Raw genomic sequence first — 57,413 nt, forward strand, 5'->3', positions numbered from 1 at the left:
CAGACCATCGGTTTTCTGTTCTCGTTCACCGTGGTCACTTCGCTGTTCATTTTGCTCGCCGATCTGCTGCCCAAGCGCTTGTCGATGGCTGAGCCAGAGGCGCTGGCGCTGCGCGTCTCGCGCCCCATGCAGTGGTGCATGACCCTTTTCAAACCCGTGGTCTGGTTCTACAGCAAGGCGGCCGATGGCCTGTTTCGCCTGCTGGGCCTGTCGACGATCCGCGATGAAAAAATCACCTATGAAGACATTTTGGCGATGACCGAGGCCGGCGCCAAGGCCGGTGTGCTGGCCGCGCAGGAGCAGCAGGTGATCGCCAATCTGTTCGAACTCGATACGCGCACCGTCGGCTCGGCGATGACCCAGCGCGACCGCATCGCCTTCTTCTACCAGGACGACAGCGACGACATCATCCGCGCCCGCATTGCCGAGGAACCCTTTTCGACCTACCCGGTCTGCGCCGGGGACATCGACCATGTGGTCGGCTATGTCGATGCCAAGGACCTGTTCCAGCGCGCGCTCAACAACCTGCCGATGAAGCTGCGGGACGAAGGCCTGGTCAAAAAGGCCCTGGTCATCCCCGACCGGCTGACCTTGGCCGAAGTACTGCAGCAGTTCCGCCAGGCGCATGAGGACTTTGCCATCATCGTCAATGAGTACAGCCTGGTGGTCGGCGTGGTCACGCTCAACGATGTGATGAGCACCGTCATGGGCGACCTGATGGGCCCGGTCGATGAGGAGCTGATCGTGCGCCGCGACGAGACCTCGTGGCTGATCGACGGCATCACCCCGATCGAGGATGTGGAGCGAACCTTGCTGCTGGACGACCTGCCGCATTCCGACGAGTACGAGACCCTGGGCGGCTTCTTGATGGTGATGCTGCGCCGCATCCCGCGCCGCACCGACAAGGTGGTCTGGGGCAAGTACCAGTTCGAGGTGATGGACGTGGACAGCTACCGCATCGACCAGGTGCTGGTCACCATCGTGGACCCCAACAAGGTGCCCGATTCACCGCTGCCGCCGGCCACTGGCAGCCTGGTCGCCTGACACCTACCAAGCCTTTAGCCCGATGAAAAAGCCACCGCATGCGGTGGCTATCTTTGTGCGGCAGCGCTGGCAGGCGCCGCGGACCTTCGTCTTCAGGCTTCGACCTTGTTCTCGAACAGCCACTGGCGCTGCGCGCCGTAGACCAGGTTGGGGTAGGTGTCCTTGCCACGGCTGCCGTTGTAGCGGCCCAGCGCCATGAACAAATCGCCCTTCTCGCGGTCCAGGTAGTGGCGCAAAATCACGCAGCCAAAGCGCAGATTGGTCTGCATATGGAACAGCTTGGCCGGGTCGCCATCGCCGATCACCCGGGTCCAGAACGGCATCACCTGCATGTAACCGCGAGCCCCGACATTGGACATCGCGAACTTGCGAAATCCGCTCTCGACCTGGATCAGGCCCAGCACCAGCGATTCATCGAGGCGCGCACGCCGGGCCTCGTACCAGACGGTCTGCAGAAAATCGCGGCGCACTTCCCAGTCCGGTTTGCGCCGGCGCAGGCGGTCGCTCATCGCGCCCAACCAGCGCAGGTAGACGATCTTGGCCTCGGTCGAGACAAACACCGGCTCCGGTGGCGCGGCGCTGCCGATCGCTGCCGTGAGTGCCGAGCGCACCGAGTCGATCAGGGGCTCTTCCAACTGGCCACCGGCCAGCGCAGCCTGCGGCGCAGCCAGCCAGGCGCCTGGCCCGGCCAGCAACGATGCCATGGCCGCGCGGCGTGATACGCCCGCAGGTAAAGCAATGCGTGAGCCTGACATCCTCGATCGATCCCTCTGTGACTGTATTTGTGCTGTGCCTGCGGCAGGGGCTGCGCGTGCAGCCCATGGCCCGCATCAGGCCAGGCGGCTGGTGAGGAAGCTGAACACCTCGTCCACAGGCACCTTGGTGGCGGCGGTCTCGCGGCGCTGCTGGTACTCGACCATGCCTTCTTGCAGGCCCCGGTCGCCCAGCACCACGCGGTGCGGCACGCCAATCAGCTCCCAATCGGCCAGCATCGCGCCCGGGCGCTCGCCGCGGTCGTCCAGTATCACATCGACGCCAGCAGCCAACAAGTCCGCGTGTAGCTTTTCAGCCGCAGTCTTGACTGCTTCGCTGCGGTCCATGCCGATGGGGCAGATCACCACGGTGAAGGGGGCAATCGCGTCCGGCCAAATGATGCCGCGCTCGTCGTGGTTCTGCTCCACGGCGGCTGCTGGCAAGCGGGTCACGCCAATGCCGTAGCAGCCCATTTCGAACTCGCTGGGCTTGCCATTTTCGGCCAGGAAGGTGGCCTTCATCGCCTTGGAGTACTTGGTGCCCAGGTAGAACACATGGCCGATCTCGATACCACGCTCGATGGCCAGCTCGCCCTGGCCGTCTGGCGACAGGTCGCCCGCCACCACATTGCGCAGATCGGCGACCACGGCCGGCTCGGGCAGGTCACGGCCCCAGTTCACACCGGTCAGGTGGTAGTCGGCCTCGTTGGCGCCGCAGACCCAGTCGGCCATCACGGCGACATCGCGGTCCACCACGAGCTTGACGGGCTTTTGCAGGCCGATCGGGCCCAGGTAGCCCGGCTGGCAGCCAAAGTGCTCCTCGATCTCACTCACTGTCGCAAAACGGAAGTTGGCCAAGCCCTCGACCTTGCCGACCTTGATCTCGTTCATGTCATGGTCGCCGCGCAGCAGCAGCAGCCAGACCTGCGAGCCCAGGATGTCGCCCTTGTCATTGGTCTCGTCGGTGGCCAGCACCAGCGATTTGACGGTGTTGGCCAGCGGCAGGTTCAGCAGCTGGGCCACATCGGCGCAGGTGCTCTTGCCAGGCGTAGCCGTCTTGGTCATGGCCTGCACGGCAGCCGCACGGGGCTGGGTGGGCGCCAGGCTTTCAGCCTTTTCGATATTGGCGGCGTAGTCGCTGTTGGGGCAGTAGACAATCGCGTCCTCGCCGGTCGCGGCAATCACCTGGAACTCTTCGCTCAGGTCGCCGCCGATGGCGCCACTGTCCGCACGCACGGCGCGGTACTGCAGGCCAAAACGGTCAAAGATGCGCTTGTAGGCAGCGCGCATGGTCTGGTAGCTGATCTGGGCGGCGTCGCGGTCCTTGTCGAAGGAATAGGCGTCCTTCATGATGAACTCGCGGCCCCGCATCAGGCCAAAGCGGGGACGGCGCTCGTCGCGGAACTTGGTCTGAATCTGGTAGAGGTTCTTGGGCAGCTGCTTGTAGCTCTTGAACTCCTGGCGCGCGATGTCGGTCACCACCTCCTCGCTGGTAGGCTGGATGACAAAGTCACGCGCGTGGCGGTCCTGGATGCGCAGCAGCTCGGCGCCCATCTTGTCAAAGCGGCCAGTCTCCTGCCACAGCTCGGCGGGCTGCACCACGGGCATGGTCACCTCGATGGCGCCGGCGCGGTTCATCTCTTCGCGCACGATGGCCTCGACCTTGCGGATCACGCGCAGACCCATCGGCATGTAGTTGTAGATGCCGGCGCCAAGCTTCTTGATCATGCCGGCGCGCGTCATCAGCTGGTGGCTGGCGATTTCAGCGTCCGCAGGCGCTTCTTTCAGGGTCGAGATGAGAAATTGCGAAGCTTTCATAGTCTATGACAATGGACCTAGTAGTTGCCCCCTTGAAGATGGCTTCAAGGCGCAGGCATAATGGACACAGTTTAAAAAATTGGGGTTAGATTATGCTGGACCGAGATGGCTTTAGGCCAAACGTCGGCATCATCCTGCTCAACCAGCGCAATCAGGTGTTTTGGGGCAAGCGCATCCGCACCCATAGCTGGCAGTTTCCGCAGGGTGGTATTGACCGTGGAGAAACCCCCGAGCAGGCGATGTTTCGAGAGCTGCATGAGGAAGTGGGCTTGCGACCGGAGCATGTACGTATTGTGGCTAGAACGCGGGATTGGCTACGGTACGAGGTGCCCGAACGCTTCATCCGCCGCGATGCCAGGGGCTATTATCGCGGACAAAAGCAGATTTGGTTTTTGCTCCAGTTAACAGGCCACGACTGGGACCTGAATCTGCGCGCCACCAACCACCCGGAGTTTGATGCATGGCGCTGGAATGACTACTGGGTGCCGCTCGATGTGGTGGTGGAATTCAAGCGCGGCGTCTACGAAATGGCCTTGACCGAGCTGTCGCGTTTTGTGCCACGCAACGATCCGCGTAACCGCTATTTGCGCAGTAATGCGCGTGCGCGCGATGGTGAGCCGCATGAGCCAGACCCGGCGCTGACCGAGACCTTGCAGGTGTCGGTGACGACCACCACGGTGGTGAGCTACCACTCTCCGCTGCGCATGATGCAGGAGATGGAGCTGCCGCCCGGCGCCAGCTTTGACCCGGACCCGGGCAATGCCGGGCGTGACCCGCAGCAAAACGGCTGACAATGGCTGACGGCTGACCGGTGGCTACATGCAAAAAGCGTCCCGAGGGACGCTTTTTTGTGCTTGCACGGCGCTCGTGTGATCCGCCGCCGCAGGCCCTGTCGGGCCAAACAGGCCAAACGGGCTTAGCGGGCCCCGATCAATGCCCCGTCAATACCATGTTGTCACGGTGCAGCATCTCGGGCTCACCGGTGTAGCCCAGCAGTTGCTCAAATTCTGACGATGGCTTGCGGCACAGGCGCCGCGCCTCGGCGCTGCTGTAGTTGGCCAGGCCGCGTGCCAGCTCCACGCCTTGCGGGTCGCGCACGCCAATCACCTCGCCGCGCGAGAACTCACCATGCACGCTCACCATGCCGATGGGCAGCAAGCTCTTGCCGTCGCTGCGCAGCTTCAGGGCAGCGCCTTCGTCCACCGTCACATAGCCATGCATCTGCAGGTGGTCCATCATCCACTGCTTGCGCGCCTGGTTCTTGTGGGTATCGGCGACCAGCAAGGTGCCGATGGCCTCACCTGCGGCCAGGCGCAGCAGCACATTCTGCTCGCGCCCCCAGGCAATCACCGTGGATGCGCCCGAGCCAGCCGCGCGCTTGGCGGCCAGGATCTTGGTGAGCATGCCGCCCTTGCCAATACCGGAGCCGGCACCACCGGCCATCGCTTCGAGCTTCAGGTCACCCGCTTGCGCCTCGTGCACAAATTGGGCGTCCGGGTTCTTGCGGGGATCGGCGGTGTAGAGGCCCTTCTGGTCCGTCAGAATCACCAGCGCGTCGGCCTCGACCAGGTTGGCCACCAGCGCACCCAGGGTGTCGTTGTCGCCAAACTTGATTTCGTCGTTGACCACCGTGTCGTTTTCGTTGATGACCGGCACCACCCCCAGCTGCAGCAAGGTCAGCAAGGTGACGCGGGCATTGAGGTAGCGCTCGCGGTCGGCCAGGTCGGCATGGGTCAGCAGCACCTGGGCGCTGCCCAGGTTTTGCTCGCGCAGCTTGGTCTCGTACATCTGCACCAGGCCCATCTGGCCGACAGCCGCTGCCGCCTGCAGCTCATGGATCTCCTTGGGACGCTGCTGCCAGCCCAGGCGCTTCATGCCCTCGGCCACCGCGCCGCTGGAGACCATGATCACCTCGCGCTTGGCCCCGCCCTCGCCATGCACCAGCGCGGCGAGCTGGCGGCTCCATTCGGTGATGGCGCCTTCATCGAGGCCCTTGCCTTCGTTGGTGACCAGACTGGAGCCGACTTTGACGACGATGCGACGTGCGTCGCGCAGAACATTCGATGCCATTTTTGCTTTTTCCGGCATTGCGCCCGCCTGGCAAGCGCAAGCAGCTATCCAACAATGAGAAATCTAGGGTGCAAGGGTTGCCACTCAGTCCGGCGACGAAAAACGCGGGTCGTCCGAGAAGTCGGGCGCATCCTGCTCGGCGCCTGCCGCAAAGCGCGGATCGACCTCTTGGGGCTCCTGCTCGGCCTTTTGCATCTTGTGCACGAACTGGAAGATCTCCTTGATCAGCGGCTCGCAGCCCTCGCGGGTCAGCGCCGAGATCTCGTAGACCGGGCCCTTCCACTTGTAGCGCTTGACAAAATCCTTGACCTTGGCGACCCGCTCGTCGCCGGGCACCATGTCCAGCTTGTTGAGCACCAGCCAGCGCGGCTTGTTGTAGAGCTCCTCGTCGTACTTCTTGAGCTCGCCGACAATCGCCTTGGCCTGCGCGACAGGGTCCACGCCCTCGTCAAACGGTGCCAGATCCACAATATGCAGCAGCAAGCGCGTGCGCTGCAGGTGGCGCAGGAACTGGTGGCCCAGGCCGGCACCGTCCGAGGCGCCTTCGATGAGGCCAGGAATGTCGGCCACCACAAAGCTCTTTTCCGGCCCCACGCGCACCACGCCCAGGTTCGGGTGCAAGGTGGTGAAGGGGTAGTCGGCAATCTTGGGGCGGGCGTTGGAGACCGCCGAGATAAAGGTCGACTTGCCGGCATTGGGCATGCCCAGCAGGCCCACATCGGCCAGCACCTTGAGCTCCAGCTTCAGGTTGCGGCGCTCGCCTTTCCAGCCCGGGGTCTTCTGGCGCGGCGCACGGTTGATTGCGCTCTTGAAACGCAGGTTGCCAAAACCGCCGTCACCGCCCTTGGCGATGGTGATGACCTCGCCCGGGTTGAGCAGCTCAAACAGCACTTCGCCCGTTTGCGCATCGGTGATGATCGTGCCCACCGGCATGTGCAAGGTGATGTCCTTGCCCGCGCTGCCGAACATGTCCGATCCCTTGCCGTGCTCACCGCGCTCGGCCTCGTGGCGGCGCGAGTAGCGGTAATCGATCAGGGTGTTGAGGTTGACATCGGCCAGCGCGTACACATGGCCGCCGCGGCCGCCGTCGCCGCCATCGGGGCCACCGAATTCCTTGTACTTTTCATGGCGGAACGACACACAGCCATTGCCACCATCGCCAGCTGCAATGTCAATAAACGCTTCATCTACGAATTTCATGGTCGTTATCCACCCGCCCTGGTACAGGAATTACGGGAATTGTTCTGCTGCATACCGATACATGCAGCCTTGCCAAAACCGCTATTGTCGCACCGAGGCGCCAGGCGGTCCGGCCCAAAAACACCAAAGCCCCGACTGCGCGGGGCTTTGGACAAGGCCAATGAAGGCCTTCAAGACACTTGTCTTGTCTTAAGCAGCCTTGGTGATGCTCACCGTGTGCTTGGACAAAGCGCCCTTGGTTTCGAACGACACGTGGCCGTCCACCAGAGCAAACAAGGTGTGGTCCTTGCCCACGCCGACATTGGTGCCGGGGTGGAACTTGGTGCCGCGTTGACGCACGATGATCGAACCGGCGCTGATCAATTGACCACCGAAAGCTTTCACACCCAGCATCTTTGGCTTGGAATCACGTCCGTTGCGCGTAGAGCCGCCGCCTTTTTTCTGTGCCATGAGATATAGCTCCTGTTAAGCTGCAATCGCACCGATTTGCAGCTCAGTGAACTGCTGGCGATGGCCTTGGCGCTTTTGATAGTGCTTACGACGACGCATCTTGAAAATGCGCACCTTGTCGTGCTTGCCGTGGGCTACTACCGTAACCGTCACAGTTGCTCCGGACACCAAGGGCGTACCAACCTTCAACTCTGCGCCGTCGCCGACTGCCAGAACCTGGTCGATCACGATTTCTTGGCCTACGTCCGCAGCGATCTGTTCTACCTTGATTTTTTCGCCGGAAGCAACACGATACTGTTTGCCACCGGTTTTTATGACCGCGTACATAAGAACCTCTAAAAAGGGGATAGCTTGCAAAGAAATTTCGCAAGAGCCGAAGATTGTAGCACGGGGTCTGAAAAGACGCAAACCCTGCACGCTTTTGCACCACAACCGGGCCAGAAAGCGCATCCGCGAGACGGACAACCGGGCATGTCTGCAAGTGGCGCTGCTCTCGTTTCTATAATGCGATATCCATAAAATGCCGAGATAGCCGCCTTGTCCGAGTCCAACACTCCCAACCCGTCCAACCCCTTGAGCCTCGTCGCCGGTGATATGCGGCAGGTGGATGCCGTGATTGCCAGGCGCCTGAGCTCCTCCGTTCCACTGATCGGCGAGGTATCGCACTACATCATCTCGGCGGGCGGCAAGCGCCTGCGCCCGGCACTGCTGCTGCTGGTGGCCGGCGCGCTGGAGTACCGGGGCGAGCAGCATTTCAACCTGGCGGCGGTGGTCGAGTTCATCCACACCGCCACCTTGCTGCACGACGATGTGGTGGACGAGTCCACGATGCGGCGCGGCAAACCTACCGCCAACGAGAGCTTTGGCAATGCCGCCAGTGTGCTCGTCGGTGATTTTCTGCACTCACGCGCCTTCCAGATGATGGTTGATGCCGACAGCATGCGAGTCATGCAGATCCTGTCGGAGGCGACCAACATCATTGCCGAGGGCGAGGTGCAGCAGCTGATCAACACCCACAATGTCGATCTCGACGAGGCTGGCTACCTCTCGGTCATCCGCTCCAAAACCGCCAAGCTGTTTGAAGCCAGCGCCCGCCTTGCTGCCGTGCTGACGGACGCACCCGCAGCGCTGGAGGAGGCCTGCGCCAACTATGGCCGCTCGCTGGGCACGGCCTTCCAGGTGATTGACGACGCACTGGACTATGACGGCGACACTACCGTAATGGGCAAGAATATTGGCGATGATTTGCGCGAAGGCAAGGTCACCCTGCCCCTGATCATTGCCATGCAGCGCGCCAGCGCCGATGATAGGCAGATGATTGTCAGCGCGATTGAGCAGGGCTCCACCCCGCATATGGCCCATATCGTGCAGGTCGTCAAGGACACCGGCTCGCTGCAAGCCACGCGGGCAGCGGCTGCGCTGCAGGCCCAGGAGGCCATCGACTGTCTGGCTTTATTGCCCAGCAATGCCTACACCCAGGCACTGACCACACTGGCCTCGCAGTTGCTGGACCGCCGAGAGTAAGCACCAAGGCGAGTGCACATGGGCCAAGGGTACCGTGCAGACTGTCGCAGATCCACTGCAGTGGCGCGGCCTGCAGGGTGCATTTCTTTGTTAAATCTCCGAACAACTGCTACAGTTTGCCGGATTACGCAGCGAGGCTATCGACGATAGGCGTCTTCCCTTTACATGCCTGACATCAACACCCCCCCCAAAGCCGTCGCCCTCCCCGGCATTGCCAGAGCGCTGGTAGCCAGTGGAAAGCTTCCTGTTGCCAAGGCGGAGGCCTTGTACGCCACCAGTCTCAAAAGCAAGAACAGCTTCATTGGAGAGCTGGTGGCCAGTGGTGCCGTCTCCGGCAGCGATGTAGCCAGCATCATCTCGACGGTCTATGGCGCGCCGCTGGTCGACCTCGATGCTATCGATTTGACCCGGCTGGCAACAGGTTTGCTTGATCCCAAACTGGCGCTCAGCAACAAGATCATTCCCCTGGCCAAACGCGGCAACCGGCTGATCGTCGTTACCGCCGACCCGACCGACCACTCGGTGGCCGAGCAGATCAAGTTCTCCACCCAGCTGAGCGTGGACTGGGTGATTGCAGAACATTCCAAGCTGGTCAAGGCGCTGGAGTCTGTTGCGAAAAAGGGCGGCGACAACATCCAGGACATGATCACCGGCGATGTCAACCTCAATGAATTCGAGATTGATGATGAGTCGGTGAACACCGACACCGCGAGCAATGACGGAGATGAGGTCGAAGATGCGCCCATCGTCAAGTTTTTGCAGAAGATGCTGATTGACGCATTCAATATGCGTGCATCGGACTTGCATTTCGAACCCTATGAGCACCAGTACCGCATCCGCTTTCGCATCGATGGAGAGCTGCGCGAAATCGCTTCGCCGCCCCCGGGCATCAAGGACAAGCTGGCATCGCGGATCAAGGTGATCTCGCGCCTGGATATCTCGGAAAAGCGCGTGCCGCAGGACGGCCGCATGAAGCTCAAGATCGGCGCGGATCGGGTGATCGATTTCCGGGTCAGCACCTTGCCCACCTTGTTTGGCGAAAAGATCGTGATCCGTATTCTCGATCCGAGCAGCGCCAAGCTGGGCATTGATGCACTGGGCTATGAGCCCGAAGAGAAGGAGCGCCTGCTCAGCGCCATCAAGCGCCCGTACGGCATGATTCTGGTCACGGGGCCCACGGGTTCGGGCAAGACCGTGTCGCTCTACACCTGCCTGAATATTCTCAATACGCCAGCGGTCAATATAGCGACTGCCGAAGACCCGTCGGAAATCAACCTGCCCGGGGTCAACCAGGTCAATGTCAATGAAAAGGCCGGTCTGACCTTTGCGACCGCGCTCAAGTCCTTTCTGCGCCAGGATCCCGACATCATCATGGTCGGTGAAATCCGTGACCTGGAGACGGCCGACATCGCCATCAAGGCGGCGCAGACCGGTCACTTGGTGCTGTCGACCCTGCACACCAACGACGCCCCCACCACCTTGACGCGTATGCGCAATATGGGGATCGCGCCCTTCAATATCGCGTCGAGCGTGATCTTGATCACCGCGCAGCGCCTGGCACGCAAGCTCTGCCCGATCTGCAAGCGCCCCACCGAAATCCCCCATGAAGCGCTGCTGGAAGCGGGCTTCAAGGAAGAGGACCTGGATGGCACCTGGATGCCCTACGAGCCCGTTGGCTGCGACGCCTGCAACAATGGCTACAAGGGCCGCCTGGGCATCTACCAAGTGATGCCCATCTCCGAAGAAACACAGCGCATCATCTTGCGCGATGGCAGCGCACTGGAAATCGCCGAGCAAGCCGACATAGAAAATGTCCGCTCCTTGCGCACGTCAGGCCTGCACAAAGTCAAAAAGGGACTGACCTCACTCGAAGAGGTCTTAGCCGTCACCAACGAATAAAGCAATGAGGGCAGGGATAAATGGCAACCACAGTCAACAAGAAAACATCGAACGAAGCCGTTTATGAGTGGGAAGGCAAGGACCGCAACGGCAAGATCGTGCGCGGCGAGTCCCGCGCGGGTGGAGAAAACCAGGTCATCGCGTCGCTGCGCCGGCAGGGCATTTTGCCGTCCAAGATCAAAAAGCGCCGCATGCGCTCGGGCAAGCGCATCAAGCCCAAGGACATCGCCTTGTTCACGCGCCAGCTGGCCACGATGATGAAGGCCGGTGTGCCTTTGCTGCAGGCTTTTGACATTGTCGGCCGGGGCAGCACCAACCCCAGCGTGACCAAGCTGCTCAACGATGTACGCAGCGATGTGGAGTCGGGCTCGTCACTGAGCACCGCCTTTCGCCGCCATCCGATGTACTTCAATGCGCTGTATTGCAACCTCGTCGAGGCCGGTGAGGCAGCCGGTATTTTGGAAGGCCTGCTCGACCGCTTGGCCACCTACATGGAAAAGACCGAGGCCATCAAGAGCAAGATCCGCTCGGCCCTGATGTACCCGACTTCGGTGATCATCGTCGCCTTTGTCGTGGTGGCCATCATCATGATCTTTGTGATTCCGGCGTTCAAAGAGGTGTTTACGTCGTTTGGCGCCGACCTGCCCGGCCCCACCTTGATCGTGATGGCCATCAGTGATTTCTTTGTCAGTTACTGGTACCTGATCTTTTTTGGCATTGGCGGCAGCATCTACTTCTTTTTGCAGGCCTGGAAGCGCAGCGAGAAAATGCAGCGCACCATGGACCGCTGGCTGCTGAAGGTGCCGATCTTTGGCCCCTTGATTGAAAAATCCTGCGTGGCACGCTGGACGCGCACCTTGTCGACCATGTTTGCAGCTGGTGTTCCCCTGGTCGAAGCGCTGGACTCGGTGGGTGGCGCCTCCGGCAATGCCGTGTTTGCGGTGGCAACCGAGAAGATCCAGGCGCAGGTCTCTACCGGCACCAGCCTCACAGTCGCCATGTCGGATGCCCATGTGTTCCCCTCGATGGTGCTGCAGATGTGCGCGATCGGTGAGGAATCCGGCTCCATCGACCATATGCTGGGCAAAGCGGCAGACTTTTACGAAGCCGAGGTGGACGAGGCCGTTGCCGGCCTGTCCAGCCTGATGGAGCCCATCATCATCGTGTTTCTGGGCACGATCATCGGCGGCATTGTGGTGTCGATGTACCTGCCGATCTTCAAGCTGGGCCAGGTGGTGTAAGCATGTCAGAAGCGCAATTGAACACAGGGCTGTTTGCCCTGCTGGGCCTGCTGGTGGGCAGCTTTTTGAATGTGGTGGTGCACCGCCTGCCGCTGATGCTGGAACGCCAATGGCGGCGTGATGCCCAGGACATGCTGGCAGCTACGGACAGTACCCAAGCACCGCAGGCAGCGCCTGAGGCTGATGTCAAAACAGACCGCTTTAACCTCTGGACCCCCGCCTCACGCTGCCCCCATTGCAGCCACCAGATCCGCTGGTACGAGAACGTGCCCGTGGTCAGCTGGCTTTTTCTGAAGGGGCGCTGCAGCCAGTGCAAAGCGCGTATTTCTGCCCGCTACCCCGTCGTAGAAATCGCCAACAGCCTGCTCTGGGCCTACTGCATCCACCGCTGGGGCCTGGGCGCCACGGGCCTGGCCTGGTGCTTTTTTGCATCGGTGCTGCTGACTGCGGCGCTGATCGACTGGGACACGACCCTGCTGCCCGATGACCTGACCTTGCCGCTGCTCTGGGCAGGCTTGCTGGCCAGTGCGATGGGCTGGATCGATGTGCCGCTCAAGGACTCGCTGTTTGGTGCCGCCATTGGCTACCTGGCGCTCTGGCTCATTTACTGGGCCTTCAAGCTGCTGACCGGCAAGGAAGGCATGGGCTATGGTGATTTCAAGCTGCTGGCTGCGCTGGGCGCCTGGTTTGGCTGGCAAGCGCTGATACCTATTGCACTGTTTTCGTCGGTGGTGGGCGCGGTGATCGGCATTGCCATGAAGATCTTTTCCAACCTGCGCGAAGGCGGCTATATCCCCTTTGGCCCCTTTCTCGCAGGTGCCGGCTTCTTGGTCATGTGGTTCGGCACCGGTATCGTCGACCGCCTGCTGCAGCCCTGATATGCGGCCACGCATTGGCGTTACCGGGGGTATTGGCAGCGGCAAAAGCACCGTCGCCCAGGGCTTTGCCAAATGGGGCTGCCATGTGATCGATGCCGACCGCATTGCCCGCGAGTTGACCCTGCCGGGCGGCGCGGCTATCGTCCCGATTGCGGCGCAGATGGGTGCCCACTTTATCGATGCGGACGGTGCGCTCGACCGCGCACAGATGCGCGAAGCCGCCTTTCGCGATCCCGCCTACAAGGCACTGCTCGAAGCGATCTTGCACCCCTTGATCCGCCAACAGATTGACCAGCAGTACCAGCATGCCTGCAGCGCCACCAATTCGCCCCTGGTAATCTTCGATATCCCGCTGCTGGCCGAGTCCAGCCAGTGGAGCCCACGCCTGGACCAGGTCATCGTGGTCGATTGCCTGGAGAGCACGCAAATAGCCCGCGTGCAGCAGCGAAATCAGCTGGCCGCGTCAGCGATCGAGGCCATCATGGCCCAGCAAGCGAGCCGGCTGCAGCGCCTGCGCAAGGCCGATTGGGTGCTGTGGAATGAAACGCTGTCGTTACAAGCGCTAGGCGAGGCCGTATTCGACCTATACAATGAATTGATAGCGAACTACCGCCCTCTGCAGCCCGACTGATCCGTGATAATTTACGAGTACCCCTTCAACGAACGTGTGCGAGCCTATCTCCGCCTGGAGTACCTGCTGCGCCGGCTTGACGTACTCCTGCAGCGCGACACGGACATCGACCACCATTTCGCCATCACCACCTTGTTCGAGGTGATGGATGTAGCCTCCCGCAGCGACCTCAAGACCGACCTGCTCAAGGACCTCGAACGCCAGCGCCAGCAGTTCAATGCCTACCGCGACAACCCGATGATCGCCGTGGACATGCTCGACAAGGTGATTGGCCAGATCGACGCTGCCCACAGCGAGTTGCGGGCCCAGAACGGCAAGCCCAGCCAGTTGCTGATCGAGAACGAATGGCTGATGGCCATCCGCAACCGCACCGGCATCCCTGGCGGCACCTGCACCTTTGACCTGCCCAGCTACCACGCCTGGCTGCATGCCGACAGCAACAGCCGCCGCGCCGATCTGCAAAGCTGGACGGCCTGTTTTGCGCCGCTGGCCAGCGCCCTCATCTTGCTGCTGCGGCTCTTTCGGGATGCGGGTGCGCCGCAGCGCATTGCAACCGTGCGCGGCCAGTTCCAGCAGAACCTGCCCCAGGGCCGCATCTACCAGCTGCTGCGCCTCAAGATCGACCCCAGCTCCAGCCTCGTGCCCGAGATCAGCGGCAACCGCCTGATGATCTCGATACGCATGCTGCAAAAGACCGACAGCGGGCAGCTGGCGTTGACCACACAGGATGGCCAGTACGAGATGGTGCTCTGCGCCTGAAGAGCCACCTCCAAAACCGCGCAGCCATCGCGCCAGCCGGCTGGCGCCCTACAATGCCTGCATGAGTTCTTCCGCAGACAACGCACTCCCCAGCATCCAGTGCCCCCAGTGTGGCGGCCCTTCCAGCTTTGCACGCAGCAACAGGTTTCGCCCTTTTTGCAGCGAGCGCTGCAAGCTCATTGACCTGGGCGCCTGGGGCAATGAGGATTTTCGGGTGCCCGCCCAATCGCCACCGCTGGACCAGCCCTACGGTGATCCCCGGCTGGAAGACTGAGCCCCCCGACGTTTAGCAACCGCAGCACTTGGCGGTGCTGCCGTTGCTTATTTCACTGCAGCTTGCGCCGCCTGCACATAGGCTTCCGCATCAAAAGGCAGCCCACGCTCCTCGCTCAGCCATTGCAGCACCGGGAAGGAGCCTTCCAGCACCGGGCTCACCGTCAGCGGCAACTGCTGCCAGGACATCTGCTGGCCTTCACGCATCTCAAAATCACCCGACCACTGCGTCACCTTGCACCAGTGCAAGCGCACCAAGGCATGGCTGTAGTCATGCTCGGTCACCTTCCAGGCGATGCAGTTTTCGATGCGGATGCCCAGCTCCTCGACCAGCTCACGGCGCAGCGCCTCTTCGACGGTCTCGCCCGCTTCGAGCTTGCCGCCGGGAAACTCCCACCAGCCCGCGCGGGGCTTGCCCAGGGGGCGGCTGGTTATCAGCAGGGCATTGTCACTTTCGCGGATCAGCACGCCCACAGCCACTTCGGTGTGGCTGCGGGTCTCGGTGGTATCAGTCTGGCTCATAGGTCTTCATGGGCTGCCAGCACAGCAGCCCGGTATATTCAATCCTGGGCCTCTTCGCCCAGGTCGGCCACATCGGCAATTTTCTGGCGACCTTGCACCTCGCGGTGGCTGCGGCCAGCCCAGTCACGGGCAAACTGGTGGGCCACCCGGCCGCTGCGCGAGCCGCGCTCCAGCGCCCAGACCAGGGCCTCGGGCCGGGCAGCCTCGATATCCGCCTCCGCCACACCCAGCGCTGAGAGCCACTGGCCCACTACGCGCAGGTACTCGTCCTGGCTGAACGGGTAGAAACTCACCCACAGGCCAAAACGCTCGGACAGCGAAATCTTCTCTTCCACCACTTCGCCGGGGTGGATCTCGCCGTTCTCGCCCTTTTGCTGGGCCAGGTTGTCGGTCATGTACTCGGGCAGCAGATGGCGCCGGTTGCTGGTCGCATAGACCAGCACATTCGGTGTGGCCGCAGAGACCGAGCCATCCAGGATCGACTTCATCGCCTTGTAGCCGGGCTCGCCCTCTTCAAAACTCAGGTCATCGCAGTAGATGATGAATTTCTCGGGCCGGCCAGCGACCACATCGACGATATCAGGCAGGTCGGTGAGATCGGCCTTGTCCACCTCGATGAGGCGCAGGCCCTGGGGCGCATAGGCATGCAGGCAGGCGCGGATCAGGGACGACTTGCCAGTACCGCGCGCGCCCGTCAGCAGCACATTGTTGGCGGTGCTGCCTTGCACAAACTGCTCGGTGTTGCGCGCAATCTTCTCTTTTTGCCCGTCGATGTTCTGCAGGTCGGACAAGGACATCGCCCCGACATGGCGCACCGGCTCCAGCACGCCACAGCCATTGGCCCGCTTGCGGTAGCGCCAGGCAATGGCATCACTCCAGTCGGCCGGCGCCTGCAGCGCCTGGGGCAGGACGGACTCGATGCGCTGCATCAGCTGCTCGGCGCGCTGCACCAGGCGCTCAAGCGGGGAGAGGGAAGAGTGGGAAGACTCGGTCATGGTATCCAGACGCACAGGGTTGGGATGCCAGCGGGGCCGGACCCCGCCCTGCTTGGGGGCAGTCCAGCGCGCTGGCCAAGCGGTATCAGGAGCGGTAGTCCGCGTTGATGCTCACATAGTCATGGCTCAGGTCGCAGGTCCACAGCTGGGTGGATGCGTTGCCACGGCCCAGCTGCACGCGCACCACAATCTCCTGCTGCTTCATCACGCGCTGGCCATCGGCCTCCTGGTAGGCCGGGTTGCGGCCGCCCTGGGTGGCCACATGCACATCGTCCAGGTACAGCTCGATCTGGGTCTGGTCCAGGTCCTCGATACCGGCATAGCCCACAGCAGCCAGAATGCGTCCCAGGTTGGGGTCGCTAGCAAAGAAAGCCGTTTTGACCAGCGGCGAATGCGCAATCGCATAGGCCACCAGGCGGCATTCTTCTTCGGTACGGCCTTGCTCGACCTCGATCTGGATGAACTTGGTGGCGCCTTCGCCGTCGCGCACAATCGCTTGCGCCAGCTTTTGTGCCACTTCGCGCAGCGCAGCCATCAAGGCTTGGCCATCGGTGGTGTTCCAGTCGCTGATCGGGGCATTGCCGGCCTGGTTGGTAGCGACCACGACAAAGGAGTCATTGGTCGAGGTGTCACCATCGATGGTGATGCGGTTGAACGACTGGTCGGCCAGGGTTTTGGCCAGCGCCGGCATCAGCTCGGGGCTGATGGCTGCGTCGGTGCCCAGAAAACTCAGCATGGTCGCCATATTGGGGCGAATCATGCCCGCGCCCTTGCTGATGCCGGTGATCTGCACCGTCTTGCCGCCCACGGTGGCCGAGGCGGAAAACGCCTTGGGCAAGGTGTCGGTGGTCATGATGCCTTCAGCGGCCTTGGCCCAGTGGCCCGGCTGCGCATCGGCAATGGCGGCAGGCAGGCCCGCAGTGATGCGGTCCACTGGCAGCGGCTCCATGATCACGCCGGTCGAGAACGGCAGCACTTGCTGGGCATCGATCTTCAAGAGGCCTGCCAGCGCATCGCAGGTGGCGTGGGCACGGGCCAGGCCATCGGCGCCGGTGCCGGCATTGGCATTGCCGGTGTTGATGACGATGGCGCGTATCGACTGGCTGTGGCTGGCCAGGTGTTCACGGCAGATCTGCACCGGCGCGGCACAAAAGCGGTTCTTGGTGAACACGCCAGCGACATGGCTGCCCTCGTCCAGCAAGAACACCGTCACATCCTTGCGGTTGGCCTTGCGCACGCCGGCCTCCGTCACACCAATGCGAATACCGGCGACAGGAGCCAGGTCCTGCGCTACTGGGGCTTTCAAATTGACGGGCATATCAGTCTTTTCCTTGAAACCATGAAAAAAACGGGCGATGAACCAGTCAAAGCCCGTTGTGGTGAAGCAATCCGGTAATTTATGCGAGTTTACCGTGGCAGAGCTTGTATTTCTTGCCACTGCCGCATGGGCATGGATCATTGCGGGCCACACGCACGCCTTCAGGCAGCGCCAGCGGCTCGCTGGACTCGGCGTCGCCCGACTCGTCGGGGCCGCTGTAGGTCACATGGGCCGTGCGGTCGTTGCTTTGCTCCAGCTGCTCGGTCGCTTCATCGAGCTGCTCGGGCGAGCGGATCTGCACCGACATCATCACGCGGGTGACCTGGGTCTTGACCTGGTCGATCAGCTGGCTGAACAGCTCGAAAGCCTCGCGCTTGTATTCCTGCTTGGGCTGCTTTTGGGCGTAGCCGCGCAGGTGGATGCCCTGGCGCAGGTAGTCCAAGGCGGCCAGGTGGTCGCGCCAGCTGGAATCCAGGGTCTGCAGCAGCACCGCACGCATGAATTGCATGAAGTTCTCCTTGCCCGCCTGCTCCAGCTTGTCATTGAAGAGGCGTGCGCCTTCGGCAACGACCTTCTCTTCGATTTCCTCGTCGGAGATCGATTCCGCGCCATCGAGCAGCTGCTGCAGTGGCAGGTCGATGTGCCATTCCTCGCGCAGCACCTTCTCCAGACCGGCCAGATCCCACTGCTCTTCCATGGACTGCTCGGGCACATACTGGCGCACGATATCGGCCAGCGCGCTGTCGCGCATGCCGTCGATCATCGGAGCCAGGTCGGCCGCATCCAGAATCTCGTTGCGCTGCTGGTAGATGACCTTGCGCTGGTCATTGGCGACGTCGTCGTACTCGAGCAATTGCTTGCGCATGTCAAAGTTGCGCGCTTCCACCTTGCGCTGCGCGCTTTCGATGGAACGGGTCACAATGCCCGCTTCAATGGCTTCGCCATCGGGCATCTTCAGGCGCTCCATGATGGCCTTGACACGGTCGCCCGCGAAAATGCGCATCAGCTGGTCGTCCAGCGACAGGTAGAAACGCGAGGAGCCACGGTCACCCTGGCGGCCGGCACGGCCACGCAGCTGGTTGTCGATACGGCGCGATTCATGGCGCTCGGTCGCGATGATGCGCAGGCCGCCCAGCTCGGTCACCTTGTCGTGCTCGATCTTCCACTCAGCGCGCAAGGCTTCGACCTTGTTGCGGCGCTCCGTCTCGGACAGCGACTCGTCGGCCTCGATGGCGGAAATCTGCTTTTCGATATTGCCGCCCAGCACGATGTCGGTACCGCGGCCTGCCATGTTGGTCGCGATGGTGATGACGCCGGGGCGCCCCGCCTGGGCAATGATGTCTGCCTCGCGCTCATGCTGCTTGGCGTTGAGCACCTGGTGGGGCAGATTCTCTTTCTTCAGCATCTCGTCGATGATTTCCGAGTTCTCGATCGAGGTCGTGCCCACCAGCACGGGCTGGCCGCGCTCGTAGCACTCCCGGATATCGCTGATCGCCGCCGCATACTTCTCGGGCGTGGTCTTGTAGACGCGGTCCAGCTGGTCATCGCGCTTGCTGGGGCGGTTGGGCGGGATCACCACGGTTTCCAGACCGTAGATTTCCTGGAACTCATAGGCCTCGGTGTCAGCAGTACCGGTCATGCCGCCCAGCTTGTTGTACAGGCGGAAATAGTTCTGGAAGGTGATCGATGCCAGGGTCTGGTTCTCGGCCTGGATTTCCACGCCTTCCTTGGCTTCAACGGCCTGGTGCAGACCTTCGCTCCAGCGGCGGCCCGACATCAGGCGGCCGGTGAACTCATCGACAATCACGACCTCGCCGCCCTGCACCACATAGTGCTGGTCGCGGTGGTAGAGGTGCTGGGCGCGCAGTGCGGCGTACAGCTGGTGCACCAGCGTGATGTTGGCGGGATCGTAGAGCGATGCGCCTTCGGCCAGCATGCCCTTTTCAGCCAGAATGCGCTCTGCCGCTTCGTAGCCTTGCTCGGTCAGGTGGATCTGGTGGCCCTTTTCGTCGACCGTGAAGTCGCCCGGCTTGGTCACGCCCTCGCCGGTGCGGGGGTCGGCTTCGCCTTCCTGGCGCGTGAGCAGTGGCACCACTTCGCGCATCGCCAGGTAGGCGGCGGTGTGGTCTTCGGCCTGGCCGGAGATGATCAAGGGCGTGCGCGCCTCGTCGATCAGGATCGAGTCCACCTCGTCGACGATGGCGAAGTTCAGCCGGCGCTGCACGCGCTCGCTGGCATCTTGCACCATGTTGTCGCGCAGGTAGTCAAAGCCGTACTCGTTGTTCGTACCGTAGGTGATGTCGGAGTTGTAGGCGGCCTGCTTCTCATGCTTGGGCAGCTGCGACAGGTTGATACCCACCGACAGACCCAGGAAGTTGTAGAGGCGCCCCATCCAGGTCGCATCACGCGTGGCCAGGTAGTCATTGACCGTCACCACGTGCACACCATTGCCGCTCAGCGCGTTCAGGTACACGGGCAAGGTCCCCGTCAAGGTCTTGCCTTCGCCGGTACGCATTTCGGCAATCTTGCCGTAATGCAGGGCCATGCCGCCCAGCATCTGCACATCGAAGTGGCGCATCTTCATCACCCGCTTGGAGCCTTCACGCACCACGGCAAATGCCTCGGGCAGGATATTGTCCAGCGACTCTCCGCCAGCGATGCGGTTCTTGAACTCCTGCGTCTTCTCGCGCAATTGTTCGTCGCTGAGCTTTTCGTACTCGGGCTCCATCGCATTGATGCGAGCGACGACCTTGCGGTATTGCTTGAGCAGGCGATCATTGCGACTGCCAAAAATTTTGGTGAAGAAATTGGTTGCCATGCGAACAGAACCACACAACCAGGGAATGCACTTGCGTCCACCCCTGCCATGCGACCGGAATTCCTAGTGATTAGTGTTGTGTCAGATGGAGGCAATGACCCCGGCTTCAATACCGGGAACGACGCCTGCCGAATAAAACATTCTACAACCCTGAATAGAATGCGTTGTGGCAGGTGCATTGCAATGTATGGCTATCGCCCCCGGTCTGCCCCTGACACCCCTATCCAGCCATGACCCAGCCATGACCCAGCCATGATCCAGCCATGATCCAGCCCCAACGCCGGCATTTCGCCGTCACCGTAGAACAAGCCGCGAGCGAGGCGCCCACGTTGGCGAGCCTCGTGGCTTTGACGCGGGAGTCTTCTGCCCGCTTCAAACTGGTGGAGCCGCTGATCCCGCCAATGCTGCGCGCCTCGATCAAGCCCGGCCCGATCGACGGTGACCAGTGGTGCCTGCTGGTGGCCAACAATGCCTGCGCTGCCAAAATGAAGCAGCTGCTGCCGGCGATGGCGGCCCATCTGCGCGTCAAAGGCTACCCGACGGCAGATATTCGCCTCAAAGTACTGCGCTGAGCGACTCCACCAGCGCCGTTAAACGCCACCGGACGCAAAAAAGCCGTTCACAGCACTGGCTGGGAACGGCTTGGGAATCTGGTGCCGGTTATCGGAATCGAACTGATGACCTACCGCTTACAAGGCGGTTGCTCTACCAACTGAGCTAAACCGGCAACACTCGGCATTCTATACGGGATTGCCCGTAACAAAGCCGAATGAGGCCTATTTGACCAGTTTGAGTGAAGGCTTGCCGCCCTTGCCTGCGCGGCCGGGCGACTTGCCGTCAGGCGCCGGAGGCTCGTCGCTGGAGGTCACGACCTGCATCACCGGAGACGCAGCGTTGGCCTCGCCAGCCGGTTCACCCGCATCACCCGCGCTTTCGAGCGCAGCCATCGCGATATCGGCGTCGTCGTCGAGCAGGTCCTCAGGCGGAGGAAAGCCCATGCCCTGGCCGGTTTCACGCGCAAAAATGGCGACCACGCGGCTGACGGGCACCATGATGTCGCGCGGCACACCGCCAAAACGGGCGGTGAACTCGATGTAGTCATTGCCCAGCTTGAGCGCACTCGTTGCGTCATAGCTGATGTTGAGCACAATTTCGCCGTCTTTGACAAACTCGCGCGGCACCAGCACCGTCTTGTCCACGCGAACACTCAGGTACGGGGTCAGGCCATTGTCATTGCACCACTCCACCCAGGCGCGGATCAGGTACGGCTGGGTGGATGTTGTCTGGATTTCACTCATTGGACACTTTCTTCGCGCTCCAGCGCCGCAGAGCACAGCCCTGCGGACGCTGCCCGCCCAGTGGCGGGGCTGGCGCGGCTTTTACTTGCGCATAACCTTTTCGGAAGGCGTCAGCGCCTCGATATAGGCAGGACGCGAGAAGATGCGCTCGGCATACTTGAGCAGCGGTGCTGCGTTCTTGGACAGCTCAATGCCGTAGTAATCCAGGCGCCACAGCAGCGGGGCAATGGCCACGTCCAGCATCGAGAAGTTCTCGCCCAGGATGAACTTGTTCTTCAGGAACACCGGCGCCATCTGGGTCAGGCGGTCACGGATCTGCGCGCGGGCCTTTTCCAGCGCCTTCTCGTTGCCCTTGACGGCACGCTCTTCCAAGGTGTGCACGTGCGTGAACAGCTCTTTTTCGAAGTTCAGCAGGAACAGGCGCACACGGGCGCGCTCGACGGGGTCGCCGGGCATCAGCTGTGGATGGGGGAAACGCTCGTCGATGTACTCGTTGATGATGTTCGACTCGTACAGGATCAGGTCGCGCTCGACCAGGATAGGCACCTGGCCATAGGGGTTCATCACGCTGATGTCTTCGGGCTTGTTGAACAGGTCCACATCACGGATCTCGAAATCCATCCCCTTTTCAAACAGCACAAAGCGGCAGCGGTGGGAGAAAGGGCAGGTCGTTCCCGAATAAAGCACCATCATGGTGAGAGGCTCCTCAAAATCAAAAAAGAGTGGACTGCAGTCAATGCCGCCCACTCTACACAAATCGGCTACCCCAATTCAAGCCCTGCTCACAGGGACTGAACCGGCTGCACGCAAATACGTTTACTTCACGTCTTTCCAGAACGCCGCATTCAGGCGCCAGGTGATGAAGATGAGTCCCAGCAAAAATATCAGCACCCCGACGCCGACGCGCATGCGGGTGTTCTGGCTGGGATCACCCATCCATTGTAGATAGTTCACCAAATCACCCACACTCTTATCGAAATCAGTGGAGTTCATCTTGCCCGGCGTGACCTGCTGCCAGCCGGTGAACACCTGGGTCTTGTGTCCGTGCTCCTCGACCTCTTGGTAGACCGGCACGCGCACACCTTGCAGCTCCCAGAGCACATGGGGCATGCCCACCGAGGGGAAGGCCATGTTGTTCCAGCCGGTGGCCTTGGTGTCGTCCTTGTAGAAAGTGCGCAAGAAGGTGTAGAGGTAGTCGGCACCGGTGCCCTGGTGGCTGGCACGTGAGCGCGCGACCAGGGTGAGATCTGGCGGGTTGGCGCCAAACCACTCCTTGGCCTGCTTGGGATCGATGGCCGCCTTCATGGTCTCACCCACCTTGTCGGTGGTGAACAGCAGGTTGTCCTTGATCTGCTGCTCGGTAAGACCAATGTCCTGCAAGCGGTTGTAGCGCATGAACGCGGCTGAATGGCAGCTGAGGCAATAGTTGACAAACAGCTTGGCGCCGTTTTGCAGCGAGGTGGTGTTGGTCGTGTCGGGCTTGAATTTGTCCCAGGCCACACCGCCTTCGGCCGCCTGCACGGCACCGGACCCTAAAAGCACACCCAGACCCAGGCATGCGGAGAGAATGATTTTTTTCATCGTGGGATGCTTTCTGGTTCAGTGCGCATGGAAGGTGACACGCTCAGGCACCGGCTTGGGTGTGCCTTTGCGGCTCCACCAGGGCATCAGCAGAAAAAAGCCAAAGTAAAACAAGGTACCTACCTGGGAGACCTTTTCGCCAATCGGCGATGGCGGCTGCACCCCCAGATAGGCGAGCACCACGAAGTTCACGACAAACACCGCATACACATACTTGTGCCAGTGCGGGCGGTAGCGGATGGAGCGCACCGGGCTGTGGTCCAGCCAGGGCAGAAAGAACAGGATGATCACGGCCAGCCCCATCACCACCACACCCCAGAACTTGGCGTCGATACCGCCCAGCGCTGCAATGCCGGTGAACGCAAAGGCACCAAACAGCGCCAGCACCACCAGCGCCACCAGCACCAGCAAGCCCTTGAGGACGGCGGCCATGCGGGTCTTGATGCAGACATAGGCCACGGCTGCGACCAGGATCACCGACAAGGCGACCATCATCTCGCTGGTGATGGCACGCAGCATCGAATAAAAGGGCGTGAAATACCACACAGGCGCAATATGGTTGGGCGTCTTGAGCGGGTCGGCCGGGATGAAGTTGTTGTACTCGAGGAAGTAGCCACCCATCTCCGGCGCAAAGAACACGATGGCCGAGAAGATGAACAGGAACACCGCCACGCCAAACAGGTCATGCACCGTGTAGTAAGGGTGGAAAGGCACGCCGTCGAGCGGCCGGCCCTGCGCATCCTTGGGCGCATTCGGGCCCTTGATCTCGATGCCATCGGGGTTGTTGGAGCCCACATCGTGCAAGGCCAGCAAATGCGCCGCAACCAGGCCCAGCAGCACCAGCGGCACGGCGATCACATGGAAACTGAAGAAACGGTTGAGCGTCGCATCGCCCACCACATAGTCGCCCCGGATCAGCAGCGCCAGGTCCGGGCCGATGAAGGGAATGGCCGAGAACAGGTTGACGATCACCTGCGCACCCCAGTACGACATCTGGCCCCAGGGCAGCAGGTAGCCCATGAAGGCCTCGGCCATCAGGCACAGGAAGATCGCGCAGCCAAACACCCAGACCAGCTCGCGCGGCTTGCGGTAGCTGCCATACAGGAGGCCACGGAACATGTGCAGGTAGACCACGACAAAGAAGGCCGAGGCGCCGGTGGAATGCATGGTCCGGATCAGCCAGCCCCAGGGCACATCGCGCATGATGTACTCGACCGAGGCAAACGCCTTTTCGGCATCGGGCTTGTAGTGCATCACCAAAAAGATGCCGGTGACGATCTGGATCACCAGCACCAAAAGCGCCAGCGAGCCAAAGATGTACCAGAAGTTGAAGTTCTTCGGTGCGTAGTACTCCGACATATGGACCCGATAGGCCTCAAATGCCGTGGGAAAGCGGTTCTCCAGCCAGTTGCCGGCCTTGGCGCCCAAGGTGGCGTTCGGCGATATCTCCTTGAATTCGTGTGCCATGGCGCCTCCTTATGCTTTTTTATCTTCGCCAATCAGCAGCTTGGTATCGCTCAGATACTGGTGCGCTGGCACTTCGAGGTTGTCGGGCGCGGGCTTGTTCTTGAACACCCGCCCGGCCAGGTCAAAGGTGGAGCCGTGGCAGGGGCAGAGAAAACCGCCCTTCCAGTCATCGGGCAGCGATGGCTGGGGGCCGGGCTGGAGCTTGTCGGTGGGCGAGCAGCCCAGGTGGGTGCAGATGCCGATCACGACCAGCACCTCGGGCTTGATGGAGCGGGTTTCGTTCTTGGCGTAGTCCGGTGTCGGGTAGGCCGTGCGCTCGGATTTGGGATCGGCCAACTGGCCGTCGAGCTGGGGCAACTCGGCAATCTGCTCGGGCGTGCGGCGCAGGATCCAGATCGGCTTGCCGCGCCATTCGGCGGTGATTTTCTCGCCGGGCTTGAGCTCCGAGATATCCACTTCAACGGCAGCGCCGGCGGCCTTGGCCTTTTCTGACGGCTGGAAGGAGCTGACAAAGGGGACCGCAGTGGCGACTCCTCCGACAGCACCTGCGCATCCCGACGCTATCAGCCACGTCCTTTTACTGGAGTCGATGGAAGAATCACTCATGGGGCTCCTTGGTCAACGCTTATATCTCGGTTTTTGCGGATTGTATGAAGTGTCTTGCCCATCATGCAATGCGCCGAAACCCTTGAAGCTGAGCGATACTAGGCGTCATGTTTATTTGACAGGAGCAGCGCATGAGCTTCATGAAGGAATTCCGCGAGTTTGCGGTCAAGGGCAATGTGATGGATCTGGCCGTTGGTGTGATCATCGGCGCCGCTTTTGGCAAGATCGTCGATTCGGTCGTCAATGACCTGATCATGCCCATCGTCGGTTTGGTCTTTGGCAAGCTGGACTTCTCCAATCTCTTCGTCGTGCTGGGTACCATTCCCGATGGCGTGCCGCGCACACTCGACGCGCTGAAAAAAGCGGGCATTCCGGTGTTTGCTTATGGCAACTTCATCACCGTCGCGGTGAACTTCGCGATCCTGGCTTTCATTATTTTCATGATGGTCAAACAGATCAACCGCCTCAAACGCGACGCGCCCCCTCCAGCGCCCGCTGCCACCCCGGAAGACGTGGTGCTGCTGCGTGAAATCCGCGACAGCCTGCAGCAAAAACGTTGATTTTTTGCAACAAAGAAACAGAAATTCTGCTTCTTTTGCACAGATACCCGGCAGCCTCTCGAGGCTGCTTTTTTACGCCTGCACCTGTCCCGCTGCCAAACGGCGCGCCATCTGCACCGCCGCGATCAGGCTGGCCGCATCGGCCAGGCCCTGGCCGGCAATATCAAAGGCGGTGCCGTGGTCCGGGCTGGTGCGCACCAGCGGCAGGCCCAGGGTCACGTTGACGCCCTCGTCCAGCCCCAGGTACTTCACGGGGATCAGGCCCTGGTCGTGGTACATGGCCACCACCACATCAAAGGCGCCCGGGTGCTCGGCACTGTGGCGGGCCCGCATGAACACGGTATCGGGCGGCTCCGGCCCCACCACCTGCATGCCCAGTGCCTGGGCAGCGGCCACCGCGGGCGCAATGTGCTCCAGCTCCTCGCGCCCCATCAGGCCGGCCTCACCGGCATGGGGATTGAGCCCCGCTACCGCAATCCGGGGCGGCCGCCCCAGCACCCGCAGCAAGGCCTCGTGCGTGATGCGGATGGTCTCCAGCACCTGTGCCTGGGTCACCGCCTCAATGGCGTCACGCAGCGATACATGGATGCTCACCAGCACGGTGCGCAGCGCCTCGTTGGCCAGCATCATGCGCACCGGCATCTGCGCCAGCAGCAGCCCGGCGTGCTGGGCCGCTTCGGCCTGCAGCAGCTCGGTGTGGCCGGGGAACGCCAGCCCTGCCAGATGCAGCGCCTCCTTGTTCAGCGGCGCCGTCACCAGCCCGGCAATCTGGCCATGCAAGGCCTGGCGCGCCGCCCAGCGCACGCATTCGGCAGCAGCACGCCCGGCCTCGGCCTGCACCTGGCCAAAGGGCAACGGCCCGGGCAAGCCCGGCAGCGACAGCACCGGCATGCAGCGCGGCGGCACCTGCAAAGCCTCTTGCGGGTCAGCGATGTCGGCCACCGGCAGCGCGCAGCGGCCCGGGCCCTGCAACAGCTGCGCTGCGCGGCGCATGGTCTGCAGCTCACCCACCACAAAGCAGCCCTGCATTTGCTCAGGCGCATCGCGAAAGGCCTTGGCCACGATTTCCGGGCCAATGCCGGCAGGGTCGCCCTGGGTGATGGCGAGCAAGGGAGCGGAGTGCACGGGCATGTCCTTGGAATGGAGCGCTTCAGGCGGGGTTGTCGATATCGATAAAGCGGTGCGCCACGCCCAGTTGCTGGGCCACGGCGGCAGCCGCTGCCGGCGCGCCATAGCGCTCGGTGGCATGGTGGCCGGCGGCAAAAAAGCTCACACCCGTCTCGCGCGCCAGATGGGTCTGGGACTCCGATATTTCACCGGTCAAAAAGCCATCCGCGCCAGCGGCCATCGCCGCTTCGAAAAAGCCCTGCGCACCGCCGGTGCACCAGGCCATGCGGCGGATGGGGCGCGGCGTCTCGCCCGTCACCAGCGTGACCGAGCGCCCCAGGGTCTGTTGGATGTGCGCAGCAACTTGCGCCGGAGCCACCGCATCGACGCTGCCGATAAAGCCCAGCTCCTGATCGCCAAAGCGGGCATCGGCCTGCCAGCCCAACTGCGCGCCCAGTTGGGCGTTGTTGCCCAGCTCCGGATGCGCATCCAGCGGCAGGTGGTAGGCGAACAGGTTGATGTCGTGCTTGATCAGCAGCTCGATGCGCTGCTTCATCCAGCCGGTGATGCGGCCGTCGTAGCCGCGCCAGAACAGCCCATGGTGCACAAAGATGGCATCGGCCTGGTCGGCAATGGCCGCCTCGATCAGCGCCCGCGATGCCGTCACACCGCTGACCAGCTTGCGGATCTCGGCCTTGCCCTCCACCTGCAAACCGTTGGGGCCATAGTCTTTGAAGCGGGCGGGCTGCAGCAGCGCATCAAAGGCCTGCAGCATGTCTTGGCGGGTCGTAGTCATGCCCGATTGTCTCAGACCTGTGCGGCGCGCCACCCCGGAATGCAAAAACCCGCTGATGCCAAGCATGCAGCGGGTTGCCGGGGGCGATCAGCCTGGAGCGGGTTTACTTCTTGGCAACCCAGCCCTTGACGGCCAGCGGCCAAAAGCCCATGGCCACGCCCAGCACGCCCATCGCGGCCACATAGTGGGCAGGCGCCATCACATCGGCCTGCTGCCAGACGGACACCAGCATCGGGGTCAAACCGCCGAACACGGCATAGGCCATGTTGTAGGAAAAGGACAGACCCGTGAAACGCACCTCAGGCGGAAAGGCGCGCACACCGACCACCGGCAGCAGCGAGATCGCACCCACAAAGAAGCCTACCAGCGCATAGGTCCAGACCAGCGAGATGTCGGTGCCAGGCAGGTTCAGGTAGAACAGATAGGCAGTGACAGCCATGCCACCCCAGCCCAGCACCATGGCGGCACGCGTGCCCCACTGGTCCGACAGCCAGCCCCAGAACACGCAGCCGATGGTCAAGGTCACGGTCGCCACCGCATTGGCCTTGAGGGCCACCGCAGGCGCGATATGGAACACCTTTTGCAGGTAGGACGGCGTAAACAGAATCACCACCACCACGGCGGTGGACAGGATCCAGGTCATCAGCGCCACGACCACGCTGGCTTCGCGGTGGTCGCGCAGGATGGTCTTGAGCGGCAGTTCGCGGTCGACCTGCTTGCGGGCCTGCATCTCCTGGAAGATCGGGGTCTCGTGCAGAAACTTGCGCAGGTACACCGACACCAGGCCAAACACGCCGCCCAGAATGAAGGGAATGCGCCAGGCCCAGTCGTGGATCTCGGCCGGGCTGTAGACGCTGTTGAGCCAGACGCCAATGATCGAGCCCAGGAAAATGCCGCCGGTGATGCCCGAGGTCAGCGAGCCAATGGCAAAACCGTAGCGCTTGGCCGGCGCATGCTCGGCCACAAACACCCAGGCGCCGGGCATCTCACCGCCAATGGCCGCGCCTTGCAGCACGCGCATGGCCAGCAGCAGGATGGGCGCGGCCAGACCTATGGTTTCATAGGTGGGCAGCAGGCCGATCACCAAGGTGGGCACCGCCATCAGGAACACCGACAGGGTAAACATCTGCTTGCGGCCCAGGATATCGCCAAAGTGCGCAATCAGGATGCCGCCAATGGGGCGGGCCAGGTAGCCGGCCGCAAAGATGCCCAGCGTCTGCAGCTGTCGCATCCAGTCGGGCATCGACGCCGGGAAGAACAGCGAGCCCAGTACATTGGCAAAAAAGACAAACACCACAAAGTCATAAAACTCCAGGGTGCCGCCCAGGGCCGACAGGCCCAGGGTCTTGTAATCGTTCCGGTTCAGGGGCCGGTTGGCAGGCGAGGCGGCTGGGGCCCCACCTTGGTCAGCAGTCAGCGAAGTCATGTGTCCTCTACATTCCAGAGCAGGACAGCGCAAAGCGCAGCGCGTTATGGGCGCATATCAAGGGGTTCGGCGAGACCCGGGATGGCGGGAGTCAGAGCCAGCGAGAGGAGAGATGGACCCGTTCGCAGGGAACCACGATGAGCAAAAGAGCGCAGTCAAAAGGTTGGGGAACCATTCTAGGTACTTACCCTTTGCGCTCTGCCGGTGTCACGAAAAGTATCCCTCGCCGCTAGGGCATGCCACCACAGCCGAACGCGCTGTCCACCCCCAGATTGTTCCGCAAGCAACTTATTTTGGAGAGCTTCGCCGCCAATCCAACAGATTGGTACCGTTTGGAGAACAATGTCGCAGCCATGACATCGCAAAAGACGATGGAATACATCGCAGATGACAGTGATATGCGCCAGAATGCGGGGAGTCCGCTGGCCGCCATGGGGCATCAACCCATGCATCCTGTGCACAGCAGCTAGCGACTTGGCAGCCCCTTGCCGCCAAGCCCGGTGCCATAATCAATGGCAATGCTCTGCGCCGCGCGGGGCTGTTAGCCAGACGCGGCCGCCCCACTCCCAACCCCAGGTTTTATGAAACGCCTCTGGCTTCTTTTCGCACAATCGGTCACTGTCTTGCTGGCCCTGTACTTTATCGTCGCCACCTTGCAGCCGGGCTGGCTGCAGCGCAACAATGCGGTACGCAGCAATGCGGGCATTGCGTTGATCGAGGCGCCGCAAAGCGAGGCCAACCGAGCCAGTGTGGCGACCAGCAGCTTCAGCCCTGCGGCCAAAAAGGCCTCGCCGGCGGTGGTCAGCATCAACACCAGCACGGCAGTGCGCCACCCGCGCGCCAATGACCCCTGGTTCCAGTTCTTCTTTGGCGACCAGGGCGTGCAAAACCAGGCAGGTCTGGGCAGCGGCGTGATCGTCAGCCCCGACGGCTATGTGCTCACCAACAACCATGTGGTCGAAGCGGCCGACGATATCGAGGTGACCCTGACCGATGGCCGCAAAGCCAAGGGCACGGTCATGGGCACCGATCCGGAAACCGACCTGGCGATCCTCAAGATCAGCCTGGACAAGCTGCCCGTCATCGTGCTGGGCAATTCGGACTCGGCCGAGGTGGGCGACCAAGTGCTGGCCATTGGCAACCCCTTTGGCGTGGGCCAGACCGTCACCAGCGGCATCATCAGCGCGCTGGGCCGCAGCGAGCTGGGCATCAATACCTTCGAGAACTTCATCCAGACCGACGCGGCCATCAACCCCGGCAACTCGGGCGGCGCACTGGTCGATGTCAACGGCAATCTGGTGGGCATCAACACGGCCATTTATTCGCGCTCCGGCGGCAGCATGGGCATTGGCTTTGCGATACCCGTCGCCCTGGCCAAGAATGTGCTCGACAGCATTGTGCGCGACGGCAAGGTGACGCGTGGCTGGATCGGCGTCGAGCCCAATGACCTGACACCCGAGCTGGCCGAGACCTTTGGCGTCAAGGCCGACAGCGGCGTGATCATCACCGGCGTGCTGCAAAGCGGGCCAGCTGCCAATGCCGGCATCCGCCCGGGCGATGTGATCACCCAGATCGGCGACATGCAGGTCCACCATGTGCAAAGCCTGCTGACTGCCGTGGCGGCTCTCGTGCCCGGCACCACCTCCGAAGTGCAGCTGCGCCGGGGTGACCAGAGCCTGACCCTGCCGATCACGCCCGGCACCCGCCCGGTCAACAACCGCGCGATGCCCCAAGGCCGGCGTTAAGCCCTGGCGAGGGGCGTTGGCAGCGCACTCGCCTTTGCACGTTGATCAAAGGGAGGTAGATCTGGGCTATCAAGCCCGGTCCCCGCAACGACGCCGCACCAGGCCCACCCCTGGCGCTGGCGCTGGCCCTGACCCACCAACAGCAAAGCCCCGGCTGACCTCAGGTCAGCACGGGGCTTTGGCGTATCTGGCCGGAGGGTAGGCGATCAGGCTGCGGCGTCCGTGTCCGCTTCTTCTTCCTTCTTGGGCTGGTTGCGCGAGAACCAGGTGGCACCCAGGATGCCAACCTCATACAGAATGCACATGGGCACGGCCAGCGAAATCTGCGAGAGCACATCGGGAGGGGTCACCACCGCCGCAATAACAAACGACAGCACGATGAAGTAACCCCGGAACGACTTGAGCTTGGCGATCTCCACGATGCCCAGGCGCACCAGCAGGATCACCACAATGGGGACCTGGAAGGCCAGACCAAAGGCCAAGTAGAGCGACAAAATGGCTTCGACATAGGAGGCAATATCTGGCGTGGCCGCCACGCTTGACGGCGTGAAATGCTGGATAAAGCCAAACATGCGATCGAGCACAAACAGCTGCACAAAGGCAATGCCGGCATAGGCCAGCAAGCTGCCAAAAAATATCAAAGGCAGCGCAAACTTGCGCTCATGCATGTAGAGGCCCGGGGCCACAAACGCCCAGAGCTGGTACATGATCCACGGCAAGGCCAGCAAAATGGCCGCCATGCCCAGTACCTTCAGCGGCACGATAAAGGGCGAGAACACGCCCACGGCAATCAGCTTGGCATCGGGCGGCATGTGCATCTTGATCGGATGCGCGATGAAGTTCATCAGCCCATCGGGGCCAGGCCAGAAGGCCAACAAAGCCAGGGCCACCAGCACGCCACCAATGCTGTAGAGCAGCCTATCGCGCAGCTCCATCAGGTGCTGCACAAAGGGCTGCTCGGTGCCGGCCAGCTCGTCTTCTTTAGAAGGGGTTTCGGACATGGGGATATCTGTTGCGGATCAAGGCCTCGCGGGAGCGCAGCGCGTTAGCGCAGGCTGCAGCGCCCCGGGCCGATGGAAATACCAGTGAGAAAACATGCCAACGCGCGGCTCCGGGAGCGGGCTGCGTTGCGGGCGCCATCACAGGCCTGACGAGGGCTTCTTGGGCCGAAAACGTGCCACGCGCGCCGCGCCTGACTGCACATGGGTGCGCACACCTGCCTGGTGCTTGTACCACTGGGGAGTGGCGCCGCGCTTCACGCGCCAGTTCTTGCGAGGGTGGTGGTAGACCGGAGCCACCGTCGATGCCGAGCCGCCGTCATAGCTCTCGGCATAGGGATCGGCGGTGTAGAAGCTGTCGTCGCTGCCCGATGAGGCCGTGCCATTGGCCTGGTCGTTGAGGTTTTTCTCGAAGTCTGCGGAGTTGGTGCGGATGGTGCTTTCCACATCACGCGCGGCCGACTCGACGTTCTCCTTCATCTTGCGCAGCTCGTCGAGCTCCATCGAGCGGTTGACCTCGGACTTGACGTCGTTGACATAGCGCTGCGCCTTGCCCAGCAATGTGCCTACCGTGCGCGCAACGCGCGGCAGTTTTTCAGGGCCAATGACGATCAGTGCCACCGCACCGATCAAGGCCATCTTGGAGATACCGAGATCAAACATTCCAACCCCATCGAATGCACACAAGCGGTTGCTGCGGCTTGCCCACAGCCCCTGTCATGCGCACATCAGCCCTTGTTCTTGGCTTCGACGTCGATGGTGGTGTTCTTGTCGGCCGCAGGCGACTGACCCACTTGCTGTGCCGTGGTCGTCGTGGATGCAGCGGGCGAGGCGGATTCGCCGCCGTCCTTGATGCCATCCTTGAAGCCCTTGACGGCACCACCCAGATCGGTGCCGATGTTCTTGAGCTTCTTGGTACCAAATACCAGCACCACGATGAGCAGAACAATCAGCCAATGCCAAACAGAAAAGGAACCCATGAAATTCTCCTAGCGAATATGTGCATTTTAGACGCCTTGGGCATCTACCGGTTTCGTAATACTGTCACGCGGCGAGGTCATCGCCCCACTGCCAGCGCAGGGCTCAGCCCTTTTTCCAGGGCCTGGGGCCGCCCAGCAAGTGGATGTGCAGATGGTGCACCTCCTGCCCGCCCTCCTCACCGGTGTTGACCATCAGCCGGAAACCCCCTTGCGGATAGGGATTGCAGCCGTTATCCAGCGCCAGTTGTGGCGCCTTGGCCAGCATGCGGCCCAGCAAGGGAGCGTGTTCGGCACCCACCTGTGCCATCGAGGCGATGTGCAGCTTGGGCACCATCAGCAAATGCACGGGCGCGGCTGGATGGATGTCCTTGAACACCAGCATGTCCTCGTCTTCATAGACCTTGCTTGACGGAATCTGGCCGGCAATGATTTTGCAAAAAAGGCAATCTGGATCGTGCATAAACTTCTTATCTCTCAAAACAAGGGCGCCGCCGTCGCAGTCAGCCCGCAGTCATCAGCAAGGTGCAAGCAGCAACCGTGCCAACAGGCAGTAGATTACACCTTGAAACCGGATCGCACACCAACATCCGCCCGGTGCCTGGTCAGCCAGTTCTCGCCGGAGACACGGCCCCGCTCGCACAGTTCGCGCACAAAAGGCGCATCCGAGCGGTTCTTGCTGGATGCGCCATAGCTCTTGAGCACAGCTCCCCCATCGACATGGTGCATCAGCATGTACTTGTAGCGCTCCCGGTCCAGCTTGCCTTCATCGAGCAGGCGGCGCACAAAGCCCATGGCGCGCAGCTCGGCCAGCAAGCTGGCGTTGAAGGTGATCTCATTGATGCGGTCCATGATCTCCTGGGCGTTGGTCGGCACCTCGTTGTATTCAATGGGGTTGAGCTGCACTAGCAGCACATCGCTGTTGCCCGTCTGGTAGATCAGCGGGTAGAGCAAAGGGTTGCCGGAGTAGCCGCCATCCCAGTAATACTGGTCCTTGATCTCGACCGCCTTGTACATCATCGGCAGGCAGGCCGAGGCCATCACCGCATCGGCCGTCAACCGCTTTCCACTGAAGACTTCGCCCTTGCCGGTGCGCACATTGGTGGCGCAGACAAATACCCGGGGCGCATTGCGGCCCTGCTCATGCTGGAGAAAGTCAAAATCCACGACCTTTTCCAGCAGCCGGCGCAAGGGGTTGATGTCGAGCGGATTGGTCTGGTAGGGCGAGAGCCACTGGCTCATCATGTCCCAGATGGCTTTGCCGGCCATCGGCACACCTGCCATCAGGCTGCCCATCGTGCCCACCCCTTCCCAGAACTGTTTAAGGGATTCGCGGGCCGATTCGCAGCCCGCTTCGTGGGCTTTGCGTTTGTCGCTCTCGGTGGCTGCCGCCTTGCCGTAGCCATAAGCCATCACCACGGCGTTCATCGCCCCGGCGCTGGTGCCACTGATGCCTTCCACCCACAGGCTGCGGTCGGCCAGCAAGGCATCGAGCACCCCCCAGGTGAAAGCGCCGTGCGAGCCGCCGCCCTGCAAGGCCAGGCTGATAGGCGGTGTGTTTTCGTCCACCCCCTTGGAGCGGAGCACCCGCTTGGGCGCTTCGGCCTCTGCGGGGGCCGGCGTCTGCGGCATCTCCGGCGTCTCGGAGGCGGGCGTGTGGCTAGCCATTGATCGCCTGGTCTTTGTTCATCGCCACCATGCCGCGCACGATGCGGTAGAGAAACCAGACGGAAATGAGAGTCCAGGCAATCCAGCCCGGAACGACGAACAGGAACCACAGCGGCGCAGTGATGACATACAGCACGCCGGCCCAGATGACGCTGCGGATGCGCCAGGAAAAATGGCTTTGCTGCCAGGTACCCTGCGCATCACTGCGCTTGACCAGGTCAATCACGAGCGCGATCAGCAGCAGCACGATGCTGGCCTGTGCGGTGGGCACCACCGCTGCCACGGCCACAATCAGGTGCAGCAGATAGCTGACCCAGCCCCAGGTTTTGAGGCTCTCCATCGCGGCCGAATCAACGGTCTTCACGTCAACGACATCGTTCATGCGGAACTCCCTTCTTCAGCTTCACGGTCTTTTACCTTGCGCATCGCCTTTTCTTCCAGGCCACTCAAGCCTTCGCGGCGCACCAGTTCGTTCACCACATCGGCGGGGCTCAGGCCATAGTGGGCCAGCGCCACCATCGTATGAAACCACAGATCGGCCACTTCGTACACCAGCTTGGAGGCTGGCGCGCCATGGTCCACATCCTTGGCGGCCATCACCACTTCGGTCGCCTCTTCCCCGACCTTCTTCAAAAAGGCATCCGGGCCCTTGTGCAGCAGGCGCGCCACATAGCTGGCCTCGGGATCGCCACCATTGGCGGGTTTGCGCGACTCCAGCACCTCGGCCAGGCGCATCAACGCATCGGTAGAGGACATGGCAGCAGAAACAGAGGTATCGGTCATAGCGAAAATATAGCGAAGCAGCCGCGCAGGGCGGCCGAAGAAGACAGTGCCCGAACAGGGATTATTTGTAGATCGATTCCGGGTCTTTCAAGACCGGGTCAACCGCTTGCCACTGGCCATCGCGCAACACGCTGTAAAAACAGCTGTGGCGCCCGGTATGGCAGGCAATGCCCGGCTCATGCCCGGTCTGGGTCACGCTCAGCAGCACCACATCGTTGTCACAGTCGATGCGGATCTCATGCACGGTCTGCACATGGCCGGACTCCTCGCCCTTGAACCACAGTTTGCCGCGCGAGCGGCTGAAGTACACCGCCCGGCCCAGCTCGGCCGTATGGGCCAGCGCTTCGCGGTTCATCCAGGCAAACATCAGCACATCCTTGGAGTGCTGCTCCTGCGCAATGACGGGCACCAGGCCCTGCGCGTCCCATTTCACTTGATCGAGCCAGTTCATGCAGGGAATTGTCTCGCATTCAATGCAGTTGTGCGCAATGCAGGGAGAAAACAGCCGCAAAAGAAACCGGCCCGGTGCAAGCCATGCAACCGGGCCGGAGAGGCTAACGCTCAGAACGGTCAGTCCTGGGGACGACGGCCCTGGCGCTGTGGCAGGGCCTTGCCCGCCAACAGCATCAACAGCAGCGCCATCAAGGCCATGGCCCATGCCGCATTCACAGGCACCCGCTTGACATCCGTTGGCGGGGTGTTGATAAACACCGCCGACGCGGAGGCCTCGCTATTGGCGGCCGAAGGATCAAACACATCGCTGCTGGCGCGGGTCGTGATGGTGATAGCAGCGGTCGAGGTCGGCGTGAACTTGGTAGTACAGGTGATCGACTCACCCACTGCCAGTGCCGCCACCGGCTGGGTCGGCGTGCAGACAGTCACCGCACCGGCAGGCGCGCCGCTGACGTCACAACGTGCATTGGTCGCCGTGGCTGGCCCTGCATTGCGGCAGATGGAAGTCAGCGTGAACTCCACACCCACCTTCGCATCGATGGTTGCAGGCATGCTCACTTGCATATCGGCAGCTTGCGTCGGCGTACTGACCGAGCAGGCGGCGCTGCAGCTGCCCGCTGCACTGCTGCCTACGGTGTTGACCACATTGGGGCTGGTCACCGCGTCGTCCACGCGCACCGTGTACTCAAAGGCCACCGTTCCCGGCGCTTGTGGGCTGCCGCCCGGCACCGTCGCTGGCTGCGTGCAGCTGCTACCTGCGGCCACGCAACCCGCCGTCCAGCCTTCGTCCGCGCCGACATAGCGGGTACCCGCAGGCACCGTCTCCGTCAACACCGTCGAGCCAGGCGTGCCGCCCGTGTTGCTGACCTGCACCTGGTAGGTCAGCTTGTCACCGGGCTTGATCACATAGCCTGCAGGCACAGGCGCATCGTTGACCTTCACCAGCACATTCGTCACCGTCACGGCCGATGGTGTGTTGCCGTTGACGGCCTTGGCATCGCTGTTGTTGGCGGTGTCGCTTTCGTAGCTTTGCGTTGCTGCCGTCATGCTGGCGCTGATCGCACCCTCTGCCGCAGCAAAGGTCGCCGTGCAGCTGAGACTTCCGCCTACCGCCAGGTTGGTGTTGGCATCGCAGATTGCGGCAATGCTCGCGCCACCATTGTTCACGGTCATCACGCAGCTTGCATTGAGGGCCTCCACCGGTCCATTGTTGGTGCACTGGCCAGTGATAGTGATGCTTTGACCCACCACCACGGCGCCAGACGGGATCGTCGTGATCTGCGCTTGCATGTCCGCCACGGCATTGGCCGTCTCTGCTGTGCAGCCACCGGCCGCGCAAGCGGCTGGCACATCGCTGGTCACCGTATTGATGATCTTGCCGCTACTGGTCGCAGGCGCAAGCACCTCCACCGTGAACGCAACGGTCTCCTCACCTGCCACACCTTCTGCGCTTTGCGCGGGCACCGTCAGGCTTTGCGTGCAGGTGCTGGCCGCTGCATCGCAAGCCTGTGGAGCCGGGCTCCAGCCCTGGTCGGGGTTGGAGGCACCGCCGCCGACAAACTTGGTGCCTTCTGGCACAGTCTCGGTCAGCTCCATGGTGCTGGCAGTACCGCCCGCATTGGTCACCCGCAGGTGGTAGGTCAGCGTGTCGCCGATCTTGGCTGCGTAGTTGGCGGGGACTGCCGCACCGTTGACTTGCGCCAGGGTCTTGGCGATGTTCAGCTCCGCCGGCGTGTTGACCTTGACGGTCCTCGTCGCCGTGTTGTTGCCCGGTGCGCCATCGTACAAGTCATTGCTGGTGGACACGCTGACCGCATAGTCACTGGCCGCGCTTGGCGTGAGCTTGGTGGTGCAGGTGATGCTGTCGCCCGATGCCAGCGTTGCGGCTGGCGTCGTTGGTGTGCAAGTCGTCACTGCACTGGCAGGAGCAGTCACCACGCAAGCCGCGTTCAAGGCCGTTTGCGGGCCATTGTTCTTGCAGATGCTGGTGTAGATCAGTTCAACACCGGTCGTGCTGGTCATTCCCGGCGTCACGGTCACGGTGGCCTGCATGTCTGCATGCTGCGTGCCGGTGGTCACCTGGCAGCTGCTGCAGCTGCCGACACTGCTGGTAGCCGTGTCAACGATGCTCGCCGTGCTGCCAGGGCCGGCCACGGTGACAGTGTAGGTAACGGTGCTCGTTTGGCCCGCGCCCACTGCCACCGTCTGGCTGCAGGTGCTGGAAGCCGCAGCACAACCTGCACTCCAACCCTCACCCGTGCCGGTGTAGGTGGTACCTGCTGGCACGGTCTGGCCGACATCGGTGCTGGCGGCCGTGCCGCCGCTGTTCACCACCGTCACGGTGTAGGTCAAAACATCACCGGGCTTGACCAGATAACCGGCCGGCACTGCTGCGCCGTTCACGGCGGTCAACACATTGGTGGTCACCAGGCTGGCTGCGGTGTTACCCACCGTCGACTTGGTGTCCATGTTGTTGGCCGTGTTGCTTTCATAGCTTTGCGTTGCTGCGTTGATGGTCGCACTGATGTCGCCTTGGGCTGCAGTGAAGGTAGCCATACAGCTGATGCTCTCGTTCATTGCCAGATTCGCGTTCGCACCACAGGTCGCAGCAATGCTGGTCCCGCCGTTGTTCACGGTCATCGCGCAGCTGGCGTTGACCGCATTGGCCGGGCCATTGTTGGTGCACAGGCCGGTAATGGTCACGCTTTGACCCACCACCACAGCCGAGGCTGGGATGTTGGTGATCTGCGCTTGCATGTCCGCGACGGCGTTGGCGGTCTCCACCGCGCAGGTGTTGCCTGCGCAAGCAGCTGGAATGTCGCTCACAACCGTGTTGGTGATCTTGCCGTTGCTGGTCGCAGGCGCTATCACTTCCACCGTGAACTCAAGCGTTTGCTCACCAGGCACAGCAGGAGTCGCTGTGCTCTGTGCTGGCACCGTCACGCTCTGCGTGCAGGTGCTGGCTGCTGCCGCGCAAGCCTGTGGCGCCTGGCTCCAGCCTTGTTCAGGATTCGAAGCTCCACCGCCCACAAACTTGGTGCCTTCTGGCACGGTCTCGGTCAGGACCGTGGTTCCCGCAGTGCCGCCGGTGTTGGTGACCAAGATGGCGTAGGTCAGCGTGTCACCAATCTTGGCGGCATAGTTGGCAGGCACAGCAGCGCCGTTCACTTGCGCCAAGGTCTTGACGATATGCAGATCTGCAGGTGTGTTCACCTTGACGGTAGTCGTAGCTGTGTTGTTACCTGCCGAGGCGTCATACAAGGTATTGCTGGTAGCTACGCTCACCGCATAGTCACCGGCTGCACTAGGCGTAAGCTTGGTGGTGCAGGTGATGCTGTCACCCGATGTCAGCGTTCCTGCTGGCGTCGTAGGCGTGCAAGTCGTCACTGCACCGGCAGAAGCGGTCACCACGCAGGCTGCGTTCAAGGCCGTTTGTGGGCCATTGTTCTTGCAGATGCTGGTGTAGATCAGTTCCACACCAGTCGTGCTGGTCGCGCCTGGCGTCACGGTCACGGTGGCCTGCATATCTGCATGCTGCGTGTCAGTGGTGACTTGGCAAGTCGTGCAGGTACCTACCGAGCTGGTAACCGTATCAACGATAGTGGCTGTGCTTCCTGGGCTGGCAACGGTCACCGTGTACTGCAGGGTGGTGGTCTGGCCAGCACCGACTGCCACGGTTTGCGCGCACTGCGTGCCCGCTGCCGTGCAACCTGCGCCCCAGCCTTGGCCGGCGCCTGTGTAGGTCGTGCCTGCGGGTACGGTCTGGCCGACATCGGTGGATCCGGAGGTACCACCACTATTGGTGACGCTGACGGTATAGGTCAGCACATCACCAGGCTTGGCCAGATAACCAGCGGGTACGGGGCTGCCGTTCACTGCAGTCAAGACGTTGGTGGTAGCCAGGCTGGCTGGCGTATTGCCCACCGTGGACTTGGTGTCCGTGTTGTTGGTGATATTGCTTTCGTAGCTTTGCGTTGCTGCGTTGATGGTCGCACTAATGTCGCCTTGGGCTGCCGTGAAGGTGGCCGAGCAGCTCAGCGTCTCGCTCACTGCCAAGGTCTTGGCTGCGTCGCAAGTCGCGTTGATAGTGGAACCACCATTGCTGATCACCATCGCGCAACTGGCGTTGAACGCATTGGCTGGGCCACTGTTGGTGCATAGGCCAGCGATGGTGACGCTTTGACCCACGACTACTGCCGAGGATGGGATGTTGGTGATCTGAGCTTGCATGTCGGCGACGGCGTTGGTGGTCTCCACCGCGCAGGTGTTGCCTGCGCAAGCAGCTGGGATGTCGCTAGTAACCGTATTGGTGATCTTGCCATTGCTGGTCGCAGGCGCTATCACTTCCACCGTGAACTCCACCGTTTGCTCACCAGGCACAGCAGGAGTCGCCGTGCTCTGCGCTGGCACCGTCACGCTTTGCGTGCAGGTGCTGGCTGCCACGCCGCAAGCCTCTGGTGTCTGGCTCCAGCCTTGAGTTACATCAGGAGCACTAGCTCCCACAAACTGGGTACCTTCTGGCACGGTTTCGGTCAGGACCGTGGTGCCCGCAGTGCCGCCCGTGTTGGTGACCAACATGGCATAGGTCAGCGTGTCACCGATCTTGGCGGCGTAGTTGGCAGGCACAGCCGCGCCATTGACCTGCGCCAGGGTCTTGACGATATGCAAGTCTGCAGGGGTGTTGACCTTCACGGTCGTCGTCGCGCTGTTGTTGCCCGTTGCTGGGTCATACAGGTTATTGCTGGTCGCAACGCTAACGGCATAGTCACCGGCTGCACTTGGTGTGAGCTTGGTGGTACAGGTAATGCTGTCGCCCGATGCGAGCGTTGCGGCTGGCGTCGTGGGCGTGCAAGTCGTCACCGCGCCGGCTGGAGCGGTCACCGTGCAAGCGGCGTTCAGGGCCGTCTGTGGGCCATTGTTCTTGCACACGCTGGTGTAGATCAGCTCCACACCCGTCGTGCTGGTCGTGCCTGGTGTCACCGTCACGGTCGCCTGCATGTCTGCGTGCTGCGTGTCGGTAGTCACCACACAGGTCGTGCACGTACCCACTGAGCTGGTGACGGTGTCAACAACAGTGGCGGTCGTACCTGGGCTAGCCACGGTCACGGTGTACTGCACGGTGCTGGTCTGGTTCGCACCCACTGCCACGGTTTGTGCGCACTGTGTGCCCGCTGCGGTGCAACCTGCGCCCCAGCCTTGGCCGGTGCCTGTGTAGGTCGTGCCTGCGGGTACGGTCTGGCCCACGTCGGTGCTGCCAGCAGTGCCGCCGCTGTTCACCACCGTCACGGTATAGGTCAGCACATCCCCGGGCTTGGCCAGGTAGCCAGCTGGCACGGGGCTGCCATTGACCAAGGTCAGCACATTGGTGGTTGCCAGGCTGGCTGGCGTATTGCCCACCGTGGACTTGGTGTCCGTGTTGTTCGCAGTGTTGGACTCGTAGCTTTGCGTCGCTGCGTTGATGGTCGCGCTGATGTCGCCTTGAGCTGCCGTGAAGGTGGCCGAGCAGACCAGCGTCTCGCTTACTGCCAAGGTCTTGGCTGCGTCGCAAGTCGCGTTGATAGTGGTACCACCATTACTGATCACCATCGCGCAGCTGGCGTTGATCGCATTGGCGGGGCCGCCGTTGGTGCACTGGCCCGTGATGGTCACGCTTTGTCCAACGACTACCGCCGAGGATGGGATCGAGGTGATCTGCGCTTGCATGTCCGCGACGGCGTTGGCGGTCTCCACCGAACAAGTACCAGAGGCACAAGCTGCAGCAATGTCGCTGCTCACGGTATTGGTGATCTTGCCGTTGCTGGTCGCAGGCGCTATCACTTCCACGGTGAACTCCACCGTTTGCTCACCGGGCACCGCAGGAGTAGCTGTGCTCTGTGCTGGCACCGTCACGCTCTGCGTGCAGGTGCTGGCTGCTGCCGCGCAAACCTGTGGTGCCTGGCTCCAACCTTGACTTGGGTTGGTGGCCACGCCCACAAACTTGGTGCCTTCTGGCACGGTTTCGGTCAGGACCGTGGTGCCCGCAGTGCCTCCGGTGTTGGTGACCACCATCGCATAGGTCAGCGTGTCACCAATCTTGGCGGCGTAGTTGGCAGGCACAGCCGCGCCATTGACCTGCGCCAGGGTCTTGACGATATGCAAGTCTGCAGGGGTGTTGACCTTCACGGTGGTCGTTGCGCTGTTGTTGCCAGTAGCTGCGTCGTACAAGGTGTTGCTGGTCGCAACACTCACCACATAGTCACCGGCTGCACTAGGCGTAAGCTTGGTGGTGCAGGTGATGCTGTCACCCGATGTCAGCGTTCCTGCTGGCGTCGTAGGCGTGCAAGTCGTCACTGCACCGGCAGAAGCGGTCACCACGCAGGCTGCGTTCAAGGCCGTTTGTGGGCCATTGTTCTTGCAGATGCTGGTGTATGTCAGCTCAACACCGGTCGTGCTGGTCGCGCCTGGCGTCACCGTCACAGTGGCCTGCATATCTGCATGCTGCGTGTCGGTGGTGACTTGGCAAGTCGTGCAGGTGCCCACCGAGCTGGTGACGGTATCTACGATGGTCGCGGTGCTGCCTGGGCTAGCCACGGTCACGGTGTACTGCACGGTGCTGGTCTGGCCAGCACCGACTGCCACGGTTTGCGCGCACTGTGTGCCCACTGCTGTGCAACCTGCGCCCCAACCTTGGCCGGTGCCCGTGTAGGTCGTGCCTGCCGGTACGGTCTGGCCCACGTCGGTGCTGCCAGCAGTGCCGCCGCTGTTCACCACCGTCACGGTGTAGGTCAGCACATCACCGGGCTTGGCTAGGTAGCCAGCTGGCACGGGGCTGCCATTGACCAAGGTCAGCACATTGGTGGTCGCCAGGCTGGCTGGCGTGTTGCCCACCGTGGACTTGGTGTCCGTGTTGTTCGCAGTGTTGCTTTCATAGCTTTGCGTTGCCGCGTTGATGGTCGCGCTGATGTCGCCTTGGGCTGCGGTGAAGGTAGCCGTACAGCTGATGCTCTCGTTCATTGCCAGATTTGCGTTCGCACCACAGGTCGCAGCAATGCTGGTTCCGCCGTTGTTCACGGTCATCGCGCAGCTGGCGTTGACCGCATTGGCCGGGCCATTGTTGGTGCACAGGCCAGTGATGGTGACGCTTTGACCCACGACTACTGCCGAGGATGGGATCGAGGTGATCAGCGCTTGCATATCGGCAACCGCATTCGCAGTTTCAACCGAGCAAGTACCAGAGGCGCAAGCAGCTGGAATGTCGCTCACAACCGTGTTGGTGATCTTGCCGTTGCTGGTCGCAGGCGCAATCACTTCCACCGTGAACTCAAGCGTTTGCTCACCAGGCACAGCAGGAGTCGCCGTGCTCTGCGCTGGCACCGTCACGCTCTGCGTGCAGGTGCTGGCTGCTGCCGCGCAAACCTGTGGTGCCTGGCTCCAGCTTTGACTTGGGTTGGTGACCACGCCCACAAACTTGGTGCCTTCCGGCACGGTTTCGGTCAGGACCGTGGTACCCGCAGTGCCGCCCGTGTTGGTGACCAAGATGGCATAGGTCAGCGTGTCACCGATCTTGGCGGCATAGTTGGCCGGGACTGCCGCGCCATTGACCTGCGCCAGGGTCTTGACGATATGCAAGTCTGCAGGGGTGTTGACCTTCACGGTGGTCGTTGCGCTGTTGTTGCCAGTAGCTGCGTCGTACAAGGTGTTGCTGGTAGCTACGCTCACCGCATAGTCACCGGCTGCACTTGGTGTGAGCTTGGTGATGCAGGTGATGCTGTCAGCCGATGCCAGCGTTGCGGCTGGTGTCGTTGGTGTACAAGTCGTCACTGCACCGGCAGGAGCGGTCACCGTGCAAGCGGCGTTCAGTGCCGTTTGCGGGCCGTTGTTCTTGCAGATGCTGGTGTAGGTCAGCTCAACACCGGTCGTGCTGGTGTTACCAGGGCTGACCGTGACAGTGGCTTGCATATCTGCATGCTGCGTGTCGGTGGTGACTTGGCAAGTCGTGCAGGTGCCCACCGAGCTGGTGACGGTGTCCACAATGGTCGCGGTGCTGCCTGGGTTAGCCACAGTCACCGTGTACTGCACGGTGCTGGTCTGGTTCGCCCCCACTGCCACGGTTTGCGCGCACTGCGTGCCCGCTGCCGTGCAACCTGCACCCCAGCCTTGGCCGGAACCTGTGTAGGTCGTGCCTACTGGCACGGTCTGGCCGACGTCGGTGCTGCCGGCGGTACCACCACTGTTGGTGACGCTGACTGTATAGGTCAGCACATCACCGGGCTTGGCCAGGTAGCCCGCTGGCACGGGGCTGCCGTTCACGGCGGTCAATACATTGGTGGTGGCCAGGCTCGCCGGTGTGTTGACCGACAGACTGTGGCTTGCGCAAGCAGTCGTGCCGCTGCTCACGCAGGTGACACTGGGGTCCACGCCCGGAGCGCCCGAGCCCGTGGGATTGGTAGCAGCGTTGTTGACGACGGTACCACCGCTACTTGGCAAGGTGACGGTCAGCTCGATGCTGGCCGATGCACCGGCTGCCAGCGGGCTGGCAACGGTACAGGTCAGCAAGGCAGCGGCACTGCTGGGGAGCGCGCCGCAGCTGGCGCCAGTCACGGCAGTGGCCACCACGCCTGCAGGCAGCTTGTCCTTGACGATCAGGTTGCTGCCGGTGGCCAGTTGGCCACTGTTGCTCAGGGTCAGCGTGTAGACATAGCTGGAGCCAGTCAGCGCCGTGGCTGCGCCCGTCTTGCTCAGGCTGACATTGGCGGGAGTGCTGACGGCGGCCGTCGCGCTGGCGCACACCACATTGGCCGCATTGGTACAGGCCGGGCCAGGGTCCACACCGGGATTGCCGCTGCCCGATGGATGGGTCGCCGCATAGTTGACGACATTGCCACCGCCATTGGGCATGGTCACCGTCAGCTGGATGCTGGCAGAGCCGCCATCCGCAGCGATCGGATCGCTGACGGTACAGGTCAGCAAGGCACCTGCCGCACTGGGCAAGGTGCCGCAGTTGGCACCGGTAACGGCCGTGGCCACCATGCCGGTGGCGAGCTGGTCGCGCACCACCAGGTTGGAGGCCGTGGCGGTCTGGCCGCTATTGCTCAGCGCCAGCGTATAGACATAGCTGTTGCCAGACACGGCAGTGGCTGCGCCGGTTTTGGCCAGGCTGACATTGGCCGGGGTCTTGACGGCAACCGCACCGGTGGTGGGGTCGCAGGTCTCCGTGGTCGCTGCAGCCGTACAGCTGGGATCACCGCCACCGCCCAGATTGGCGGTGTTGGCAGCGCCAGCGCTGGTGGCCGATGATGCCACCGACACGGGAATGGTCAGCACATAGCTGCCATCGGCCAGGCCGCTGGCCAGTTGGCAAGCACCAATGCTGCTGCCACTGCTGCTGCAACCGCTCAAGGTCGCGGCACCACTCACGCTGGGCGCGCCTGACAAGGTCACGCCAGCGGGCAGGCTGTCGGCAATGCTGATCGCGGCGGTGGTGGGCCCATTGGCCACACCAATGGTGATGCGGTAGCTCTGGCCGCTGGCACCCACGACAAAGCTGGTCGGCGATGCGGCCTTGGTCACGCTGAGCTTGGGGTAGACCGGCGTATTGGTAAAGGTACAGCTGATGTCATCACCGGCTTGGGGCACAACGGTGATGGAGGTGCCTCCACCCGAGGGCACACTGGTGCCACCCGCCGTCGCATTGGTACAGCTGTAGGTGGTGGTGTAACGGGCCAGGTTGGCCGCTGGCGAGCCAGCGGCAGTTTCGGTCAGCAGGTAGCTGGTGCCGGCCGTCGCGGTGGCCGGGCCTGCCGAAGCCGTGGTTTGTGTGCCGCTGGTCGTGGCGCTAGGGCCACCGTTGTTGATGCCTACAGTGAACTGGTCGGTGCCGAGAATGCGGCCCGCCACGACGGTGTTGACCGTCAGCTTGGGCGCAATGGCGCTGTTGCTGAAGGTACAGCTGATGTTGTCGCCCGCCTGAGGGGTCAGGTTGAAGCTGGTGCCCGTGCCCGCAGGCATGGTGGTGCCGGCAACGCCCGTGTTGGTACAGCTGTAGCTGCTGTTGTAGCGCGTCAAGTTGGCGCCAGCGGCTGCCACTTCATTCAGTGTGTAGCTGGTGCCGGCGGTGGCCGTGTAGGTCGTGGTGCTGGCCGAGGTTGCCGTGCCGGTGGTCGATGCCGTGGGGCCACCATTGCTGATGGCGATCGTGAACTGGTCCGAGGCCAGTGCGCGCGAGGCAATGCTCTTGACCAGGGTCAGGCGCGGCGCGATCGGGGTATTGCTGAACGTACAGGTGATGGCATCGCCCGCCTGCGGGGTCACATTCACGGTGGTGCCAGTGCCCGGCGCCACCGAGGTGCCGCCTGCGGTGGCATTGGTACAGGCGTAGGTGGTGGTGTAGCGCGCCAGGTTGGCCGTGCCGGCAGCCGTTTCGCTCAGTGCATAGCTGGTGCCCGGCGTTGCCGCGAAGGCAGCGGTGCTTGCGCCGGTGGCCGTGCCCGAGGTCGTCGCAGTGGGGCCGTTGCTGATGGCCACGGTGAACTGGTCGGTACTGGCGGCACGGCTTGCCACGTTGGCAACCACCGTCAAGGTGGCCGATGGCACCACCGGGATCGAGTCCGTGGCGCAACCGACGGTCGGCGTATTGAGCGCGGTACAGGCCGCCGCCGCCGTGCTGGTGGGATAGCTGCTGGTGGTGGGGTCGGTGTTGTCGGTACCCACCTGCGCCTTGTTGACCAAGGTGGTGCTGGTGGTCGCCGAGACCGTGGCAGTCACGGCGATGGTGGCGCTGGTGCTGGCGGCCAATGCGCCGCCAGTGTTGTTGCAGGTCAGCACATTGCTGTCAGCGCCCGAGCCCATCGCACAGGTAAAGATACCCTGGGTGGCGTTCACGGTGAAATTGCTGAGCCCCGCGGGGAACACATCGACCACGCGCACGGTATTGGCCAAGGCCTCGGCGGTCGCGGAGTTGGCGACCGTCAGCGTAAAGGCCACCGTATCGCCAGGCGCCTTGCTCTGGGGATTGGCGTGAACCTTGGTCAGCCGCAGCGTCGGCGGTGTTTGCGCCGTGTTCAGATCGATGGCGCAACCGGCTGGAATGCTGTTGTTGGTACAGGCACTGACCTGCGCGGTCGTGGGCGAGGTCGTAGCCAGCGTGGCGTCTCCGCCGCCGCCCACGCGCGCCTTGTTCATGTACTGGTCGCCGCTGGTCATCGCGCCCGCATTGGCCAGCAGGCTGAACTGGCTCACGCCGCCCGCCGCAATCGCGGTGGTCGAGGTACAGCTGACTTCCGTGTTGCTGACCCGGGTGCAGGTCCAGTCTGCGGCATTGGGGCCGGTCTTGGTGAGTGCAGCAGGCCAGTTCATCGGCGTGGGCAGCACATCGCGGAAGCTGATGGTGCCTACAGAGTTGGCGTCACCGGTGTTGCTGACCCGGAAAGCATAGGTCGTCGTGCCACCCACATAGATGCCAAAGCGGCCATCGTCCTTGGTCAGGCTCAGCTGCACACGCTTGACCGAATCGGTATCTGCCGCGCAGCCCGTGGCGATTTCAGAAGCCATCGCCGGAGAGCAGGTTTGCGTAGTGGCCACCGTGGGCGCATTGGGTTTGCTGGAATCACTGCCACCGCCAACGCGGGCGAGGTTGACCAAGGCGCTGGGCGCGGTACTGGCAACCGAGACCGGCAGCGAGATAGCGGCGTTGTCCCCGGCTGCAATCGGTGTGGAGCGGGTACAGCTGAAGCTTGTGGTGCCCGAGGTGTAGGTACAGCTAAAGCCGCCGCTGGTGAAGCTCGTTGCACCGGTATAGGTCATGCCCGTAGGCAGCACATCCACCACGGTGATTGTGCCCGCCGTGGGCGCATTGCCGACGTTGCTGACGGTCAACGCATAGGTGGTCGTCCCGCCGGCCAGCACCACATCGGTGTTATCGCTATTGGTGAGGCTGAGCAACGGCGAGTTCACCGCATCCACGTCAACGGCACAGCCTGCCGGGGACTGATTGCCGGTGCAGGCGTCCACCGCAGTTTCGGTAGGCGCACTGCCATTGAGCGGGTCACCGCCACCACCGATTTTTGCCCGGTTGGTGGCGATGGTACCCGTCGCTGTCTGCAGGCCAACATTGACCGTCACACCGAATACACTGCTGCCGCCTGCCGCGATGGCGGTGGAACTGGTACAGGTGATCACCCCGCCTCCTGCCGCGCCAGAACAGCTCCAGTTGGCGGCGTTGGCGCCCGTCAGTGGCACGGCGCCCGCAGGAATCGTCACGCCCTGCGGCAGCTTGTCCACCACAGTGATCGTACCGCTGGAGGGAGACGCACCTACATTGCTGGCGGTCAGCGTGTAAGTCGTTGACCCGCCAGCATTCACGATATTGGCGCCATTGCTCTTGGTCAGGCGCAGGTCGATCGCGCAGGCAGCACCAGGCATGGTGCCCGGTGCACTGGGTGATTGGAACGAGGCAATGCCCCCTTGGTTGCCAAAAGCGCCATAGTTGTCGGTGGTGCCGTTGGTGGTGTAGCCCGGTGTGCCGCCGTTGATGGTGGTGGTAACCACCATGCTGGACGGAGAAAAAGCGATAAAGCCCCCACCGCCCCCGCCACCAGGGCCATGGCGGTTGCCCGCATTGGTCTGGTTGCCGGCCCAGGCGTTGCCGCCATCACCACCGCTGGCGTCGATCACCGCAGAGCCACCCTCGAGCGTGTGGATCACCACCGAGCCACCTGCACCGCCGCCGCCCGCCGCATCGTTTTGCACGTTGTAGCCATTGGCGCCGCGCACATCGATCACGCCGGTACCGGCGAGATTTTGCGCACGCAAAATAACAATGCCGCCGCCAGAGGCGCCGGAGGAGCAGCGGCCGCCCGTATCCGAGCAGGCAATGCCGTTGTTGCTGTAGGCCGTGTTGTCGGCGGTTCCATCATTGGTGCCACCTGCACCGCCACCACCGCCCAGGAAGATGCGGTTGAAAGCAGTGGTGCCTACATAGCCGCCGCCGCCGCGGCCTCCGCTGTCAACCAGCGGGTAGTTCCAGGGCCGGCCACCGACACCACCAGCGGCATAGTTGCCCCCGCCGCCGCCGCCCGAATTGAACTGGCCGTTGTTGGTGCCCGAAGGCGCGCCATCAGCACCACCACCGCCCGCGTTGCCCGGCGCGCCGCGTGCACGCGATCCACCTGGGTAGCCTTCTACGCTGTTGTCTACCGACGTGATGCCGTTCGCCGCTACCGCATTGACCGTCTTGGATCCATAGTTCGTGACCTTGTTGGCCATATAGCGAGGGGTCCCGGCAATGCCCTCTCCCTTGCCGCCGCCGCCACCTGCAGTGGCATAGGTTCCCATCCAATCCTCTCGTGAGCCCTGGACCGAGCCATTGCTGCCCACTGCACCCCGAAAGCCTTTGCCGGCCAGGAAAATCGCACGGTTGGCCTGGCTTTCCACCGTGGCCCCATTGAGGGTCAAGGTATCGCGCGCATCGATGGCCACGACGCCACCGGTGGCGCCGTTCCAGGCGGGGGCCGTCACGCCACTTACCGAGGCGCTGGTGTACTGGGGCACCCGCACAACCTGGTAGGTTTTTTGCCCAGAGGTCGTCGTCGCCACTGCATTGCGGTAGGTATTGGTCAACGCAGGGGAAAACGTCACGGTCGAGCCCGAGACCGACACCACCTTCACAAACTCATAAAGACCGGAGCTGCCGACACTGGTCGAGCCCTGACCGCCACTGCCACTGTTGCCGTAAGCGCTGGAATTGACTGCATTGATGCTGGCGTCCTGCATCTGGATCACCAGCAACAGGTCATTGGCGGCCAGGGTTTTGCCTGCAGCGCCCGCTCTCTGCGTGCCGATGGTCAGACTAGTGCTGCCCGCTGCCAGCGTCGATGCTGCAGCGCCAGGAAAGTAATCATTCACAATCCCGGTGGCAGCACCCGCACCATCATTGCCCGGTGCCGCACACATCTGCGCCCAAACGCTGACAGGTAGAAGCAGCAATGCCACCAGCATGGCGGCGCGCGTACGTAACAAACGAAAAGCAGACAGGCAGGCGCACGCCTGCGTAACGCATATCCCAAACACCGACATAACCGACAACCCCCAGCCTCTTATGAGCGTCGCCAGGCCCGCGTCGGCAACGCTTTTTCTCATAGTTTTCTTGCAATTGCCTGCGGGTTTTACACCGATGCCCCTCGACAACCGAAACAAACTGTGACTAAAAATAGATAGATCGGGTTTATAGCAGCTTGGAATTACCGAGTGTGTTTCAACTTCGGAAACATTGTCAATTATTGCAAACTGTCATTTTTGATCGATTAAATCAATCACTTTTGCAGATGCGCAGATCACTAATGACGGCGAGAAAATGAAGGGCTCAGAACTGGCCTACCCGCACAGCGCGCAGCTCCCCTTGCTGACGCACCTTGACACCGCGCCGGTGGACCGGGCCCGCAGCCGCTCTGAACGGCCCGCGAATGCATAGACCCTAACAATGGCAGGCGACAAGCCCAGGCGCGCCGCCCCGTCGCGGGGGGTGCTTACGGGTAGATACAAGAGCAAGTCAGAAAGAAAAAAGACCCTGCACCGCCACCAGCACGAGACGGAAGGCTCCAACGCCAGAGATGCCGCCGGCCAAGGGCCCGTTGGCAGGCCGGGCAGCCGGGGCAGGAGCCAGAAACAGCAACGGCGCCGAAGGCGCCGTTGCTGGGGTCAATCCCAGAGTGAAAGCGGTGCTTACAGGCGCACGGGGATGCCGCGCTCGCGCATGCGCTCTTTGGCCTGCTGCACCGTGAACTCGCCGTAGTGGAAGATGCTGGCTGCCAGCACCGCATCGGCGCCGCCCTGCTGCACGCCATCGGCCAGGTGGTCGAGGTTGCCCACGCCGCCCGAAGCAATGACGGGCACGCCCACGGCATCGGCCACGGCACGGGTCAGTGCCAAGTCAAAACCGGACTTGGTGCCATCGCGGTCCATGCTGGTGAGCAAGATCTCTCCGGCGCCGCGCGCGGCCATGTCACTGGCCCAGCGGACAGCGTCCAGCCCCGTGTTCTTGCGCCCGCCGTGGCTGTAGACATCCCAGCCCTCGCCGCGCTCGATGACATCCTGGCCTTGGCGGCGCTTGGCGTCGATGGCAACCACAATGCACTGCGAGCCGTAGCGATCACTGGCGGCGTTGATGACGGCAGGGTCGGCAATGGCCGCAGAGTTGAAGCTGGTCTTGTCGGCACCGGCATTGAGCAGACGCCGCACATCGGCCACGGTGCGCACGCCGCCGCCCACGGTCAGTGGAATGAAGACCTGGCTGGCAACAGCTTCGATGATCGGCAAGATCAGATCGCGCCCATCGCTGGTGGCGGTGATGTCCAGAAAGGTCAGCTCATCGGCGCCCTGGGTGTTGTAGCGCGCCGCAATCTCCACCGGGTCGCCGGCATCGCGCAGTTCGACAAAATTGACACCTTTGACGACGCGGCCACCGGTCACGTCGAGGCAAGGAATGATGCGTTTGGCAAGCATGGAAGATCTCGTGGCAGATGGGAGCGGTGGCAATAACGCCAGACGGGCAAAACGATAACACGCCCAGCCCTGGCGCGCAGGCTGCGGGCCAGAAAAACGCCTGGCGCGCTTGGGCCGCCAAGCGTTGGATCAGGATCCGTCAATGGACGCTGCGGCCGGTGCCAATCTGCCAGCGCCAGACATCTTCCATCATGCGGTCCAGACCCAGCTTGGGCTGCCAGCCCAGCTGCGTGCGTGCTTGCGAGATATCCGCCCAGCAGTGCGCTGCATCGCCTGCGCGGCGTGCACCGATGCGAAAAGGCACGGCACGGCCATTGGCATGCTCGAAAGCGCGCACCAGACCCAGCACCGAGGTAGGCTGGCCCGAGCCAATATTGAAGCGGGCCAGGCCCGCGTGGCCGCGCAGATACTGCAAGGTAGCGACATAGGCATGGGCCAGGTCCATCACATGCAGGTAGTCGCGCACCGGGGTGCCATCGGGCGTCGGGTAGTCGCCGCCATAGATGCGCAAACCATCGCGCTTGCCGGCAGCCACCTGGGCCAGATACGGCGCCACATGGGAAGACATGCGCGGCGGGTCCTCGGCAATCAGACCGCTCTCGTGGCAGCCCACGGCATTGAAGCTGCGCAGCAAAGCCATGCGCCAGCGCTTGGGCGAGGCTTCATCCAAGCTGCTGAGCACCTGCTCAACCATCAGGGCCGTCTGGCCATAAGGCGTGCTGGCAGACAACGGTGCGTCTTCACGAACGGGGTGCGGCGCCGGATCACCATAGACCACCGACGAGGACGACACCACCAGGTTGCGCAAGCCGGCGGTCTGCATGGCGCGCAGCAGGCCAATGGTGCCCGAGACATTGTTGTCGTAGTAGCGCAGTGGCTCGCGCGCGGCGTCCGCAGAAGCGGTGAGAAAGGCGCTGTGAATGACCGCATCGAAATGCTGTTCATCGAACAACTGCTCCAGCACCGCCACGTCGCGCACATCGGCATCGATGCAGGGCGGCGCAAAGCCCAGGATCTTGCCCAGCCGGGTGATGACCGAACGCCTTGCATTGCTGAAGTTATCCAGAATCAGGAACGGCATGCCGGCTTCAGCCAAGGCAATGCAGATATGAGAGCCAACATAGCCGGCTCCGCCAGTCACGAGTATCACAGGGGGCTTTCAAAGAGGTCTTGCAGAATGCGCTATCCAAGACTTCTATGGATTCTGGCATCCTGACCAAGCGTACATTGTCCAATAAGCCACAGTTATGGAAAACCTTTGTTGGTGATCAGAAGCAGCTCCAGGTAACAACTAGCATTTGTTGACATTCCTCAAATTTGTATTCACCACAGCGACTTAAAACGCGGTGTAGGCAAGGTCCCACAACCCTGGCGCGCGACAGCGGCCAATCCAGCACACAAACTGTTTCAATTAACACAAATATAAAAAAGACCACCACTCCGGTGGCCTGGCTGCGCTGCCGTGTTGCAGAGCGTTTCTGCACCTGTCAGAGGCTGTCGCTCAATTGGTCCGCGCGCTCCTGGGCCGCTGCAAAGTCCAGATCACCGGTGTAGATGGCGCGGCCGCAGATGACGCCTTCGACGCCTTCGGGCTCGGCCATGCACAGCGCCTCGATATCGGCCATGCCCGACAGACCACCGGAGGCAATCACCGGAATCTTGATCGCCTGGGCCAGCTTGATGGTGGCGTCCATGTTGATGCCACTGAGCATGCCGTCACGGCCAATGTCGGTGTAGATGATCGATTCCACACCCCAGTCCTCAAAGCGCTTGGCCGTCTCGATGACCGAGTGCTGGGTGATCTTGCTCCAGCCATCGGTGGCGACCATCCCGTCCTTGGCATCGAGGCCGACGATGATGTGGCCGGCAAAGGCCGTGCAGGCGTTCTGCAAAAAGCCAGGGTCCTTGACCGCAGCGGTGCCGATGATCACGTACTGCATGCCGGCATCGATGTATTTCTCGATGGTGTCCAGGTCGCGGATACCGCCGCCCAGCTGCACCGGCAGCTCGTCGCCAAACTCCTTGAGGATGGCCTTGATGACTGGCAGGTTCTTGGGCTGGCCGGCGAAGGCGCCGTTGAGATCCACCAGATGCAGGCGGCGCGCGCCCGCATCGAACCAGCGGCGGGCGACCGCAACCGGGTCTTCGCCAAAGGTGGTGGATTGGTCCATATCGCCTTGCTTGAGGCGCACGCAGTGACCGTCCTTGAGGTCAATCGCAGGAATGAGCAGCATGGTAGTGGGCTGACGGTGAGAATTTAAGGGTTCCAGTGCAAGAAGTTGCGGTAGAGCGCCAGGCCCTGGTCCGCACTTTTTTCTGGATGAAACTGGGTGGCAAAGATGTTGTCCCGGCCAATGGCACAGGCAAAACGCTCGCCATACTCGGCCCAGCCGTGGCACTGGGCATCACTGGCAGGCGCCGCATAAAAGCTGTGGACAAAATAGAAATAGGACTGGTCGGGCACGCCTTGCCAGACCGGGTGGGGCTGGCCGCCATGGGCTTGCTGCTGCACCTGGTTCCAGCCCATCTGCGGCACCTTGTAGCGGCTGCCATCGGCCTGCGTACGGCCCGCCAGCTGGAACTTGCGCACCTGGCCGGCTATCAGGCCCAGGCCCGGGGTGTCGCCCTCTTCGCTGTGGTCCAGCAGCATCTGCATGCCCACGCACACGCCGAACATCGGCTTGTTGCGGGCCGCTTCCAACACGCTGTCCTGCAGGCCCGAGGCCTTGAGCTCGGCCATGCAGTCGCGCATCGCACCCTGGCCCGGCAGCACAATGCGGGTGGCGGCACGCACCACGTCGGGGTCGGCCGTCACCACCACGGCCACGGACGAGCCGGACGCCGCCGCCTGAACGGCCTGCGATACCGAGCGCAGATTGCCCATGCCGTAGTCCACCACGGCAACGGTATTGGATGAAGTTGTCATAGCTTGCAAGAAGTGAGTGTAGCGCCAGTCGCCAACGGCGGGCTTACAGCGATCCCTTGGTCGACGGAATCACGCCGGCCATGCGCGGATCATGCTCCAGCGCAAAACGCAATGCGCGCGCAAAGGCTTTGAAGATGGTCTCGCACTGGTGGTGGGCATTGAAGCCCTTGAGGTTGTCGATGTGCAAGGTCACGCCGGCATGGTTCACAAAGCCCTGGAAGAACTCGTATACCAGCTGCGTATCAAGCTGGCCAATGCTGCCAGCGGTGAACTTCACATCCATGTGCAGACCCGGGCGGCCGGAGAAATCTATCACCACGCGGCTGAGCGCCTCATCGAGCGGCACATAGGCATGGCCATAGCGGCGGATGCCCTTCTTGTCACCAATGGCCTTCGCAAAGGCCTGGCCCAAGGTGATGCCGATGTCCTCGACCGTGTGGTGGCCGTCGATGTGCAGGTCGCCCGCGCATTCAATGTCCAGGTCGATCAGGCCATGGCGCGCAATCTGGTCGAGCATGTGGTCCAGAAAACCGATGCCCGAGTTCAGCCGGGCCAGGCCCGTGCCGTCCAGGTTCACACGCACCTGGATACGGGTCTCGGCGGTATTGCGGGCCACTTCGGCCGTGCGGTGCAGCGGCGTGGCGGTCGATGGGGTGGGCACCAGATTATTCATACAGACTCCTTGAGCGCCGCCAGCATGCGGGCATTTTCTTCGCGGGTGCCCACGGTCAGCCGCAGGCACTGGGCCAGCAGCGGGTGCATGGCCGATACATTCTTGACGAGCACGCCACGCGCCTTCATCGCCGCCTGGGTCTTGCCCGCATCGTCCACGCGCATCAGCACCATATTGGCCTCCGACGGCCAGACCTTGCGCACACCGCCCAGCGCCTGCAGCGCATCGATCAGCGGCTGGCGTTCTGCCCGGATGGCGCTGGCCTGCTCGGCATACAGCGCCTCATGTTCCAGCGCAAAAATCGCCGTCTCGCAGTTGAGCACGCTGATGTTGTACGGGGGGCGGACCTTGTCGATCTCGTTGACGATGACTGCCGGCCCCACCAGGTAACCCAGGCGCGCGCCAGCCAGACCGAACTTGGACAGGGTGCGCATCAGCAGCACATGGCCATTGCGCGCGGGATCGGCACGCATCTGGTCGATCCAGCTGCGGCTGGCAAAGGGCTGGTAGGCCTCATCCATCACCACCAGCCCCCCCACGTCTGCGACGGCATCGATGACGGCCTGCACCTTGTCCTGGTCCCACAAGGTGGCGGTCGGGTTGTTGGGGTAGGCGATGTAGGTGATGGCGGGCTTGTGCGCGGCAATGGCGGCCTGCATCGCGGGCACATCCAGGTCAAAGTCTGCGGTCAGGTTGACGCCGACAAAGTCGAGGCCCTGCAGCTGGGCCGACATCGGGTACATGACAAAACCCGGCATAGGCGCGAGCATCTTGGCGCGGCCTTCGGCATGGGGCTGGGCGGTAGCCAGCGCCAGCAAGGTGATGATCTCGTCCGAGCCATTGCCCAGCAGCACGGCCGTGCCGGTGGGCGCGCCCACATAGTCGGCCAGCATTTTCTTGAGCGTCTCAAGGCGCTCGCCCGGGTAGCGGTTGATCTCCAGCGCGCCCAACCGCTCGCCCAGCTTTTGCTGCAGCGCGTCCGGCAGGCGGTAGGGGTTCTCCATGGTGTCCATCTTCAGCAGACCCTTGGAATCTTGCACATGGTAGGCCTGCATGGCACGCACATCGGCGCGGATGCGTTGCAGGGCCTGTTGGGACTTGTCTTGGGACGTCATCACATCACTCTTTCACATCAGGAATTTCAGGCTTTGGCCTGGACCGGTGCGGCTTGGCGCAACGGATGCACGATGGTCACGCCACCAAATTCGGCGCCATGGGGCAGGTAGAGGCTGAGCATTTGCTGGCAGCCACTGTGCTGGGCACAGGCCACCGCCAGGCAATCGCCAAAATCCAAGGCATGGCGCGCCTGCACGGCCCAGGCGGTCTCCAAGGTGGCGGCATCGGTTTTCCAGGGCGTCCAGCTCTGGTAGCGGCGGATGGCGGCGCGTGCATCGCCTTGGGACATGGGAGTGGCCGCCGTGGTGACCTGGTCGTAGAACTCACTGAGCGCCTGGTTGCCGGTGCGGCCGGTGCGGCTGCTCCACAGCAGATCGAGCCAGTCCAGCGTGGCCTGGTAGAGCGCCGCGTCCGAGACGTTTTCTGCGGCGACCAGCACCGAGGTATCGACAAACACGGTGCTCATGCCCCCTCCTGCCCGGTCTTGCGGCGGCCACCGATTTTGCGTGCCGCAGCGGCGCCACCCGGAGGCGTTGCACCGCCTTGCCAGCTGCGCTCATCGGTGCGCCAGGCCAGGTAGGCGCGCTCGTAGGCGTCCTCGCGCTGCTGGAGCTCGGCCATAAAATCTCCGACCATGCGTGAGACGCTGGTGCCGCGCCGTGCGGCCTCGACCCGGGCCCATTCCAGCACGCTGTCTTCCACAGTGATGGTGAGATTTTTCATGCGGCCAATTTTACACGAAATTCGTGCAACACGAATTTCGTGTTGATAAACCAGACTGCTGCCATCGGACGTTGCGGCCACTATCATCAGGGCAGCCGACCGAGCCCTCATCCATGCCACTTCTCACCGACCTCCTCCCGCAAGCAGCCGCCTCCACGGATCTGCCAGCCCTGACCCACTTGCTGCAGCACTACCGTCCCTGGACCGTGCTGACCGGCGCGGGCGTGAGCACCGGCAGCGGCATCCCCGACTACCGCGATGCGCAAGGCGCCTGGAAGCGCCCTGCCCCCGTGCGCTTTCAGGACTTCATGGACGAGACGCTCACGCGCCAGCGCTACTGGGCGCGCAGTCTGGTGGGCTGGCCGGTGTTCTCGCAGGCCCAGCCCAATGCCGCGCACCAGGCGCTGGCCCGGTTGGAGCAGGCCGGCTATATCCAAGGCCTGATCACCCAGAACGTCGACGGCCTGCACCAGCGCGCGGGCAGCGCGCGGGTGGTGGATCTGCATGGCCGGCTCGACCAGGTGGTCTGCATGGGCTGCGGTCAGCGCATGGCGCGCGCCGACTTTCAGCACCAGCTGATAACGGCTAACCCCGATTGGCAGCACCTGAGCGCCAGCGCTGCACCCGATGGCGATGCCGATCTGGGCGGTGTGGACTTTGCCGCTTTTCAGGTACCGGCCTGCTCCACCTGCGGCGGCATCCTCAAGCCCGATGTCGTCTTCTATGGAGAAAACGTACCTGCCGCACGCCGCCAGGAAGCCATGAACCACCTGGCCGCCAGCGGCGCGCTGCTGGTGGTGGGCAGCTCCTTGATGGTCTATTCAGGCCTGCGCTTTGTGCA

General features: G+C 62.4%; 49 protein-coding genes and 1 tRNA gene (2 of these 50 running past the window's edge). 14 read left to right on the forward strand and 36 right to left on the reverse strand.

Annotation, left to right across the window (positions count from 1 at the left end; translation table 11 throughout):
• Positions 1 to 1,044, forward strand: partial view of a hemolysin family protein gene (locus F0Q04_RS21475; protein WP_182343453.1) — the 3' portion only. It extends 297 nt beyond the left edge of the window; the window shows 1,044 of its 1,341 coding nt (coding positions 298-1,341); its start codon lies off the left edge, out of view; the stop codon is at positions 1,042 to 1,044.
• A gap of 92 nt (positions 1,045 to 1,136) precedes the next feature.
• On the opposite strand, the gene F0Q04_RS21480 is transcribed toward F0Q04_RS21475, so the two are convergent.
• Both F0Q04_RS21480 and F0Q04_RS21485 read right to left on the reverse strand, forming a co-directional pair.
• Positions 1,137 to 1,748 (reverse strand): lytic transglycosylase domain-containing protein, encoded by a 612-nt coding sequence (locus F0Q04_RS21480; protein ID WP_232539431.1) that lies wholly within the window; start codon positions 1,746 to 1,748, stop codon positions 1,137 to 1,139.
• Between the two features lie 126 nt (positions 1,749 to 1,874).
• Complete coding sequence (locus F0Q04_RS21485) at positions 1,875 to 3,614, reverse strand: proline--tRNA ligase (protein WP_116927076.1); 1,740 nt, start codon at positions 3,612 to 3,614, stop codon at positions 1,875 to 1,877.
• A 92-nt stretch (positions 3,615 to 3,706) separates the two neighbouring features.
• Between F0Q04_RS21485 and F0Q04_RS21490 the strand changes: the two genes are divergently transcribed.
• Positions 3,707 to 4,405 carry an RNA pyrophosphohydrolase gene (locus tag F0Q04_RS21490; protein WP_182343455.1) on the forward strand — a complete coding sequence of 233 codons (699 nt, stop codon included), beginning with the start codon at positions 3,707 to 3,709 and terminating at the stop codon, positions 4,403 to 4,405.
• A 139-nt stretch (positions 4,406 to 4,544) separates the two neighbouring features.
• Here F0Q04_RS21490 and proB read toward each other — a convergent pair whose 3' ends face one another.
• From proB to rplU, 4 genes are all read right to left on the reverse strand, one after another.
• Entirely contained in the window at positions 4,545 to 5,684 is a 1,140-nt protein-coding gene (proB, locus tag F0Q04_RS21495) for a glutamate 5-kinase (protein ID WP_116927078.1), read from the reverse strand.
• A gap of 84 nt (positions 5,685 to 5,768) precedes the next feature.
• A complete protein-coding gene (obgE, locus tag F0Q04_RS21500) occupies positions 5,769 to 6,884 on the reverse strand; it encodes an Obg family GTPase CgtA (protein WP_116927079.1) in 1,116 nt (371 codons plus the stop codon).
• Positions 6,885 to 7,073: 189 nt separating this feature from the next.
• Entirely contained in the window at positions 7,074 to 7,334 is a 261-nt protein-coding gene (gene rpmA / locus F0Q04_RS21505) for a 50S ribosomal protein L27 (protein WP_021027814.1), read from the reverse strand.
• Between the two features lie 15 nt (positions 7,335 to 7,349).
• On the reverse strand, positions 7,350 to 7,661 hold the full coding sequence (gene rplU / locus F0Q04_RS21510) for a 50S ribosomal protein L21 (RefSeq protein ID WP_027011098.1): 312 nt from the start codon (positions 7,659 to 7,661) through the stop codon (positions 7,350 to 7,352).
• Between the two features lie 267 nt (positions 7,662 to 7,928).
• Between rplU and F0Q04_RS21515 the strand changes: the two genes are divergently transcribed.
• The 7 genes from F0Q04_RS21515 (at position 7,929) to F0Q04_RS21545 (ending at position 14,540) form a co-directional block, all read left to right on the forward strand.
• Positions 7,929 to 8,858: a polyprenyl synthetase family protein gene (locus F0Q04_RS21515; protein ID WP_182345844.1), complete on the forward strand. Its 930-nt coding sequence runs from the start codon at positions 7,929 to 7,931 to the stop codon at positions 8,856 to 8,858.
• Between the two features lie 165 nt (positions 8,859 to 9,023).
• Positions 9,024 to 10,757 (forward strand): type IV-A pilus assembly ATPase PilB, encoded by a 1,734-nt coding sequence (gene pilB, locus F0Q04_RS21520; RefSeq protein WP_116927081.1) that lies wholly within the window; start codon positions 9,024 to 9,026, stop codon positions 10,755 to 10,757.
• Between the two features lie 20 nt (positions 10,758 to 10,777).
• Positions 10,778 to 11,998, forward strand: coding sequence for a type II secretion system F family protein (locus F0Q04_RS21525; protein ID WP_116927082.1), 1,221 nt, complete (start codon positions 10,778 to 10,780; stop codon positions 11,996 to 11,998).
• Positions 11,999 to 12,000: 2 nt separating this feature from the next.
• Positions 12,001 to 12,876 carry a prepilin peptidase gene (locus F0Q04_RS21530; protein ID WP_182343457.1) on the forward strand — a complete coding sequence of 292 codons (876 nt, stop codon included), beginning with the start codon at positions 12,001 to 12,003 and terminating at the stop codon, positions 12,874 to 12,876.
• 1 nt (position 12,877) lies between these two features.
• On the forward strand, positions 12,878 to 13,507 hold the full coding sequence (gene coaE, locus F0Q04_RS21535) for a dephospho-CoA kinase (RefSeq protein ID WP_182343459.1): 630 nt from the start codon (positions 12,878 to 12,880) through the stop codon (positions 13,505 to 13,507).
• A 3-nt stretch (positions 13,508 to 13,510) separates the two neighbouring features.
• Positions 13,511 to 14,266, forward strand: a complete 756-nt coding sequence (gene zapD / locus F0Q04_RS21540) for a cell division protein ZapD (protein WP_182343461.1) — start codon at positions 13,511 to 13,513, stop codon at positions 14,264 to 14,266.
• 61 nt (positions 14,267 to 14,327) lie between these two features.
• Entirely contained in the window at positions 14,328 to 14,540 is a 213-nt protein-coding gene (locus tag F0Q04_RS21545; protein WP_116927086.1) for a DNA gyrase inhibitor YacG, read from the forward strand.
• 47 nt (positions 14,541 to 14,587) lie between these two features.
• Here the strand turns inward: F0Q04_RS21545 and F0Q04_RS21550 are convergent, their stop codons facing one another.
• The 4 genes from F0Q04_RS21550 to secA form a co-directional block, all read right to left on the reverse strand.
• Positions 14,588 to 15,061, reverse strand: a complete 474-nt coding sequence (locus tag F0Q04_RS21550) for an NUDIX domain-containing protein (protein ID WP_182343463.1) — start codon at positions 15,059 to 15,061, stop codon at positions 14,588 to 14,590.
• Positions 15,062 to 15,099: 38 nt separating this feature from the next.
• On the reverse strand, positions 15,100 to 16,056 hold the full coding sequence (locus F0Q04_RS21555; RefSeq protein ID WP_116927088.1) for an ATP-binding protein: 957 nt from the start codon (positions 16,054 to 16,056) through the stop codon (positions 15,100 to 15,102).
• 85 nt (positions 16,057 to 16,141) lie between these two features.
• Entirely contained in the window at positions 16,142 to 17,374 is a 1,233-nt protein-coding gene (gene argJ, locus F0Q04_RS21560) for a bifunctional glutamate N-acetyltransferase/amino-acid acetyltransferase ArgJ (protein WP_182343465.1), read from the reverse strand.
• A 79-nt stretch (positions 17,375 to 17,453) separates the two neighbouring features.
• Positions 17,454 to 20,192 carry a preprotein translocase subunit SecA gene (secA, locus tag F0Q04_RS21565; protein ID WP_182343467.1) on the reverse strand — a complete coding sequence of 913 codons (2,739 nt, stop codon included), beginning with the start codon at positions 20,190 to 20,192 and terminating at the stop codon, positions 17,454 to 17,456.
• A gap of 263 nt (positions 20,193 to 20,455) precedes the next feature.
• Between secA and F0Q04_RS21570 the strand changes: the two genes are divergently transcribed.
• On the forward strand, positions 20,456 to 20,764 hold the full coding sequence (locus F0Q04_RS21570; RefSeq protein WP_116927091.1) for a hypothetical protein: 309 nt from the start codon (positions 20,456 to 20,458) through the stop codon (positions 20,762 to 20,764).
• Between the two features lie 79 nt (positions 20,765 to 20,843).
• Here the strand turns inward: F0Q04_RS21570 and F0Q04_RS21575 are convergent.
• The 6 genes from F0Q04_RS21575 to petA all read right to left on the reverse strand — a co-directional run bounded on the left by F0Q04_RS21575 (position 20,844) and on the right by petA (position 25,144).
• Positions 20,844 to 20,919: transfer RNA gene (locus tag F0Q04_RS21575), tRNA-Thr, on the reverse strand.
• Positions 20,920 to 20,968: 49 nt separating this feature from the next.
• A complete protein-coding gene (locus F0Q04_RS21580) occupies positions 20,969 to 21,490 on the reverse strand; it encodes a ClpXP protease specificity-enhancing factor (protein WP_116927092.1) in 522 nt (173 codons plus the stop codon).
• Between the two features lie 81 nt (positions 21,491 to 21,571).
• Entirely contained in the window at positions 21,572 to 22,183 is a 612-nt protein-coding gene (locus F0Q04_RS21585; protein ID WP_116927111.1) for a glutathione S-transferase N-terminal domain-containing protein, read from the reverse strand.
• A gap of 123 nt (positions 22,184 to 22,306) precedes the next feature.
• Positions 22,307 to 23,071: a cytochrome c1 gene (locus F0Q04_RS21590; protein WP_116927093.1), complete on the reverse strand. Its 765-nt coding sequence runs from the start codon at positions 23,069 to 23,071 to the stop codon at positions 22,307 to 22,309.
• Between the two features lie 18 nt (positions 23,072 to 23,089).
• The gene (locus F0Q04_RS21595) at positions 23,090 to 24,538 is read right to left on the reverse strand and encodes a cytochrome b (protein WP_182343469.1); all 1,449 of its coding nucleotides are present in this window, start codon (positions 24,536 to 24,538) and stop codon (positions 23,090 to 23,092) included.
• 9 nt (positions 24,539 to 24,547) lie between these two features.
• Positions 24,548 to 25,144, reverse strand: coding sequence for a ubiquinol-cytochrome c reductase iron-sulfur subunit (gene petA / locus F0Q04_RS21600; RefSeq protein WP_021027797.1), 597 nt, complete (start codon positions 25,142 to 25,144; stop codon positions 24,548 to 24,550).
• 131 nt (positions 25,145 to 25,275) lie between these two features.
• On the opposite strand from petA, the gene mscL reads away from it, so the two are divergent.
• The gene (gene mscL, locus F0Q04_RS21605) at positions 25,276 to 25,704 is read left to right on the forward strand and encodes a large conductance mechanosensitive channel protein MscL (protein ID WP_116927095.1); all 429 of its coding nucleotides are present in this window, start codon (positions 25,276 to 25,278) and stop codon (positions 25,702 to 25,704) included.
• A gap of 72 nt (positions 25,705 to 25,776) precedes the next feature.
• Here the strand turns inward: mscL and pdxA are convergent, their stop codons facing one another.
• From pdxA to F0Q04_RS21620, 3 genes are all read right to left on the reverse strand, one after another.
• The gene (pdxA, locus tag F0Q04_RS21610; RefSeq protein ID WP_182343471.1) at positions 25,777 to 26,835 is read right to left on the reverse strand and encodes a 4-hydroxythreonine-4-phosphate dehydrogenase PdxA; all 1,059 of its coding nucleotides are present in this window, start codon (positions 26,833 to 26,835) and stop codon (positions 25,777 to 25,779) included.
• A 19-nt stretch (positions 26,836 to 26,854) separates the two neighbouring features.
• A complete protein-coding gene (locus F0Q04_RS21615) occupies positions 26,855 to 27,607 on the reverse strand; it encodes a Nif3-like dinuclear metal center hexameric protein (protein ID WP_182343480.1) in 753 nt (250 codons plus the stop codon).
• A 103-nt stretch (positions 27,608 to 27,710) separates the two neighbouring features.
• On the reverse strand, positions 27,711 to 29,033 hold the full coding sequence (locus F0Q04_RS21620) for an MFS transporter (RefSeq protein ID WP_116927098.1): 1,323 nt from the start codon (positions 29,031 to 29,033) through the stop codon (positions 27,711 to 27,713).
• 236 nt (positions 29,034 to 29,269) lie between these two features.
• On the opposite strand from F0Q04_RS21620, the gene F0Q04_RS21625 reads away from it, so the two are divergent.
• Positions 29,270 to 29,503 (forward strand): hypothetical protein, encoded by a 234-nt coding sequence (locus F0Q04_RS21625; RefSeq protein WP_182343482.1) that lies wholly within the window; start codon positions 29,270 to 29,272, stop codon positions 29,501 to 29,503.
• A gap of 111 nt (positions 29,504 to 29,614) precedes the next feature.
• Positions 29,615 to 30,778 carry a trypsin-like peptidase domain-containing protein gene (locus tag F0Q04_RS21630; RefSeq protein ID WP_116927099.1) on the forward strand — a complete coding sequence of 388 codons (1,164 nt, stop codon included), beginning with the start codon at positions 29,615 to 29,617 and terminating at the stop codon, positions 30,776 to 30,778.
• Between the two features lie 206 nt (positions 30,779 to 30,984).
• On the opposite strand, the gene tatC is transcribed toward F0Q04_RS21630, so the two are convergent.
• The 17 genes from tatC to F0Q04_RS21715 form a co-directional block, all read right to left on the reverse strand.
• Positions 30,985 to 31,779: a twin-arginine translocase subunit TatC gene (tatC, locus tag F0Q04_RS21635; protein WP_116927100.1), complete on the reverse strand. Its 795-nt coding sequence runs from the start codon at positions 31,777 to 31,779 to the stop codon at positions 30,985 to 30,987.
• A 138-nt stretch (positions 31,780 to 31,917) separates the two neighbouring features.
• Positions 31,918 to 32,439, reverse strand: a complete 522-nt coding sequence (gene tatB / locus F0Q04_RS21640; RefSeq protein ID WP_116927101.1) for a Sec-independent protein translocase protein TatB — start codon at positions 32,437 to 32,439, stop codon at positions 31,918 to 31,920.
• Between the two features lie 65 nt (positions 32,440 to 32,504).
• Positions 32,505 to 32,756 (reverse strand): Sec-independent protein translocase subunit TatA, encoded by a 252-nt coding sequence (gene tatA, locus F0Q04_RS21645; RefSeq protein WP_021027787.1) that lies wholly within the window; start codon positions 32,754 to 32,756, stop codon positions 32,505 to 32,507.
• 103 nt (positions 32,757 to 32,859) lie between these two features.
• Positions 32,860 to 33,216 carry a histidine triad nucleotide-binding protein gene (locus F0Q04_RS21650; RefSeq protein WP_116927102.1) on the reverse strand — a complete coding sequence of 119 codons (357 nt, stop codon included), beginning with the start codon at positions 33,214 to 33,216 and terminating at the stop codon, positions 32,860 to 32,862.
• Between the two features lie 95 nt (positions 33,217 to 33,311).
• Positions 33,312 to 34,322, reverse strand: coding sequence for a patatin-like phospholipase family protein (locus tag F0Q04_RS21655; RefSeq protein ID WP_420093991.1), 1,011 nt, complete (start codon positions 34,320 to 34,322; stop codon positions 33,312 to 33,314).
• A 91-nt stretch (positions 34,323 to 34,413) separates the two neighbouring features.
• Positions 34,414 to 34,803, reverse strand: a complete 390-nt coding sequence (locus F0Q04_RS21660; RefSeq protein ID WP_116927103.1) for a DUF4870 family protein — start codon at positions 34,801 to 34,803, stop codon at positions 34,414 to 34,416.
• Entirely contained in the window at positions 34,800 to 35,177 is a 378-nt protein-coding gene (locus F0Q04_RS21665) for a phosphoribosyl-ATP diphosphatase (RefSeq protein WP_116927104.1), read from the reverse strand. The genes F0Q04_RS21660 and F0Q04_RS21665 overlap by 4 nt, the downstream gene beginning before the upstream one ends.
• A gap of 88 nt (positions 35,178 to 35,265) precedes the next feature.
• The gene (gene hisI, locus F0Q04_RS21670) at positions 35,266 to 35,664 is read right to left on the reverse strand and encodes a phosphoribosyl-AMP cyclohydrolase (RefSeq protein ID WP_182345846.1); all 399 of its coding nucleotides are present in this window, start codon (positions 35,662 to 35,664) and stop codon (positions 35,266 to 35,268) included.
• A gap of 110 nt (positions 35,665 to 35,774) precedes the next feature.
• Complete coding sequence (locus F0Q04_RS21675) at positions 35,775 to 49,538, reverse strand: beta strand repeat-containing protein (RefSeq protein WP_182343484.1); 13,764 nt, start codon at positions 49,536 to 49,538, stop codon at positions 35,775 to 35,777.
• Between the two features lie 816 nt (positions 49,539 to 50,354).
• The gene (hisF, locus tag F0Q04_RS21680; protein WP_021026068.1) at positions 50,355 to 51,134 is read right to left on the reverse strand and encodes an imidazole glycerol phosphate synthase subunit HisF; all 780 of its coding nucleotides are present in this window, start codon (positions 51,132 to 51,134) and stop codon (positions 50,355 to 50,357) included.
• Between the two features lie 139 nt (positions 51,135 to 51,273).
• A complete protein-coding gene (galE, locus tag F0Q04_RS21685; protein WP_116926415.1) occupies positions 51,274 to 52,284 on the reverse strand; it encodes a UDP-glucose 4-epimerase GalE in 1,011 nt (336 codons plus the stop codon).
• 337 nt (positions 52,285 to 52,621) lie between these two features.
• On the reverse strand, positions 52,622 to 53,368 hold the full coding sequence (gene hisA, locus F0Q04_RS21690; RefSeq protein ID WP_116926416.1) for a 1-(5-phosphoribosyl)-5-[(5-phosphoribosylamino)methylideneamino]imidazole-4-carboxamide isomerase: 747 nt from the start codon (positions 53,366 to 53,368) through the stop codon (positions 52,622 to 52,624).
• A gap of 23 nt (positions 53,369 to 53,391) precedes the next feature.
• Entirely contained in the window at positions 53,392 to 54,060 is a 669-nt protein-coding gene (gene hisH / locus F0Q04_RS21695) for an imidazole glycerol phosphate synthase subunit HisH (RefSeq protein ID WP_182343486.1), read from the reverse strand.
• A gap of 43 nt (positions 54,061 to 54,103) precedes the next feature.
• Positions 54,104 to 54,733: an imidazoleglycerol-phosphate dehydratase HisB gene (gene hisB, locus F0Q04_RS21700; RefSeq protein WP_021026072.1), complete on the reverse strand. Its 630-nt coding sequence runs from the start codon at positions 54,731 to 54,733 to the stop codon at positions 54,104 to 54,106.
• The gene (hisC, locus tag F0Q04_RS21705; protein WP_116926419.1) at positions 54,730 to 55,848 is read right to left on the reverse strand and encodes a histidinol-phosphate transaminase; all 1,119 of its coding nucleotides are present in this window, start codon (positions 55,846 to 55,848) and stop codon (positions 54,730 to 54,732) included. The genes hisB and hisC overlap by 4 nt, the downstream gene beginning before the upstream one ends.
• Before the next feature lie 26 nt (positions 55,849 to 55,874).
• Positions 55,875 to 56,315 (reverse strand): PIN domain-containing protein, encoded by a 441-nt coding sequence (locus F0Q04_RS21710; protein WP_182343488.1) that lies wholly within the window; start codon positions 56,313 to 56,315, stop codon positions 55,875 to 55,877.
• Positions 56,312 to 56,572 (reverse strand): DUF6364 family protein, encoded by a 261-nt coding sequence (locus tag F0Q04_RS21715; protein WP_116926421.1) that lies wholly within the window; start codon positions 56,570 to 56,572, stop codon positions 56,312 to 56,314. Before F0Q04_RS21715 ends, F0Q04_RS21710 begins: the two co-directional genes overlap by 4 nt.
• Before the next feature lie 113 nt (positions 56,573 to 56,685).
• Between F0Q04_RS21715 and F0Q04_RS21720 the strand changes: the two genes are divergently transcribed.
• On the forward strand, positions 56,686 to 57,413 hold the 5' portion of the coding sequence (locus F0Q04_RS21720) for an NAD-dependent protein deacetylase (protein ID WP_182343490.1). 148 nt of this gene lie beyond the right edge of the window; only the first 728 of its 876 coding nucleotides appear in the window; its start codon is at positions 56,686 to 56,688; the stop codon falls past the right edge of the window.

Source organism: Comamonas koreensis (assembly GCF_014076495.1).
In the GTDB taxonomy this organism is placed as follows: Bacteria; Pseudomonadota; Gammaproteobacteria; order Burkholderiales; family Burkholderiaceae_C; genus Comamonas; species Comamonas squillarum.

What these genes read in the sequence shown, in the direction of transcription:
- pilB (WP_116927081.1), top strand. Translation starts at nt 9,024, where the DNA reads ATGCCTGACATCAACACCCCCCCCAAAGCCGTCGCCCTCCCCGGCATT.
- F0Q04_RS21580 (WP_116927092.1), bottom strand. Translation starts at nt 21,490, where the DNA reads ATGAGTGAAATCCAGACAACATCCACCCAGCCGTACCTGATCCGCGCC.
- F0Q04_RS21585 (WP_116927111.1), bottom strand. Translation starts at nt 22,183, where the DNA reads ATGATGGTGCTTTATTCGGGAACGACCTGCCCTTTCTCCCACCGCTGC.
- F0Q04_RS21490 (WP_182343455.1), top strand. Translation starts at nt 3,707, where the DNA reads ATGCTGGACCGAGATGGCTTTAGGCCAAACGTCGGCATCATCCTGCTC.
- F0Q04_RS21545 (WP_116927086.1), top strand. Translation starts at nt 14,328, where the DNA reads ATGAGTTCTTCCGCAGACAACGCACTCCCCAGCATCCAGTGCCCCCAG.
- petA (WP_021027797.1), bottom strand. Translation starts at nt 25,144, where the DNA reads ATGAGTGATTCTTCCATCGACTCCAGTAAAAGGACGTGGCTGATAGCG.
- F0Q04_RS21485 (WP_116927076.1), bottom strand. Translation starts at nt 3,614, where the DNA reads ATGAAAGCTTCGCAATTTCTCATCTCGACCCTGAAAGAAGCGCCTGCG.
- F0Q04_RS21630 (WP_116927099.1), top strand. Translation starts at nt 29,615, where the DNA reads ATGAAACGCCTCTGGCTTCTTTTCGCACAATCGGTCACTGTCTTGCTG.
- F0Q04_RS21515 (WP_182345844.1), top strand. Translation starts at nt 7,929, where the DNA reads ATGCGGCAGGTGGATGCCGTGATTGCCAGGCGCCTGAGCTCCTCCGTT.
- mscL (WP_116927095.1), top strand. Translation starts at nt 25,276, where the DNA reads ATGAGCTTCATGAAGGAATTCCGCGAGTTTGCGGTCAAGGGCAATGTG.
- F0Q04_RS21715 (WP_116926421.1), bottom strand. Translation starts at nt 56,572, where the DNA reads ATGAAAAATCTCACCATCACTGTGGAAGACAGCGTGCTGGAATGGGCC.
- F0Q04_RS21710 (WP_182343488.1), bottom strand. Translation starts at nt 56,315, where the DNA reads ATGAGCACCGTGTTTGTCGATACCTCGGTGCTGGTCGCCGCAGAAAAC.
- obgE (WP_116927079.1), bottom strand. Translation starts at nt 6,884, where the DNA reads ATGAAATTCGTAGATGAAGCGTTTATTGACATTGCAGCTGGCGATGGT.
- proB (WP_116927078.1), bottom strand. Translation starts at nt 5,684, where the DNA reads ATGGCATCGAATGTTCTGCGCGACGCACGTCGCATCGTCGTCAAAGTC.
- pdxA (WP_182343471.1), bottom strand. Translation starts at nt 26,835, where the DNA reads ATGCCCGTGCACTCCGCTCCCTTGCTCGCCATCACCCAGGGCGACCCT.
- F0Q04_RS21590 (WP_116927093.1), bottom strand. Translation starts at nt 23,071, where the DNA reads ATGAAAAAAATCATTCTCTCCGCATGCCTGGGTCTGGGTGTGCTTTTA.
- F0Q04_RS21660 (WP_116927103.1), bottom strand. Translation starts at nt 34,803, where the DNA reads ATGAACGATGTCGTTGACGTGAAGACCGTTGATTCGGCCGCGATGGAG.
- argJ (WP_182343465.1), bottom strand. Translation starts at nt 17,374, where the DNA reads ATGCCCGTCAATTTGAAAGCCCCAGTAGCGCAGGACCTGGCTCCTGTC.
- hisA (WP_116926416.1), bottom strand. Translation starts at nt 53,368, where the DNA reads ATGCTGCTCATTCCTGCGATTGACCTCAAGGACGGTCACTGCGTGCGC.
- F0Q04_RS21525 (WP_116927082.1), top strand. Translation starts at nt 10,778, where the DNA reads ATGGCAACCACAGTCAACAAGAAAACATCGAACGAAGCCGTTTATGAG.
- tatA (WP_021027787.1), bottom strand. Translation starts at nt 32,756, where the DNA reads ATGGGTTCCTTTTCTGTTTGGCATTGGCTGATTGTTCTGCTCATCGTG.
- rplU (WP_027011098.1), bottom strand. Translation starts at nt 7,661, where the DNA reads ATGTACGCGGTCATAAAAACCGGTGGCAAACAGTATCGTGTTGCTTCC.
- F0Q04_RS21570 (WP_116927091.1), top strand. Translation starts at nt 20,456, where the DNA reads ATGATCCAGCCCCAACGCCGGCATTTCGCCGTCACCGTAGAACAAGCC.
- tatC (WP_116927100.1), bottom strand. Translation starts at nt 31,779, where the DNA reads ATGTCCGAAACCCCTTCTAAAGAAGACGAGCTGGCCGGCACCGAGCAG.
- secA (WP_182343467.1), bottom strand. Translation starts at nt 20,192, where the DNA reads ATGGCAACCAATTTCTTCACCAAAATTTTTGGCAGTCGCAATGATCGC.
- coaE (WP_182343459.1), top strand. Translation starts at nt 12,878, where the DNA reads ATGCGGCCACGCATTGGCGTTACCGGGGGTATTGGCAGCGGCAAAAGC.
- F0Q04_RS21595 (WP_182343469.1), bottom strand. Translation starts at nt 24,538, where the DNA reads ATGGCACACGAATTCAAGGAGATATCGCCGAACGCCACCTTGGGCGCC.
- F0Q04_RS21625 (WP_182343482.1), top strand. Translation starts at nt 29,270, where the DNA reads ATGCCACCACAGCCGAACGCGCTGTCCACCCCCAGATTGTTCCGCAAG.
- hisH (WP_182343486.1), bottom strand. Translation starts at nt 54,060, where the DNA reads ATGACAACTTCATCCAATACCGTTGCCGTGGTGGACTACGGCATGGGC.
- hisF (WP_021026068.1), bottom strand. Translation starts at nt 51,134, where the DNA reads ATGCTTGCCAAACGCATCATTCCTTGCCTCGACGTGACCGGTGGCCGC.
- F0Q04_RS21530 (WP_182343457.1), top strand. Translation starts at nt 12,001, where the DNA reads ATGTCAGAAGCGCAATTGAACACAGGGCTGTTTGCCCTGCTGGGCCTG.
- F0Q04_RS21550 (WP_182343463.1), bottom strand. Translation starts at nt 15,061, where the DNA reads ATGAGCCAGACTGATACCACCGAGACCCGCAGCCACACCGAAGTGGCT.
- F0Q04_RS21480 (WP_232539431.1), bottom strand. Translation starts at nt 1,748, where the DNA reads ATGGCATCGTTGCTGGCCGGGCCAGGCGCCTGGCTGGCTGCGCCGCAG.
- F0Q04_RS21665 (WP_116927104.1), bottom strand. Translation starts at nt 35,177, where the DNA reads ATGTCCTCTACCGATGCGTTGATGCGCCTGGCCGAGGTGCTGGAGTCG.
- rpmA (WP_021027814.1), bottom strand. Translation starts at nt 7,334, where the DNA reads ATGGCACAGAAAAAAGGCGGCGGCTCTACGCGCAACGGACGTGATTCC.
- F0Q04_RS21615 (WP_182343480.1), bottom strand. Translation starts at nt 27,607, where the DNA reads ATGACTACGACCCGCCAAGACATGCTGCAGGCCTTTGATGCGCTGCTG.
- hisB (WP_021026072.1), bottom strand. Translation starts at nt 54,733, where the DNA reads ATGAATAATCTGGTGCCCACCCCATCGACCGCCACGCCGCTGCACCGC.
- tatB (WP_116927101.1), bottom strand. Translation starts at nt 32,439, where the DNA reads ATGTTTGATCTCGGTATCTCCAAGATGGCCTTGATCGGTGCGGTGGCA.
- F0Q04_RS21620 (WP_116927098.1), bottom strand. Translation starts at nt 29,033, where the DNA reads ATGACTTCGCTGACTGCTGACCAAGGTGGGGCCCCAGCCGCCTCGCCT.
- F0Q04_RS21555 (WP_116927088.1), bottom strand. Translation starts at nt 16,056, where the DNA reads ATGACCGAGTCTTCCCACTCTTCCCTCTCCCCGCTTGAGCGCCTGGTG.
- F0Q04_RS21650 (WP_116927102.1), bottom strand. Translation starts at nt 33,216, where the DNA reads ATGCACGATCCAGATTGCCTTTTTTGCAAAATCATTGCCGGCCAGATT.
- hisC (WP_116926419.1), bottom strand. Translation starts at nt 55,848, where the DNA reads ATGACGTCCCAAGACAAGTCCCAACAGGCCCTGCAACGCATCCGCGCC.